Origin of the sequence: Streptomyces sp. NPDC050732, from assembly GCF_040654255.1 — a bacterium.
GTDB lineage: Bacteria > Actinomycetota > Actinomycetes > Streptomycetales > Streptomycetaceae > Streptomyces.
In genome coordinates, this window is sequence record NZ_JBFAHP010000001.1 from 57,672 (window position 1) to 114,282 (window position 56,611).

Annotated in this window: 51 protein-coding genes and 1 tRNA gene (2 of these 52 only partly in view); 34 read left to right on the forward strand and 18 right to left on the reverse strand. The window is 71.8% G+C overall.

Annotated elements, in window-relative coordinates:
- Positions 1-892, forward strand: the 3' portion of a protein-coding gene (gene dacB / locus AB0H82_RS00190; RefSeq protein ID WP_362987097.1) for a D-alanyl-D-alanine carboxypeptidase/D-alanyl-D-alanine-endopeptidase. 692 nt of this gene lie to the left of the window's left edge; the window shows 892 of its 1,584 coding nt (coding positions 693-1,584); its start codon lies off the left edge, out of view; its stop codon occupies positions 890-892.
- On the opposite strand, the gene AB0H82_RS00195 is transcribed toward dacB, so the two are convergent.
- Positions 813-2,057 carry an MFS transporter gene (locus AB0H82_RS00195; RefSeq protein WP_362987099.1) on the reverse strand — a complete coding sequence of 415 codons (1,245 nt, stop codon included), beginning with the start codon at positions 2,055-2,057 and terminating at the stop codon, positions 813-815. The genes dacB and AB0H82_RS00195 overlap by 80 nt on opposite strands.
- Positions 2,058-2,215: 158 nt before the next feature.
- On the opposite strand from AB0H82_RS00195, the gene AB0H82_RS00200 reads away from it, so the two are divergent.
- Entirely contained in the window at positions 2,216-3,169 is a 954-nt protein-coding gene (locus tag AB0H82_RS00200) for a LysR family transcriptional regulator (protein ID WP_362987689.1), read from the forward strand.
- A 358-nt stretch (positions 3,170-3,527) separates the two neighbouring features.
- Positions 3,528-4,127: a hypothetical protein gene (locus AB0H82_RS00205; RefSeq protein WP_362987101.1), complete on the forward strand. Its 600-nt coding sequence runs from the start codon at positions 3,528-3,530 to the stop codon at positions 4,125-4,127.
- A 22-nt stretch (positions 4,128-4,149) separates the two neighbouring features.
- Here the strand turns inward: AB0H82_RS00205 and AB0H82_RS00210 are convergent, their stop codons facing one another.
- Together AB0H82_RS00210 and AB0H82_RS00215 are read right to left on the reverse strand one after the other, a co-directional pair.
- Positions 4,150-4,797, reverse strand: coding sequence for an NAD(P)H-binding protein (locus tag AB0H82_RS00210; protein ID WP_362987103.1), 648 nt, complete (start codon positions 4,795-4,797; stop codon positions 4,150-4,152).
- A gap of 48 nt (positions 4,798-4,845) precedes the next feature.
- Positions 4,846-5,940, reverse strand: coding sequence for an EamA family transporter (locus AB0H82_RS00215; protein WP_362987105.1), 1,095 nt, complete (start codon positions 5,938-5,940; stop codon positions 4,846-4,848).
- A 160-nt stretch (positions 5,941-6,100) separates the two neighbouring features.
- Between AB0H82_RS00215 and AB0H82_RS00220 the strand changes: the two genes are divergently transcribed.
- The 11 genes from AB0H82_RS00220 (at position 6,101) to AB0H82_RS00270 (ending at position 18,461) form a co-directional block, all read left to right on the forward strand.
- On the forward strand, positions 6,101-6,646 hold the full coding sequence (locus tag AB0H82_RS00220) for a MarR family transcriptional regulator (RefSeq protein ID WP_362987106.1): 546 nt from the start codon (positions 6,101-6,103) through the stop codon (positions 6,644-6,646).
- An 84-nt stretch (positions 6,647-6,730) separates the two neighbouring features.
- Positions 6,731-7,393, forward strand: coding sequence for a hypothetical protein (locus tag AB0H82_RS00225; RefSeq protein ID WP_362987108.1), 663 nt, complete (start codon positions 6,731-6,733; stop codon positions 7,391-7,393).
- A complete protein-coding gene (locus tag AB0H82_RS00230; protein ID WP_362987110.1) occupies positions 7,390-8,424 on the forward strand; it encodes a hypothetical protein in 1,035 nt (344 codons plus the stop codon). The genes AB0H82_RS00225 and AB0H82_RS00230 overlap by 4 nt, the downstream gene beginning before the upstream one ends.
- Before the next feature lie 161 nt (positions 8,425-8,585).
- On the forward strand, positions 8,586-9,926 hold the full coding sequence (locus AB0H82_RS00235; RefSeq protein ID WP_362987112.1) for a nitrate/nitrite transporter: 1,341 nt from the start codon (positions 8,586-8,588) through the stop codon (positions 9,924-9,926).
- A gap of 160 nt (positions 9,927-10,086) precedes the next feature.
- On the forward strand, positions 10,087-11,310 hold the full coding sequence (locus tag AB0H82_RS00240; protein ID WP_362987114.1) for a uroporphyrinogen-III synthase: 1,224 nt from the start codon (positions 10,087-10,089) through the stop codon (positions 11,308-11,310).
- Between the two features lie 167 nt (positions 11,311-11,477).
- The gene (locus AB0H82_RS00245; RefSeq protein ID WP_362987116.1) at positions 11,478-12,074 is read left to right on the forward strand and encodes a CGNR zinc finger domain-containing protein; all 597 of its coding nucleotides are present in this window, start codon (positions 11,478-11,480) and stop codon (positions 12,072-12,074) included.
- A 109-nt stretch (positions 12,075-12,183) separates the two neighbouring features.
- Entirely contained in the window at positions 12,184-12,759 is a 576-nt protein-coding gene (locus AB0H82_RS00250) for a sigma-70 family RNA polymerase sigma factor (protein ID WP_362987118.1), read from the forward strand.
- Entirely contained in the window at positions 12,756-13,553 is a 798-nt protein-coding gene (locus tag AB0H82_RS00255; protein ID WP_362987120.1) for a zf-HC2 domain-containing protein, read from the forward strand. Before AB0H82_RS00250 ends, AB0H82_RS00255 begins: the two co-directional genes overlap by 4 nt.
- Before the next feature lie 115 nt (positions 13,554-13,668).
- Complete coding sequence (locus tag AB0H82_RS00260; protein WP_362987122.1) at positions 13,669-16,047, forward strand: UvrD-helicase domain-containing protein; 2,379 nt, start codon at positions 13,669-13,671, stop codon at positions 16,045-16,047.
- Between the two features lie 398 nt (positions 16,048-16,445).
- Entirely contained in the window at positions 16,446-17,876 is a 1,431-nt protein-coding gene (locus tag AB0H82_RS00265; protein ID WP_362987124.1) for an NAD-dependent malic enzyme, read from the forward strand.
- 303 nt (positions 17,877-18,179) lie between these two features.
- Positions 18,180-18,461: an HU family DNA-binding protein gene (locus AB0H82_RS00270; protein WP_016645140.1), complete on the forward strand. Its 282-nt coding sequence runs from the start codon at positions 18,180-18,182 to the stop codon at positions 18,459-18,461.
- A 69-nt stretch (positions 18,462-18,530) separates the two neighbouring features.
- On the opposite strand, the gene murA is transcribed toward AB0H82_RS00270, so the two are convergent.
- The gene (gene murA / locus AB0H82_RS00275) at positions 18,531-19,874 is read right to left on the reverse strand and encodes a UDP-N-acetylglucosamine 1-carboxyvinyltransferase (RefSeq protein ID WP_362987127.1); all 1,344 of its coding nucleotides are present in this window, start codon (positions 19,872-19,874) and stop codon (positions 18,531-18,533) included.
- Positions 19,875-20,127: 253 nt separating this feature from the next.
- On the opposite strand from murA, the gene AB0H82_RS00280 reads away from it, so the two are divergent.
- The gene (locus AB0H82_RS00280) at positions 20,128-20,727 is read left to right on the forward strand and encodes a YqgE/AlgH family protein (RefSeq protein ID WP_362987129.1); all 600 of its coding nucleotides are present in this window, start codon (positions 20,128-20,130) and stop codon (positions 20,725-20,727) included.
- Here AB0H82_RS00280 and AB0H82_RS00285 read toward each other — a convergent pair.
- On the reverse strand, positions 20,700-21,671 hold the full coding sequence (locus AB0H82_RS00285) for a LysR family transcriptional regulator (protein ID WP_362987131.1): 972 nt from the start codon (positions 21,669-21,671) through the stop codon (positions 20,700-20,702). The genes AB0H82_RS00280 and AB0H82_RS00285 overlap by 28 nt on opposite strands.
- A gap of 99 nt (positions 21,672-21,770) precedes the next feature.
- Between AB0H82_RS00285 and AB0H82_RS00290 the strand changes: the two genes are divergently transcribed.
- From AB0H82_RS00290 to AB0H82_RS00320, 7 genes are all read left to right on the forward strand, one after another.
- Positions 21,771-22,964, forward strand: coding sequence for an MFS transporter (locus AB0H82_RS00290; protein ID WP_362987133.1), 1,194 nt, complete (start codon positions 21,771-21,773; stop codon positions 22,962-22,964).
- Between the two features lie 163 nt (positions 22,965-23,127).
- Positions 23,128-23,424 (forward strand): DUF3039 domain-containing protein, encoded by a 297-nt coding sequence (locus AB0H82_RS00295; RefSeq protein WP_033263869.1) that lies wholly within the window; start codon positions 23,128-23,130, stop codon positions 23,422-23,424.
- Between the two features lie 95 nt (positions 23,425-23,519).
- Positions 23,520-25,145 carry a beta-N-acetylhexosaminidase gene (locus AB0H82_RS00300; protein ID WP_362987135.1) on the forward strand — a complete coding sequence of 542 codons (1,626 nt, stop codon included), beginning with the start codon at positions 23,520-23,522 and terminating at the stop codon, positions 25,143-25,145.
- A gap of 285 nt (positions 25,146-25,430) precedes the next feature.
- Complete coding sequence (locus AB0H82_RS00305) at positions 25,431-26,336, forward strand: FAD binding domain-containing protein (RefSeq protein WP_362987137.1); 906 nt, start codon at positions 25,431-25,433, stop codon at positions 26,334-26,336.
- Entirely contained in the window at positions 26,333-28,648 is a 2,316-nt protein-coding gene (locus AB0H82_RS00310) for a 2Fe-2S iron-sulfur cluster-binding protein (protein WP_362987139.1), read from the forward strand. Before AB0H82_RS00305 ends, AB0H82_RS00310 begins: the two co-directional genes overlap by 4 nt.
- The gene (locus AB0H82_RS00315) at positions 28,645-30,948 is read left to right on the forward strand and encodes a molybdopterin cofactor-binding domain-containing protein (protein WP_362987141.1); all 2,304 of its coding nucleotides are present in this window, start codon (positions 28,645-28,647) and stop codon (positions 30,946-30,948) included. Before AB0H82_RS00310 ends, AB0H82_RS00315 begins: the two co-directional genes overlap by 4 nt.
- Before the next feature lie 38 nt (positions 30,949-30,986).
- Positions 30,987-31,487, forward strand: a complete 501-nt coding sequence (locus AB0H82_RS00320) for an AAA family ATPase (RefSeq protein WP_362987691.1) — start codon at positions 30,987-30,989, stop codon at positions 31,485-31,487.
- A 40-nt stretch (positions 31,488-31,527) separates the two neighbouring features.
- Here the strand turns inward: AB0H82_RS00320 and AB0H82_RS00325 are convergent.
- Together AB0H82_RS00325 and AB0H82_RS00330 are read right to left on the reverse strand one after the other, a co-directional pair.
- Positions 31,528-31,599, reverse strand: a tRNA-Cys gene (locus AB0H82_RS00325).
- Between the two features lie 104 nt (positions 31,600-31,703).
- On the reverse strand, positions 31,704-33,122 hold the full coding sequence (locus AB0H82_RS00330; protein WP_362987143.1) for an FAD/NAD(P)-binding protein: 1,419 nt from the start codon (positions 33,120-33,122) through the stop codon (positions 31,704-31,706).
- A 178-nt stretch (positions 33,123-33,300) separates the two neighbouring features.
- Between AB0H82_RS00330 and AB0H82_RS00335 the strand changes: the two genes are divergently transcribed.
- Positions 33,301-34,395 carry a helix-turn-helix transcriptional regulator gene (locus AB0H82_RS00335; RefSeq protein ID WP_362987145.1) on the forward strand — a complete coding sequence of 365 codons (1,095 nt, stop codon included), beginning with the start codon at positions 33,301-33,303 and terminating at the stop codon, positions 34,393-34,395.
- 1,477 nt (positions 34,396-35,872) lie between these two features.
- Complete coding sequence (locus tag AB0H82_RS00340; RefSeq protein WP_362987147.1) at positions 35,873-36,421, forward strand: DinB family protein; 549 nt, start codon at positions 35,873-35,875, stop codon at positions 36,419-36,421.
- Between the two features lie 3 nt (positions 36,422-36,424).
- On the opposite strand, the gene AB0H82_RS00345 is transcribed toward AB0H82_RS00340, so the two are convergent.
- On the reverse strand, positions 36,425-36,871 hold the full coding sequence (locus tag AB0H82_RS00345; RefSeq protein ID WP_362987149.1) for an ATP-binding protein: 447 nt from the start codon (positions 36,869-36,871) through the stop codon (positions 36,425-36,427).
- 157 nt (positions 36,872-37,028) lie between these two features.
- Here AB0H82_RS00345 and AB0H82_RS00350 point away from each other — a divergent pair, with 157 nt between their 5' ends.
- From AB0H82_RS00350 to AB0H82_RS00375, 6 genes are all read left to right on the forward strand, one after another.
- On the forward strand, positions 37,029-37,883 hold the full coding sequence (locus AB0H82_RS00350) for a helix-turn-helix transcriptional regulator (protein ID WP_362987151.1): 855 nt from the start codon (positions 37,029-37,031) through the stop codon (positions 37,881-37,883).
- Complete coding sequence (locus tag AB0H82_RS00355) at positions 37,880-38,089, forward strand: DUF397 domain-containing protein (RefSeq protein ID WP_362987153.1); 210 nt, start codon at positions 37,880-37,882, stop codon at positions 38,087-38,089. The genes AB0H82_RS00350 and AB0H82_RS00355 overlap by 4 nt, the downstream gene beginning before the upstream one ends.
- Positions 38,090-38,169: 80 nt before the next feature.
- Positions 38,170-39,720, forward strand: coding sequence for an MFS transporter (locus AB0H82_RS00360; protein ID WP_362987155.1), 1,551 nt, complete (start codon positions 38,170-38,172; stop codon positions 39,718-39,720).
- A gap of 541 nt (positions 39,721-40,261) precedes the next feature.
- On the forward strand, positions 40,262-42,061 hold the full coding sequence (locus AB0H82_RS00365; RefSeq protein WP_362987157.1) for a DEAD/DEAH box helicase: 1,800 nt from the start codon (positions 40,262-40,264) through the stop codon (positions 42,059-42,061).
- 339 nt (positions 42,062-42,400) lie between these two features.
- Positions 42,401-43,042, forward strand: a complete 642-nt coding sequence (locus tag AB0H82_RS00370) for a helix-turn-helix domain-containing protein (RefSeq protein WP_362987159.1) — start codon at positions 42,401-42,403, stop codon at positions 43,040-43,042.
- A 184-nt stretch (positions 43,043-43,226) separates the two neighbouring features.
- On the forward strand, positions 43,227-44,051 hold the full coding sequence (locus AB0H82_RS00375) for a S16 family serine protease (RefSeq protein ID WP_362987161.1): 825 nt from the start codon (positions 43,227-43,229) through the stop codon (positions 44,049-44,051).
- Positions 44,052-44,199: 148 nt separating this feature from the next.
- Here the strand turns inward: AB0H82_RS00375 and AB0H82_RS00380 are convergent, their stop codons facing one another.
- From AB0H82_RS00380 to AB0H82_RS00405, 6 genes are read right to left on the reverse strand one after another with little or no spacing between them, the layout of a single operon-like run.
- Entirely contained in the window at positions 44,200-44,505 is a 306-nt protein-coding gene (locus tag AB0H82_RS00380) for a hypothetical protein (protein ID WP_362987163.1), read from the reverse strand.
- Between the two features lie 51 nt (positions 44,506-44,556).
- Positions 44,557-45,525 carry a glycine betaine ABC transporter substrate-binding protein gene (locus tag AB0H82_RS00385; protein WP_362987165.1) on the reverse strand — a complete coding sequence of 323 codons (969 nt, stop codon included), beginning with the start codon at positions 45,523-45,525 and terminating at the stop codon, positions 44,557-44,559.
- A complete protein-coding gene (locus AB0H82_RS00390; protein ID WP_362987167.1) occupies positions 45,522-46,388 on the reverse strand; it encodes an ABC transporter permease subunit in 867 nt (288 codons plus the stop codon). The genes AB0H82_RS00385 and AB0H82_RS00390 overlap by 4 nt, the downstream gene beginning before the upstream one ends.
- Positions 46,385-47,623 (reverse strand): betaine/proline/choline family ABC transporter ATP-binding protein, encoded by a 1,239-nt coding sequence (locus AB0H82_RS00395; RefSeq protein ID WP_362987168.1) that lies wholly within the window; start codon positions 47,621-47,623, stop codon positions 46,385-46,387. The genes AB0H82_RS00390 and AB0H82_RS00395 overlap by 4 nt, the downstream gene beginning before the upstream one ends.
- On the reverse strand, positions 47,616-48,263 hold the full coding sequence (locus AB0H82_RS00400; RefSeq protein WP_362987693.1) for an ABC transporter permease: 648 nt from the start codon (positions 48,261-48,263) through the stop codon (positions 47,616-47,618). The genes AB0H82_RS00395 and AB0H82_RS00400 overlap by 8 nt, the downstream gene beginning before the upstream one ends.
- 46 nt (positions 48,264-48,309) lie before the next feature.
- Positions 48,310-48,780, reverse strand: a complete 471-nt coding sequence (locus AB0H82_RS00405) for an Lrp/AsnC family transcriptional regulator (RefSeq protein WP_362987169.1) — start codon at positions 48,778-48,780, stop codon at positions 48,310-48,312.
- Between the two features lie 121 nt (positions 48,781-48,901).
- Between AB0H82_RS00405 and hppD the strand changes: the two genes are divergently transcribed.
- Positions 48,902-50,050 (forward strand): 4-hydroxyphenylpyruvate dioxygenase, encoded by a 1,149-nt coding sequence (hppD, locus tag AB0H82_RS00410; RefSeq protein WP_362987171.1) that lies wholly within the window; start codon positions 48,902-48,904, stop codon positions 50,048-50,050.
- Between the two features lie 128 nt (positions 50,051-50,178).
- Here hppD and AB0H82_RS00415 read toward each other — a convergent pair whose 3' ends face one another.
- Positions 50,179-51,066, reverse strand: a complete 888-nt coding sequence (locus AB0H82_RS00415) for an alpha/beta hydrolase (protein ID WP_362987173.1) — start codon at positions 51,064-51,066, stop codon at positions 50,179-50,181.
- Positions 51,063-51,620 (reverse strand): quercetin 2,3-dioxygenase, encoded by a 558-nt coding sequence (locus AB0H82_RS00420; protein ID WP_362987175.1) that lies wholly within the window; start codon positions 51,618-51,620, stop codon positions 51,063-51,065. The genes AB0H82_RS00415 and AB0H82_RS00420 overlap by 4 nt, the downstream gene beginning before the upstream one ends.
- A 57-nt stretch (positions 51,621-51,677) precedes the next feature.
- Between AB0H82_RS00420 and AB0H82_RS00425 the strand changes: the two genes are divergently transcribed.
- Positions 51,678-52,133 (forward strand): MarR family winged helix-turn-helix transcriptional regulator, encoded by a 456-nt coding sequence (locus AB0H82_RS00425; protein ID WP_362987177.1) that lies wholly within the window; start codon positions 51,678-51,680, stop codon positions 52,131-52,133.
- Here AB0H82_RS00425 and AB0H82_RS00430 read toward each other — a convergent pair.
- Entirely contained in the window at positions 52,119-53,582 is a 1,464-nt protein-coding gene (locus tag AB0H82_RS00430) for a tetratricopeptide repeat protein (protein ID WP_362987179.1), read from the reverse strand. The two genes, AB0H82_RS00425 and AB0H82_RS00430, sit on opposite strands and share 15 nt — an antisense overlap.
- A gap of 108 nt (positions 53,583-53,690) precedes the next feature.
- Between AB0H82_RS00430 and AB0H82_RS00435 the strand changes: the two genes are divergently transcribed.
- Positions 53,691-55,061 carry an FAD-linked oxidase C-terminal domain-containing protein gene (locus AB0H82_RS00435; protein ID WP_362987181.1) on the forward strand — a complete coding sequence of 457 codons (1,371 nt, stop codon included), beginning with the start codon at positions 53,691-53,693 and terminating at the stop codon, positions 55,059-55,061.
- Positions 55,062-55,113: 52 nt separating this feature from the next.
- On the opposite strand, the gene AB0H82_RS00440 is transcribed toward AB0H82_RS00435, so the two are convergent.
- Positions 55,114-55,599 (reverse strand): SsgA family sporulation/cell division regulator, encoded by a 486-nt coding sequence (locus AB0H82_RS00440; protein ID WP_362987183.1) that lies wholly within the window; start codon positions 55,597-55,599, stop codon positions 55,114-55,116.
- A gap of 267 nt (positions 55,600-55,866) precedes the next feature.
- Between AB0H82_RS00440 and AB0H82_RS00445 the strand changes: the two genes are divergently transcribed.
- Positions 55,867-56,611 carry the start of an RDD family protein gene (locus AB0H82_RS00445; protein ID WP_362987185.1) on the forward strand. 932 nt of this gene lie beyond the right edge of the window, so the window shows 745 of its 1,677 coding nt (coding positions 1-745); the start codon lies at positions 55,867-55,869; its stop codon lies off the right edge, out of view.

Sequence of the window (56,611 nt, forward strand, 5' to 3'; positions counted from 1 at the left end):
CATCGATCTGCGCGCGACCACCGTCGCAGACACCGTCGCCGTGGAGCGGCAGCACGGCAGCAACACCATCACCGTCAGCGGCACCGTCCCGGTCGGCGGGGACACCACCAAGGAGTGGGTCACCGTCTGGGAGCCCACCGGGTACGCGGCCGCCGTCTTCCGCGACGCGCTCGCCGCCCACGGCGTGCGGGTGAGCGGCCCGACCAGGGCCGGCATCGCCACACCGAAGCGCGCCCGGCAGCTCGCCTCGCACGCCTCCATGCCGCTCAAGGACCTCATGGTCCCGTTCATGAAGCTCTCCAACAACATGCACGCGGAGAGCCTCACCAAGGCCATGGGCCACAAGGCGACCGGGCGGCCCGGGAGTTGGGGCGACGGCATCGCGGCGATCAACGGCTATCTGAAGACCGCCGGTGTCGACCCGGGCAAGCTGCGCCAGGTCGACGGCTCCGGCCTCTCGCGCAAGGACAACGCCGCCGCGGAGCAGTACATCAAGCTGCTGCGTTCGGTGAAGGCCGAGCCGTGGTTCGCGGACTGGCACGCGTCCCTTCCGGTGGCCTGCGGCCCCGGCAAGTCCGTCGGCGGCACCCTGCGCTCGCGGATGTGCGGCACTCCGGCGGCCCTCAACGTCACCGCCAAGACGGGAACGCTGACAGGAGCGTCCGCCCTCTCCGGCTACGTCAAGGACAAGGACGGACGCGAGCTGGTCTTCAGCGTCATCCTCAACAACCACCTGGCCTCCTCCGTGAAGCCCGTCGAGGACGCGATCATGGTGACCCTCGCCTCCTCCACCGAGGACGAGGCCGTCCTGGTCACGCCGCGTTCGACGCGCGCGGCCGAGCGGGACGGCGGCGACCTGGAGTGCTCGTGGCGCAAGCCTGTGCGCTGCTGACCAGCAGGGCGCAGCAGGCGGCGGCGACCGGCACCCCGTAACCCGCGGCGGTGCCCAGGTGCTCCACCGCCCAGCCGCCGCCTGCCGCGCCGCAGGCGATGCCCCCGAGGAGACCGGTCACGGCGAGGGTCATGCCCTCGTTCAGCCGCCCCTCGGGGGTGCGGTGCTGGACGAGCGTCATGGCGGTGACCATCGTGGGCGCCGTCGCCATCCCGGCGACGAGCAGCGCTCCGGAGAGGGCGATCAGCGAGCCGGTGGCCACTACGGAGAGCAGCGGCAGCGTCATCAGCGCCGCCATCGCCGCGGCGCACAGCAGGTGACGGCGGCCGAGGGAGCCGCGCGGTTTCACGGCTCCGTAGACGAGGCCCGCCGCGCAGGAACCCGCGGCCTGGAGGGCGAGGACCACGCCCGCGGCGGCCTTGTGCCCCTGCGCGTCCGCGTAGGCGATCGTGACGACTTCGAGGGAGCCGAAGACGGCACCGGTGGCGAGGAAGCCGGTCAGCAGAGCGGGCATCCCGCGCGCGTGGAGCAGCGATGTCATCCCGGAGGATGAGTCCGTACGCCCCTGGGGCGGGGGTTCCGTCGCCCGCTGACCGGCGAACACGAGCACGCCGGTGAGCAGCAGGACCACGCCGATGAGGGTGCCCGCCTGCGGGAAGAGCGAGCCGCACAGGAAGGCGGCGAGGACGGGGCCGAGCATGAAACAGAGCTCGTCGGCGGCCTGCTCGAAGGAGTTGGCGGTGTGCACGGCCCGCGCGTCGCCCTTGAGGAGGTGCGCCCAGCGGGCCCGGGACATGCCGCCCGTGTTGGGCGTCGTGGCGGTGGCGGCGTACGACGCGAACAGCGTCCAGTCGGGCGCTCCGTAGCGTACGCACAGCAGCAGCGAGAGGGAGCCGAGCGCGGCGACGACGGTGGCGGGCACGGCGACGCGCGCCTGCCCGTGGCGGTCGACCAGCCGCGCCGTCCAGGGCGCCACGACGGCGGTCGCCGCGAGGCCGGTCGCGGTGACGGCGCCGGCCAGGGCGTACGAACCGCGGGCGCCGGAGATCATGATGACGGCGCTCACGCTGAACATGCCCATGGGGAGGCGGGCGATGAGGTTGCCGACGGTGAAGGCGGTGGCGCCGGGTATGGCGAAGAGACGGGCGTAGGGGTTGTGGGCCATGGGGCCACCCTCGTCGGGGGTGTCGGATGGCGTCCAACACCTGTTGGGTGCCGATTCACGCATCTGCGTTGTAGGTTCCTGCGGTGACCGAGGAATCAGTGGTACGCAGTGAGCGACGCAGTGAGGTACGCCGCCAGGAATCAGCCGTACGCCGTGATGTGAACCCAAGGCTGCTGCGCGCCTTCGTCGCCGTCGCGGAGGAACTGCACTTCACGCGGGCGGCCCACCGCCTCTATGTCGCGCAACAGGCGCTGAGCCGTGATGTGCACCGCCTTGAGCGGGAGTTGGGGGCCGAGCTCTTCGCACGCACGACGCGGCAGGTCACGCTGACGGCCGACGGCGAGCGGCTGCTGCCGTACGCGCGACGCGTCCTGGCGGCCCAGGACGACCTGGTCGCCGCCGTCGCGGGCGCGGCGCGGCCCCTGCTCGTCGACGTGAACAGCCCCGGCCTGGTCTTCGGGCGCATCCTGGAGCGGGCCCGTGAACTCGCCCCGGACTGCGAGCTGATGGCCCGTTTCGAGAGCGGCCTCACCGGCTCGGCCGCCGAGATCGCCGCAGGACGGCTCGACGTCTCCTTCGGCCGGTTCGCCGGACTCGACCCGGCGCTGCGGGCCGGGCTCGACCAGCAGCCGGTGCGGTACGAGCCGATGGCGGTGCTGCTGCCGACCGGCCACCCGCTGGCGGAGCTCGACGCGGTGCCGCTGGACGCGCTCGCGGGGGAGACCGTGTACGCGGGGGCGGGCAACCCGAAGACGCTGGAGTGGACCGGTCTGGCGCGGCTGCTCTTCGAGGGGCGCGGCATCGGGATTGCGCCGCCGGCGCCGCTCGCCGTCGGTGCCGAGGAGTTCGAGCGGGTCATGGCGAAGAGCCGGAACCCGGTCCTCGCCGTGGTCGACTTCCCGCCCATGCCGGGAGCCGAACTGCGCCCGCTCATCGACCCCGTCCCGCTGTCCCCCGTCTCCCTGGTGTGGCGAAAAGGCCTGACCCACCCGGGTGTTGACGCCCTGCGGTCGGCGGCCGCGGAGCTCGCGGCGGAAGAGGGCTGGCTGGAGAAGCCGGCGGATGGATGGGTGCCCGACGTGGACGTACTCGTCATGACGGGCCGGAGCTGACGCGGCACCCTTGGCCGGGCCAAGGCGTTGCGCGACTGTTACGTGCAACGAGGTGCCCGCAATGACTTGAAATGCCGCCGTAAATACAGGCATTCGGTGCTCGCAGCTCGGTGCGCGCATGGGCAGCACGGGCAACGAGATTCGCACCAGTAAACAACCATCCCACTCGCAGGGGCGGCGCGTAAAGGGCCCTGCGGCGTGCGCCCGCAAAGCATTGCACCTGCCAATAGTTGGGCACTGAAGGACCGTAACGATCTCGACGCGCCCTGGAGCCAACTCCTAAGCTGACGGCTCTTCCCGCTGCTCACGCCGGACGACCGCCGTGCGGCGGGCCCCCCACCTCTGCCAGGAGATTGCTTTGCTTTACAGGAAGACCGCGCTGCGCGCCGCCGCCCCCGTCGCCGTGCTCGCCCTCGCGCTGACCGCCTGCGGTGGCGGCGACGACAAGAAGTCGGAGGACAAGCCGAAGGCCGGCGCCTCCACGTCCCAGAACAAGCCCAAGGAGGAGTCGGCGCTGGCGGCCGGCGAGAGCACCACGGGCAAGGTCAAGGAGGACGAGGCCTTCGTCACGTACGACGTCACCGCCGAGAAGGTCGACGTCGGCACGGAGGCCGAGACCAAGAAGCTGGTCTCGGACCCGAAGAGGGCCAAGGGCCTGGTCACGGCGACCGCCCACATGAAGATCACGCACAAGGGCGGCGCGCCGCTCACGGACACCCCCGACGTCCAGGACACCACGGAGATCTACGCGGACGGCACCCGCGGCGGCCTCCTCATCGGCGCCGCCGAGGACGCGCCGGGCTGCGAGGACGAGCTGGACCTCGAAGGCTGGAAGAAGGGCGAGACCCACGTCCTGTGCGAGACGTACCTGATCCCGAAGGGCTCGAAGTCCATCGAGGTCCGCTGGTCCGCCAAGGAGGACGGCGACCAGGTGAGCTGGAAGTTCGCCGGTAAGTGACGGCTCGGGTGGAGTCGGGGGCTCAGTAGCCGACGGTGAAGCGGGTGCGGTGGGGGCTCGGGTGTTCCGCCTCGTTCAGGAGGGCGATCGCGAAGTCCTCCATGGAGATGGACGAGTTGCCCTCCGCGTCCACCAGTAGCTCGTCCTCGGCCAGGCGGAACTCGCCCGTGCGGGTGCCGGGTTCGAAGAGGGCCGAGGGGCTGATGTAGGTCCAGGGGACCTTCGTGTCCGCGGTGCGGAGTGCGTCGTACTGGGCGTTCGACGCCTCGGCTATGTGGCGCCAGGCCGGCGGGACGTACCTCGGGTCGTCGATGGCGAGGACCCCCTGCGTACCGGGGACCGTCAGGCTGCCCGCGCCGCCGATGACGATGAGGCGTACGCCGTCGGCGCGGGCGAGGCCTGTCAGGAGCGCCTCGGTGATGGCCGGGTGCTCGTGTTCGTGGCCGGGGGCGGGTCTGGTCGCGTTGACCACGACGTCCTGGCCGGCGCTCAACTCGGCGACGCGGTCCGGGCTCCCGGCGTCGCCGGCGCGGTGGGCGGCGCCCGGGTGGAGCTCGCTGAAGCGGGCGGGGTCACGGACGACGGCGGTGACTTCGTGGCCGCGGGCGAGGGCCTCGGTGACGACGCGGCTGCCGGCGTTTCCGGCTGCTCCGAAGACGGTGATGCGCATGGGGTCGGCTCCTTGAGGAAGGTGGTGCGGGGGCGGGCGTGGCGGTGGTTACGCGCGTCGTGCCCGGCCGCGTCGGCCTTCATTGCGCCGGCTTCCGTCGGGCCGGCTTCCGCTGGGTCGGCTTCCGTTGGGCCGGCTCTGGCCGAGCAGCACGCTCGCCAGGACGAGGACCAGGCCGCCCAGCTGCCAGACGGTCAGCGTCTGCCCCAGGAGCAGCAGCCCGGCGAGCGTGGCGACGACCGGGTTGGTCAGGCCGAGGAACGAGACCGAGGAGGCGGGCAGGCGTTCGATGCCGCGGAACCACAGGGCGTACGCGAGGGCCGTGCCGACGATGCCGAGGTAGGCGTACCCGGCGAGATTCGCGCCGGTGAAGTGGTCCGGCAGGCCCTCGGCGGTGAGGGCGATGGGCGCCAGGACCAGCCCGCCCGCGGTCAGCTGCCAGCCGGTGAGGGCGAGCAGGGAGACGCCGGCCGGACGGCCCCACCGCTTGCTGAGCACCACGGCGAGCGCCATCAGCGTGGTGGCCGCCAGCATGGCGAGAATGCCCGCGAGGTCGACCGCGGCGGTGCCGCGCAGGACGAGGAGTGCGACGCCCGCGACGCCGACGAGCCCGGCGGCCAACGTACGACCGGTCGGCCGCACCTTCAGCACCCCGATCCCGAACCCGGCGACCAGCAGCGGCATGACGGCGCTGATCGTCGAGGCGACGCCGCCGGGCAGCCGGTACGCGCCGAAGAAGAGGAGCGGGAAGAACGCTCCGAAGTTGAGGATGCCGAGCACGGCCGCCTTCCACCACCAGTCGCCGCTCGGCAGGCGCCGGGTGAGCGCGAGCAGGATGAGCCCGGCGGGCAGCGCGCGCAGGGCGGCGGCGAGCAACGGGCGGTCCGGGGGCAGGAGTTCGGTGGTCGTGACGTAGGTGGTGCCCCAGGTGGCCGGGCCGATGGCGGCGAGTGCGGCGATGCCGGCGGCGGCTTTGGTGGAGGGGCGGGGGGTGTTGGTGGGCCGCCCGGGGGGCGAGTGGTGTGCCGGGGGCGACGCTGGGCGCTGGGTGGTGCCGGTGGTGCTGGTGCTGCTGGTGCTCGCGGTGGTGGCGCTGGTGCGAGTACCGGTGCCGGTTCCGGTGCCGGTGCTGCCGATGTCCATGATGCCGCTTCCCCTCGTCGATCCCCTCAACGCTGTTATTCTCAACGTTGAGATAAATATGGACCCCGGATCTGTGAGCGTCAAGTATCTGAACGTTGAGAGACTTGCCTCGGGCGGATCCGAGCGCCCCCTGCATGGCGGCAAGAGCGGAGACGACGACATGACCGACGACGACATGACGGACCACGAGACGACCGACCACGACGCCATCGACGAGTTGCGCGCCCAATGGCGCCGCGAGCGCCCCGACCTGGACCTCGCGCACCTGGACGCGATGGCGCTGGTCGGTCGCATCAAGAGGGCCGACCACCTGCTGAGCAAGGGCATGAAGCGGGTGTTCGTCGAGTACGGCCTGGAATTCGCGGAGTTCGACGTCCTCGCCACCCTGCGCCGCGTCGGCGCCCCGCACGAACTGACCGCGGGCGGCCTCCTCAAGACCGCCATGGTGACTTCCGGCGCCATCACCAACCGCCTCGACAAGCTGGAGCGCAAGGGCCTGATCGAACGCCATCCGGACCCGAACGACCGCCGCGCCATCCGCGTCCGCCTCACCGACGCGGGCCGCGACCTGGTCGACCGCGCGGTGGTCGACCACGTCGCGAACGAGGAACACATGCTCGCCGCGCTCACCCCGAAGGACCGCGCCGCCCTCGACGGGGCACTGCGCCGGCTGCTGTTGTCGCTGGGGGACACACATCTGGGGTGAGGGCCGACCTCGACGTGCCCTCGCCTCCCCCGCATGGATAGCTTGGTGCACTCCAGAGAACTCTCGCCCCACCAGGAGCTCACAGTGAACCGCCGACCCGCCCTGCTCACAGCGGCCACCCTGACAGCTGCGGCAGTCTTCTCGCTCTCCGCCTGCGGCGGGGGCAGCGGCGACTCCACGGACAGCGACAAGATCGCGGGCGCTGATGCGGGGGACGCGGCGGAGAAGTCGTCCCCCTCGGCGTCGGCCCCGGCGGACGGGATCGACCGGCCGAAGATCGTCGTGCCGAAGGACGTCAAACTGGAATTCACCCCTGAGACCACGGGTGACGCGAAGACGGACGCCGTACTGCGGGACAACGCCGAGTACTGGCGAGCCATCGTGGAATCGATCGAGAACCAGGACCCGAAGTCGGAGGCTGTCCGGTACTACAGCAAGGGCGCGGGTCTGCTCGGGACGATCGAATGGTCCGGCAACTTCATCAAGAACGACCTGACGCTGGCCGGGACGGTTCGCTTCACCGACCGTGAGGTCAAGTTCAGCAAGGACGGTTCGGCCGGTCTGACCTACTGCTCGGACGAGTCCAAGGGGTTCACGAAGGACCGCAAGACGGGGAAGAAGAACGTCACTCCCGCCGGCAAGGACTCGTACATCCGCTACAACGACCGGCTGCGCAAGAACGCCGACGGCGTGTGGCAGCTGACCAACAGCACGTCGGAGATGGGGAGTGCGCTGTGCCAGCCGTGACCCGGAGGAACGTGCTCGTGGCCGCGCTCGCGGCCTTGGTCATCACCGGCCAGGCGGCACCGCAGGCGTGGGCCGGCTGGACGGACCAGACGGACGGGAAGCAGGCGAAGGGCGGAAAGAACGGCCGCACCATCACCGTCCAGACAAAGGTCCAGACGTCGGTCAACGGCAATACGAGTTCGGCCAGGACCGGCAACCTCTCGTCGGCGGACAGCAATTGGAATCCGCCCGCCTGCTGGTACGAGCCCGCCTTCTCGCCGAAAGAGATCGAGAAGACGGTCAAGGCGTGGCGCGGCTTCGGCGACGGCGTCCCGCTCTTCGACAGCGTCGGGGAGTTCGTCGGCGACTATCTCGACAGCCGCTACAAGAAGGGCAAGCCGTACAAGAACTACAACCTCGACAAGCAGGGCGAGGGCATGTTCTGGGCCGCGGCGGTCAATCCGAACCGCAAGGACGATCCGGAGGCCAGCGCCTGCGACAAGCAGCCCTTCTGGGTCGATGAGGGAGAGACGCCGAAGGAGCCCCTGGCCGTGACTCCCGAGATCCTCGCCGAGTACGCCTACGACGAACTCCCCGTCCCCAGCACCTCCATCAGGATGGCGCCCGAGGGGACGACGAAGGTCAACCTCCCGACCTGGGTCTGGCTGGACAAGGCGAAGTTCAAGAAGGTCTCCGTCACCGCGAGCATCCCGGGGTCGGGACTCTCCGCGACCACGACCGCCGAGCCCGTCTCCCTCTCGATCGACCCGGGGACCGAGGACGCCGAGACGTACCCCGCCTCCGGCGAATGCCCCATCGAGGACGGAAAGATCGGCGCACCCCGCGCCAAGGGCACCCCGGCGGACACGGACCCGCCCTGCGGCGTGAAGTACCTGCGCTCCTCCGGCGACGGCTCGTACAACATCCGGGCCACCGTCACCTGGAAGATCAGCTGGACCAGCACGACCGGCGAGGGCGGCGACCTCCCCGACGGCCGGTTCGGCGCGGACCAGCAGGTCGAGGTCGAAGAGGTGCAGTCCGTCAACCGGTGAGCGGCCAGAGGGGCGTGCGGTCCGCGCCCCTCACCGCCCCACCCCACCCCCCGTGAGAGCAACGTTCCCCGGTGGTCATCGCGCGGCACAAGGTTGAAATGCGGTCTCCTTACGTTCGGGAGTGTCGGCCGGTGTGCGTGGACTACTCCTGGAGGCGTGTGATGTGGATCGAGCGGTGGGACCCGGAGGACGAGACGTTCTGGAAGGAGGAGGGCGGGGAGAAGGTCGCCCGGCGGAATCTGGCGTTCTCCGTGCTGTCCGAGCACATCGGGTTCTCTGTATGGAGCCTGTGGTCGGTGATGGTGCTGTTCATGGGGCCCGAGTACGGGATCGACGCGGCCGGAAAGTTCTTCCTCGTGTCGATGGCGACCCTCGTGGGGGCCGTGGTGCGCGTGCCGTACACCTTCGCCGTCGCACGCTTCGGCGGGCGTAACTGGACCGTCATCGCGGCCTCCCTGCTGCTCCTGCCGACCGTCGCCGCGTTCGTCGTCATGGAGCCGGGGACGTCCTACTCCACCTTCATGCTGTGTGCCCTGCTCACCGGGGTCGGCGGCGGCAACTTCGCCTCCAGCATGACCAACATCAACTCGTTCTTCCCGCTGCGGAAGAAGGGGTGGGCCCTCGGGCTCAACGCGGGGGGCGGCAACATCGGCGTGCCCGTGGTGCAGCTCGTGGGGCTCGCCGTCATCGGGGCGGGCGGTGGGCCGCGCGTGGTGCTCGGGATCTATATTCCGCTTGTCGTCGTCTCCGCCGTCTGTGCCTTTCTGTACATGGACAGCATTTCTTCCGTCCGTAATGACACCGGTGCCGTGAAGGCCGCCACGCGGGACGCGCACACGTGGATCATGTCGTTCCTGTACGTGGGGACGTTCGGGTCGTTCATCGGGTACGGCTTCGCCTTCGGGCTCGTCCTGCAGACGCAGTTCGGGCGTACGCCGCTCGAAGCCGCCCAGCTCACCTTCGTCGGGCCGCTGCTCGGCTCGCTCATCCGGCCCTTCGGCGGGCGGCTCGCCGACCGGTTCGGCGGGGCGCGCATCACCCTGTGGAACTTCCTCGGCATGGGCGCCGCCACCGGTGTGGTCGTCGTCGCGTCCGTGCGGGAGTCGCTGCCCCTGTTCGTCGGCGCGTTCGTCGCGCTGTTCGTGCTCACCGGGCTCGGGAACGGGTCGACGTACAAGATGATTCCCGGGATCTTCCAGACGAAGGCGGAGGCCGAGGGGCTCGTGGGGGAGGCCGCCGCGGCCCAGGGACGGCGGCTCTCCGGGGCGGCCATGGGGCTCATCGGGGCCGTCGGCGGGCTCGGCGGACTCGGCATCAACCTCGCGCTGCGGCAGTCCTTCCAGACCGTGGGTTCCGGCACGGGCGCGTACATCGCCTTCCTCGCCTTCTACGGTGTGTGTGCGGCCGTCACCTGGGCCGTATACCTTCGCCGACCGGTCGCCCGTACGGCCCCGGCGGCCGACACCGAGGAGAAGTCGCAGCTCAGCTACGCCGAGGTGTGACGTAACACGGCGGACATCGGCGTGAACCGGGCCCGTCACGCGCCGTTGACAGGCTCGGTCGTCCGCCGCCCACGAGCCACGAACCAAGAACCGAGAACCAAGAACCCCGAGTGAAACGAGCGGGACGAGAGTCACGAGCGGGACGAGACGAGACGAGCCTATGCACGACAGCCCCAGGCCCAGCGACAGCGACAGCCCCAGGCCCAGCGACAGCCCGAGCCCCGGCCCCAGGAGCACCCCGGCCACCGACGGACCGACCGCCCACGGTCCCCTCGCCGGCTTCACCGTCGGCGTGACCGCCGCCCGGCGCGCCGACGAGCTCGGCGCGCTCCTCAAGCGGCGCGGCGCCACCGTGCTGCACGCGCCCGCGCTGCGCATCGTGCCGCTCGCCGACGACAGTGAACTCCTCGCCGCGACGAAGGAGTTGATCGACCACGCGCCCGACGTCGTGGTCGCCACCACCGCCATCGGGTTCCGCGGCTGGATCGAGGCCGCGGACGGCTGGGGGTACGGGGAGGCGCTGGTCCGCTGTCTGCGCGGGGTCGAACTGCTCGCCCGCGGGCCGAAGGTCAAGGGGGCGGTGCGCGCCGCGGGGCTCACCGAGGAGTGGTCGCCGTCGTCCGAGTCCATGGCGGAGGTCCTCGACCGGCTCCTCGGCGAGGGCGTCGACGGACGGCGCGTCGCCCTCCAGCTGCACGGGGAGCCGCTGCCCGGTTTCGTCGAGGCGCTGCGGGCCGGGGGAGCGGAGGTGGTCATGGTGCCCGTCTACCGGTGGCTGCCGCCCGAGGACCTCAGCCCCGTGGACCGGCTCCTCGACGCGGCCGTCGGCCGGGGCGTCGACGCGCTGACGTTCACCAGCGCGCCCGCCGCGGCCTCGCTGCTCGCCCGCGCCGAGGAGCGGGGCATGACGGCCGAGCTCCTCGCCGCCCTCCACCACGACGTGCTGTCCGCCTGCGTGGGGCCCGTCACCGCGCTGCCGCTGCAGTCCCTCGGCGTCGACACGGTGCAGCCCGAACGGTTCCGGCTCGGGCCGCTCGTCCAGCTCCTGTGCCAGGAACTCCCCTCCCGTGCGCGGGTGTTGCGCATCGCGGGGCACCGCGTCGAGATCCGCGGCCACGCCGTGCTCGTCGACGACGAGCTGCGCGCCGTACCGCCCGCGGGCATGGCCCTGCTGACCGCCCTCGCGCGCAGGCCCGGCTGGGTCGTGGCCCGCGCCGAGCTGCTGCGCGTGCTCCCGGGCGCGGGCAGCGACGAGCACGCGGTGGAGTCCGCGATGGCCCGCCTGCGCACGGCCCTCGGCACGCCGAAGCTGATCCAGACGGTGGTCAAGCGGGGGTACCGGCTGGCGATCGATCCGGCGGCGGGGTCGAAGTACGTGGGGTGAGCCGGGCGCGGCCCCCGCCGCGTCGGCGGAGGGCTTCCCGGGGCGCCCGGGAGAGGGTTCTCCGGGCAACCTGGTACGCCGGGTTCCGGAGCCGCGCGGGGGAGTGCACTGTAGGGGTACGCAACGGCATTCACTCACCGGTGACCCCCCAAGGCGGTGACAGGCGCATGGCGTTGGGCACGGCCCCGGCTCCGTACGAGCTGCGATTCGACTCCGGGCGGAGCTGCCTGGACCTCGTGGCGACGAACCACCCCGTGGAGCGGCTCGACTCCGTGGCGCGGCTGCGCGCCTGGCTCGCGGGCACCGGTCTCGTACCGGCGGGCGCGCCACTGCCCTGCGCCGGCCCGCAATGGCTCACCGCCTTCCATGAACTGCGCCACCACATAGGGCAGTTGGTGCTCGGCGAGATCGACGGGCGCCCCGCCGCCACCGCCGCGTCCCTCGACCGCGTCAACGCCCTGGCCGCCGCCGCACCCCCGGCCCCGTGCGCGGTCCGCGCCGCCGACGGCACCCTCGTCCGTGTCCTGCGCGGCGACCCCGGCTGCCCGGCGCTCGTCGCCGCCGTCGCCCGGGACACCGTCGAGCTGCTCACCGACCCCGCGGCCCGCGCCCTCCTGCGCCAGTGCGAGGGCGACAACTGCCTGATCGTGTACCTCGACACGTCCCGCGGCCGCCGTCGCCGCTGGTGCTCAAGCGAGGTGTGCGGCAACCGCGAGCGGGTGGCCAGGCACCGCCGGAGGGTGGCCGCGGTCGGGCGCGAGTGAAGGTCACTCGAACCTCCGCCCGCCCCCGTTGAACACGCGCCACCCCGCATACGTACCTCCGTCGTGAGAACCGCCCGACCCGTCGAAAGGGCGGACACCGGAGGTACGCGTGCGCAAGGATTCCGCCGTGGCCGATGAGCGCCCGCAGCCGCACCGCCATCGCCTCGGACGGCCCCCGGGCCCGGACGAGGATTTGATGCGCGCCCTCTACCGCGAGCACGCGGGAGCACTTCTCGCCTATGTGCTCCGGCTGGTGGCGGGCGACCGGCAGCGTGCCGAGGACGTCGTGCAGGAAACGCTCATCCGTGCCTGGAAGAACGCCGGTCAGCTCAACAGAGCGACCGGTTCGGTACGCCCCTGGCTGGTGACGGTCGCTCGGCGCATCGTCATCGACGGCCACCGCAGCCGGCAGGCCCGGCCGCAGGAGGTCGATCCGTCGCCGCTGGAGGTCATTCCCGCGGAGGACGAGATCGACAGGGCACTGTGGCTGATGACGCTCTCGGACGCGCTGGAGGATCTGACTCCCGCACACCGGGAGGTACTTGTCGAGACCTACTTCAAAGGGCGTACGGTCAACGAGGCGGCCGAGACGCTGGGCATACCCAGCGGGACGGTCCGTTCACGGGTCTTCTACGCGCTTCGCTCGATGAAGCTGGCGCTTGAGGAGCGGGGGGTGACGGCATGACCGATTTCCACGGCCACCACGGCGCGCGGCAGGACGACGAGCTCCACGAGACCGTCGGCGCCTACGCCCTCGGGATCCTGGACGACGCGGACGCCACGCGGTTCGAGGAGCACCTCGTCGGGTGCGACTTCTGCCGTCGGCAGCTGGACGAGCTCTCCGGCATGGAGCCGATGCTGGCCGCGCTCGCGGACTTTCCCGGCCCGCGCGGCGTGCCCGCGATCGGCGAGCAGCTCGCCGCCCGGCCGAGCCCCCGGCTCGCCGAGCGCCTCGTCGCGGAGGTGTCCGTCAAGCGGGAGCGCGGGCGCAGGCGCGGCCTGTACCTGGTCGCGGCGGCGGTCGCGCTGATCGTCGGAGGGCCGCTCGTCGTCCTCGCGGTGGCCGGTGACGACGGCGGGTCGAAGGGTGTGGTGGCCGATCCGCATCCGTCGAGCCCCGCCGAGGACGCCTTCTTCCACCACATGGACGAGAAGGCGCGCGCCACCGACCCGGCGACCAAGGTCAGTGCCACGGTCGGCACGGAGGAGAAGGCCTGGGGCACGCACACCGTCCTGGAGCTGAAGAACGTCAAGGGCCCGCTCAAGTGCTCCCTGGTCGCGGTCGGCAAGGACGGCGAGAAGGAGACCGTCAGCAGCTGGTCGGTGCCCGAGTGGGGGTACGGCATCAAGGACAGCCCGAACAAATGGGCGCGCAGCCCGCTGTACGTGCACGGCGGCGCGGCCATGGACCGGAACGAGATCGATCACTTCGAGGTGACCACGTTCGACGGGGAGCGGCTGGTCAAGGTCGACGTGTAGCGCACGCCGGGCGTGAGACGAGTGCGGCGCGAGACGAGTGCACAGGGCGGGTCCCTTTCGCATAGGGTGGACGGCTGCTCAATACGGGCAGCAGCACGGTGTGAAAGGGGCCTCGGTGGCCGACGTACGCGACCGCGAGATCAGCGTCGAACAAGAACATCTCGACCAGGTCTACCGACGCCTTGAGGAGAAGATCCACGAGGCCGAGTTCCTGATGAACGACGCTGCCCAGCGCTCCCAGGTCGGTACGCCGGGGGCGCTCGCCGAGCGTGACGCGCAGGTCTTCCGCGCCGGTGTGCACCTCAACCGGCTCAACAACGAGTTCGAGGACTTCCTCTTCGGCCGTATCGACCTGCTCCGGGGCAAGGACGGCAAGAAGGGGCCCGACGGCGCGTACACGGCGGTCGAACCGGCCGAGGGAGCGGTGCGCGAGGACGCGGACGGCAAGCACGCCGACATCGCGGAGACCCTGCACATCGGCCGCATCGGTGTCCTCGACGCCGACTACTCCCCGCTGGTCATCGACTGGCGCGCGCCCGCCGCCGCCCCCTTCTACCGCTCGACGCCGGTCGACCCGGGCCGGGTGGTGCGCCGCCGCGTCATCCGCTCCAAGGGCCGCAAGGTCCTCGGCGTCGAGGACGACCTGATGCGCCCCGAGCTCACCGCCCGCCTCGACGGCGAGGAGCTGCCCGTGGTCGGCGACGGCGCCCTGATGGCCGCGCTCGGCCAGGCCCGCAGCCACTCGATGCGGGACATCGTGGCGTCCATCCAGGCCGAGCAGGACATGGTGATCCGGGCGCCCGCCGCGTCGGTGACGTACGTGGAGGGCGGCCCCGGCACCGGCAAGACCGCGGTGGCCCTGCACCGGGCCGCGTACCTCCTCTACCAGGACCGCCGCCGGTACGCGGGCGGCATCCTCATCGTCTCCCCGACCCCGCTCCTGGTCGCCTACACGGAAGGCGTGCTGCCGTCCCTCGGCGAGGAGGGGCAGGTCGCGATCCGCGCGGTCGGCTCCCTGGTGGACGGCGTGGAGGCGACGGAGTACGACAGCCCGGCGGTGGCCCGCGTCAAGGGCTCCTCGCGCATGCTGAAGGTGCTGCGGAAGGCGGCGAGGGGAGCGCTGGAGACGCCCTCCGCCCCGGCCGCCTCCTCCGCCCCCTCCGCCCCGCAGAACGGGCAGCTGTCCTTCGGCGACAACGGGCAGCTGTCCTTCGGCGACGAGGGCCCGGAACCGCAGGCCACCGGCGCCCCCACCCGCCTCCGCGTCGTCGCCTTCGGCCGCCGTCTCGAACTGGACGCCGGCCAGCTGGACCGCATCCGCCGCAACGCACTCGGCGGCACCGCCCCCGTCAACCTGCTGCGCCCGCGCGCCCGCAAGCTCCTCCTGGACGCCCTGTGGTCCCAGTCCGGCGCGGCGGGCCGCCACACGGACCCGGAGCTCGCCGCCGAGCTGCGCTCCTCCTTCGACGACGACATCACGTCCGAGGACGACTTCATCCGCTTCCTGGACGCCTGGTGGCCGGAGCTCACCCCGCGCGGCGTGCTCGCCGCGATGAGCGACGAGAGGCGCCTGGGCCGCTGGGCGCGACGGATCCTCAACCCCGGCGAGGTCCGCAAGGTCGCCCGCTCGCTGCGGCGCGACGCCCTGTCCGTGCACGACGTGGCGATGCTCGACGAGCTCCAGGCGATCCTCGGCACCCCGCACCGCCCCAAGAAGAAGCGTGAGCTCGACCCCCTCGACCTGCTCACCGGCCTCGAAGAGCTGATGCCGCAGCGCGAGGAGTCCCAGCGCGAGCGCGCCGAGCGGCTCGCGGCGGAGCGCACCGAGTACGCGCACGTCATCGTCGACGAGGCCCAGGACCTGACGCCCATGCAGTGGCGCATGGTCGGCCGCCGCGGCCGGCACGCCACGTGGACCGTCGTCGGCGACCCGGCCCAGTCCTCCTGGTCCGACCCCGACGAGGCGGGCGAGGCGCGCGACGAGGCGCTCGGCACCCGCCCGCGCCGCCGTTTCACGCTCACCGTCAACTACCGCAACCCCGCCGAGATCGCCGACCTGGCCGCGCGGGTCCTGGCCCTCGCGATGCCGGGGGCGGAGTCCCCGTCGGCGGTCCGCTCCACCGGTGTGGAGCCCCGCTTCGCCGTCGTACGGGGCAAGGACCTCGCCTCGTCCGTGCGCGAGGAGGCGGCGCGGCTCCTGGAGCGGGTCGAAGGCACGGTCGGTGTCGTGGTGGCGATGAACCGGCGCGAGCAGGCGGCGCGCTGGCTGGCGGGGCTCGGCGACCGGGTGGTGGCGCTGGGCAGCCTGGAGGCCAAGGGTCTGGAGTACGACGCGACGCTGGTCGTCTCGCCCGCGGAGATCGCGGACGAGTCCCCGGCGGGCCTGCGCGTCCTGTACGTGGCGCTGACGCGCGCGACGCAGCAGCTCACGGTCCTGTCGGGGGAGCGCGACGAGCCGGACGAGGCCAGCGTCCCGGACCTGCTCAGAGACTGACCCTGCTCGGAGTCGGAGATTGACCCGAGCGGCTTCTCGGGACGGGAATTGCCTTACGGGATTCGTTTGTTACCTTGGATGTGGCACCGGCTCGATCCAAGCCCCCGGGCCCAACCATCGTCGCTACGAGCGACCACTTGCCGCGAGGCGAGCATGGCGGGTCGGTGTCATGAACGTAGGGGAGAGGCCCACGTCACCCAGTGACGTGGGCCTCTTTCTGTTCCGGTCCCTCTTTCCGTTCCGGTCACCTTCTCGTATGGTGGAAACAAGTTTCCGAAACTGCAGCGCACTGGCCGGTGAACAAAACGTTCGCAATCCGGGGCGGCTACCACGTACTCGGCGGTAGGTGCGACCATCGGACGGCAAGAGCTACAAGGTGAAAGCAGAGGAAGTCCGCCATGGCAACGGCGCCCAGCGTCTCCTACTCGATGACGGTCCGACTGGAGGTGCCCGCCAGCGGTACAGCGGTCTCCCAGCTGACCACGGCCGTGGAGTCCTCCGGGGGTTCGGTCACCGGCCTCGACGTCACGGCGTCCGGCCACGAGATGCTGCGGATCGACGTGACGATCGCGGCGTCCTCCACCACGCACGCCGACGAGATCGTCGAGCAGCTGCGCACCATCGAGGGCGTCACCCTCGGCAAGGTCTCCGACCGTACGTTCCTGATGCACCTCGGCGGCAAGATCGAGATGGCGTCCAAGCACCCCATCCGCAACCGTGACGACCTCTCCATGATCTACACCCCGGGCGTCGCCCGCGTGTGCATGGCGATCGCCGAGAACCCCGAGGACGCCCGCCGCCTCACGATCAAGCGCAACTCCGTTGCGGTCGTAACGGACGGTTCGGCCGTCCTGGGCCTCGGCAACATCGGCCCGAAGGCCGCGCTGCCCGTCATGGAGGGCAAGGCGGCCCTCTTCAAGCGCTTCGCCGGCATCGACGCCTGGCCGCTCTGCCTGGACACCCAGGACACCGACGCCATCGTCGAGATCGTCAAGGCCATCGCCCCCGGCTTCGCGGGCATCAACCTGGAGGACATCTCCGCGCCGCGCTGCTTCGAGATCGAGGCCCGGCTGCGCGAGGCCCTCGACATCCCGGTCTTCCACGACGACCAGCACGGCACCGCCATCGTCGTCCTCGCCGCCCTCACCAACGCCCTGCGCGTGGTGGGCAAGGGCATCGGCGACGTGCGCGTGGTGATGTCGGGCGCCGGCGCGGCCGGCACGGCCATCCTGAAGCTGCTGCTCGCCGCCGGTGTGAAGAACGCCGTCGTGGCCGACATCCACGGCGTCGTGCACGCCGACCGCGAGGACCTGGTCTCCCACGACGTCGACTCGCCGCTGCGCTGGATCGCCGACAACACCAACCCCGAGGGTCTCACGGGCACGCTCAAGGAGGCCGTCGTCGGCGCCGACGTTTTCATCGGCGTCTCCGCTCCGAACGTGCTGAACGGCGACGACGTCGCGGCCATGGCCGACGGCGCCATCGTGTTCGCGCTCGCGAACCCGGACCCCGAGGTCGACCCGGCGATCGCCCGGCAGACGGCGGAAGTCGTGGCCACGGGACGCTCGGACTTCCCGAACCAGATCAACAACGTCCTGGTCTTCCCCGGCGTCTTCCGCGGCCTGCTCGACGCCCAGTCGCGCACCGTCAACACGGAGATGATGCTGGCCGCCGCGGGTGCCCTCGCGGACGTCGTCGCCGAGGACGAGCTGAACCGCAACTACATCATCCCCAGCGTCTTCAACGACAAGGTCGCGGGCGCCGTGGCCGGTGCCGTGCGCACCGCCGCGAAGGCCGCGGGGGCCGCTGTGACAGGCGCCACGGCCTAGCCGCACGGCGCGTCGCGGAACCCGGGCCCCACGGGCCCCCTCTAGGGTGGCTTGGCAGCCAGCCCTCCCCTGGCCCCCGTATTTCAGGGGGCGGCGGACGCTTTTCGTGTGACCCCCAAGGGCGCCGGATTGGCTTTCCCGCCGCAGGTGGGGGCAGGATGCGTAATCGGGCGCGAGGGTCTGGACGTCAGACCCGGGTCCGGGGACTGTCCGAGGACCCTGGCAGCATCGTCTTCGCTGTGCCCATCATGCGGCCCTGCCGCGTGGCACGCCTCAACGGCAAAAGAACACGGGAGTACAAACATGAACCGCAGTGAGCTGGTGGCCGCGCTGGCCGACCGCGCAGAGGTGACCCGCAAGGACGCCGACGCCGTGCTGGCCGCGTTCGCCGAGACCGTCGGCGAGATCGTTGCCAAGGGCGACGAGAAGGTCACCATCCCCGGCTTCCTGACCTTCGAGCGCACCCACCGTGCCGCTCGCACCGCCCGCAACCCGCAGACCGGTGAGCCGATCAACATCCCGGCCGGTTACAGCGTCAAGGTTTCGGCTGGTTCCAAGCTGAAGGAAGCGGCCAAGGGCAAGTAGCCTCAAGCAGCTGAAAGGGGCGGTCACCCAGTGGGTGACCGCCCCTTTCGTGTGCCGTGCGGGAGACCGCTAGCCGAGCGGAGCCCTGTTCGGGAGTTCGACCTTCGCGCCGAGTTCCTGGAGCTTCTCCATGAAGTTCTCGTAGCCGCGGTTGATCAGGTCGATGCCGTGGACGCGGGACGTGCCCTGCGCCGCGAGGGCCGCGATCAAGTACGAGAAGCCGCCGCGCAGGTCGGGGATGACCAGATCGGCGCCCTGCAGCTTCGTGGGGCCGCTGACGACCGCCGAGTGCAGGAAGTTCCGCTGGCCGAAGCGGCAGTCGGAGCCGCCGAGGCACTCGCGGTAGAGCTGGATGTGCGCGCCCATCTGGTTGAGCGCCGAGGTGAAGCCCAGCCGGGACTCGTAGACCGTCTCGTGGACGATGGAGAGGCCCGCGGCCTGCGTCAGGGCCACCACGAGCGGCTGCTGCCAGTCGGTCTGGAAACCGGGGTGGACGTCCGTCTCCAGGGCGATCGCGTCGAGCGAGCCGCCCGGGTGCCAGAAGCGGATGCCCTCGTCGTCGATCTCGAAGGCACCGCCCACCTTCCGGTAGGTGTTCAGGAACGTCATCATCGAGCGCTGCTGGGCGCCGCGGACGTAGATGTTGCCTTCGGTCGCCAGGGCCGCGGAAGCCCAGGAGGCGGCCTCCAGGCGGTCCGAGAGGGCGTGGTGGTTGTAGCCGCCGAGGCTGTCGACACCGGTGACCCGTATGGTCCTGTCGGTGTCCATGGCGATGATCGCGCCCATTTTCTGCAGGACGCAGATCAGGTCCTCGATCTCCGGCTCCACCGCAGCGTTCGAGAGCTCGGTGACGCCCTCCGCGAGCACGGCGGTGAGCAGGACCTGCTCGGTGGCGCCCACGGACGGGTAGGGCAGGCGGATCTTGGTGCCGCGCAGGCGCTGCGGGGCCTCCAGGTACTGGCCGCCCTCCCGCTTCTCGATGGTGGCGCCGAACTGGCGGAGCACCTCGAAGTGGAAGTCGATCGGCCGGCCGCCGATGTCGCAGCCGCCGAGGCCGGGGATGAAAGCGTGCCCGAGGCGGTGCAGGAGCGGGCCGCAGAACAGGATCGGAATGCGCGACGAGCCCGCGTGGGCGTCGATGTCGGCGACATTCGCGCTCTCCACGTGTGACGGGTCCATGATGAGCTCGCCCGGCTCCTCGCCGGGCCGGACCGTCACGCCGTGCAGCTGCAGCAGGCCGCGCACGACGCGCACGTCGCGGATGTCGGGGACATTGCGCAGCCGGCTCGGGGCGCTGCCGAGCAGCGCGGCGACCATGGCCTTGGGCACAAGGTTCTTCGCGCCGCGGACACGGATCTCGCCCTCCAGCGGGGTTCCGCCGTGGACAAGCAGTACATCGTCGGTGACGGTCATGAATCTCGCGTTCCGATTGGATGGACGGGGGGACCAAAGGGCAAGCGTAATGGCCGCGTACCCCCCTTCCGTAAGGGCAAGGGCGTGCAAAGCACGTCATGAGTTCGCGACAACACGAACCGTACGGAACCGGACACTCCGGGTCACCGTCTCTCGCTGGCGTTCCATCGGCCGCTCCGGGCCCTGAGCTGCGTTCACTCCGGTATGCGCATTGGCTCCCCGCGCCGGGCGAATATGCGGGATCATGTGGACCATGACCGAGGTGTCCTCGCTCACAGGGCGGCTGCTCGTGGCCACACCGGCCCTGGCGGACCCGAACTTCGACCGCGCGGTGGTGCTGCTCCTCGACCACGACGAGGAGGGCTCGCTCGGCGTGGTCCTGAACCGTCCGACGCCGGTGGACGTCGCCGACATCCTGGAGGGCTGGGGAGAGCTCGCCGGCACGCCGGGCGTCGTCTTCCAGGGCGGCCCCGTCTCGCTGGACTCGGCGCTCGGCGTCGCGGTGATCCCCGGCGACGAGGAGATGTCGGAGGGCACCAGGTCGCGGGCGGGCAGACGGGACCCGGTCGGCTTCCGGCGCGTGCACGGCGCGATCGGCCTCGTCGATCTGGAGGCCCCGCCGGAGCTCCTCGCCTCGGCTCTCGGGTCGCTGCGGATCTTCGCCGGTTACTCGGGCTGGGGCCCGGGTCAGCTGGAGACCGAGCTGGCGGACGGCGCCTGGTACGTGGTCGAGTCCGAGCCCGGCGACGTGTCGTCGCCCGATCCGGAGCGGCTGTGGCGTGCGGTGCTGCGGCGCCAGCGCAGCGAGCTCGCGATGGTGGCGACCTATCCGGACGACGCGTCGCTGAACTGACCGGTACGCCGACCGGCCTGCCGGCCGGCGCGTTCCGCGGCTTCTCCGGCGCACTGTCCGGCGCTGCGCAGGTACCGCTCGGCCAGCGGGTGCGCGTCCCTCGCCGGGATCGCCAGGTGTACGGCGACGGGCGGGGCGTTCTTCAGGCGTACGTAGCGCAGGGACGGGTGGGAGTGCCTGCGGGCCACCGGCTCCGGCGCCACCCCCACTCCGTGGCCCGCCGCGACCGCTTCCAGCCACTCGTCGAAGTTGTCGGCGGTGCAGGCGAGGCGCGGGCGGCGGGCGGCCGGCCACAGATCGGGCCGTGTCGTGCCGGTGACGGTGTTCACGACCAGCGGCACGTCCGCGAGCTCCGCCCAGTCGACGACGCGGCGGCCCGCGAGCTCCGCGGCGCCGCGCGCGACGACGGCGACGCGCGGCTCGTGCAGCAGCACACGGGTGCGGACCGGCGCGCCGGACGGGACGTCGCCCCGTACGACCGCGACGTCGCACGCGCCCGACGTGAGCCCGGCGAGCGGTTCGTCGCGGCGCACCAGCCGCACGCCCGCGCCGGTCGCCGCCTTGAAGGCGTGGGCGAGCTCCGCGCAGGCCTCGGGCAGCAGCGAGGTGAAGCCGAGCCGCAGGACCGGGGGCTCGCTGCCCGCGCCCCGCAGCGCGGTGTCGATCCGGGACAGCAGCGGCGCGAGCTCGTCGCGCAGCCGGCACCCGGCATCGGTGAGCTCGACGCGCCGCGTCGTCCGCTCCAGGAGGCGCGTGCCGAGGGCGTCCTCCAGGGCCCGCACGGTCCGCGTCAGCGCGGGCTGGCCGACGCGCAGGACGGCGGCGGCGTGCGTGAAGCTCAGCTCGTCGGCCACGGCGAGGAATCCGCGCAGGTGGCGCAGCTCGACCCCGCCCGGTCCTCTGTCCAGCACCTCGTGCAGTCCCTCGTCCGGTCCTTGGTTCATGCCGCCCGAGCATAAATGGGCGCCGCGGGCATTTCTCTCCGCATACGGAGGCTGCCTACGTTTCCCACTCGCCGTCAGGGAGCAGGGGAGCTGAAAGCCGTGCGCAAGGTGTGGTTGCTGATGTTGGGGTCCTTCACGCTGGGGCTCGACGCCTATGTGATGGCGGGGCTGTTGCCGGTGGTCGCCGACGACCTCGGGACGACCGTCTCGCTCGCCGGGCAGATGGTCACCGTCTTCACCCTCGCGTACGCGGTGAGCGCGCCGCTCGTCGCCGGGCTGCTGTCCGGAGTGCGGCCGCGCGTGCTGATCGTCGCCGCGCTGGCCGTCTTCACGCTCGGCAACGGGCTCACGGCGCTCGCCCCCGGCCTCGCCGTGCTGCTCGCCGCCCGCGCGGTGGCGGGGGTGGGCGCCGGGGTCTACTCCGCGCTGTCCACGGCGGCCGCCGCCTCGCTGGCGGGGCCGGAGCGGCGCGGGCGGGCGCTCGCGCTGGTGATGGGCGGGATGAGTTCGGGCACGGTGCTCGGTGTGCCGCTGGGGGTGCTGCTCGCCGACCACACGTCGTGGCGGGCCACGATGTGGCTGGTGACGGGCCTCGGCGCGGTCGCTCTCCTGGGCCTCGCGGTGGGGCTGCCCGAGGTGCCCGCCGAGCCGCCGGTGCCGGTGCGGGCGCGGCTCGGGGCGCTCACCGACCGGAAGGTGCTGCCGATCGTGGGCGTCTCCTTCCTGGGCGCGGTGGCGAGCCTCGGCCTCTACACGTATCTCGCGCCGGTGCTCGACTCGGCGGGCGGCGTGGGGGAGGGCGCGGTGGCGCCTTACCTGTGGGCGTGGGGGATCGGCGGTGTGCTGGGCAGTCTGGTCGCGGGGCCGCTGGTGGACCGTACGGGCCGGGTGGTCCTCCTGGTGACGGGCATCGTCTCGACCCTGACCGTCGCGATCGCCGTCCTGCCGCTGCTGGGGGCCGCCGCGTATCCGGCGCTCGTCGTGTGGGGTGCGGCGGGGTGGGCCTTCCAGGTCCCTCAGCAGCACCGGCTGCTCGCGTTGCGCGCCGAGCGCGGGACGGTTGCCCTGGCCCTCAACAACTCCGCCCTCTACCTGGGCAGCGCGGTCGGCTCCGGCGTCGCCGGGATCGCCCTCGCGGCGGGGCTCGCGCCGCGTGCGCTGCCGTGGGCGGCGGCCGCGGTGGCCCTGGCGGGCCTTGTCCTCCATCTGTCCGCTGCGCGGGGCGCGCGGGATGGGGATTCCGTCCGCCTGCGGGCCGGTGGGGGCTGGTCGCGCAGTTCCCCGCGCCCCTGAGCAAGACCCCTGCACCCGGGTCGAACGTGAGGCCGCACCACGGGATACCCCAGGGGCGCGGGGAACTGCGCGACCAGCCACAGCGGGCCCGCACGATACGAACGGTCAACCGGTAGGCACGGCCGATGCCGGGACGGCGCGCGCGTGAGTACCCTTGGCCCTTATGAGCACTCTTGAGCCCGAGCCCGAGCGCGGGGCAGGTACGGGGACCCTCGTAGAGCCGACGCCGCAGGTGTCGCACGGTGACGGCGACCACGAGCGCTATGCGCACTACGTCCAGAAGGACAAGATCATGGCGAGCGCGCTCGACGGCACGCCCGTCGTCGCGCTCTGCGGCAAGGTGTGGGTCCCCGGCCGCGATCCGAAGAAGTACCCCGTCTGTCCCATGTGCAAGGAGATCTACGAGTCCATGGGCGCCGGCGGCGACAAGGACAAGGGCGGCAAGGACGGCAAGAAGTAGCTTTCGTCCCTTGTGAGACCTCTTCGCCCCAGGGGCGTTGCGCCTGCCGCAACGCCCCTTTTGCGTCGCGCAATCGCGTGACAGCCTTGGGCGCCATGACCTTTGGGCAACTCCTCCCGGCGCCCGCACGCGCCGAGGCCACGCAGAGCTCTTCCTTCGTCATCGACGCCTCCACCACCGTCTGGGCCGGCCCCGGCACCGGGTCCACCGAGCGGTGGCTGCGTGCCACGCTCGGCCCCGCGCTCGGCCTGCCGCTCCGCGACGGACCCGAGGGCGCGGTCAACTCCCTCTCCCTGTACGTCGACGACTCCCTGGAGCCGGAGGCGTACAAACTCACCGTCGACAGCGACCGCGTCGAGATCCGCGGCGGCGCGGGCGCCGGCGTCTTCTGGGGCGCCCAGACGCTGCGCCAGCTCCTCGGCCCCGACGCCTTCCGCCGCGCGCGGCTGCGGTCCGGTGCCGAGTACGCCGTCCCGGCCGGTGTCGTCGAGGACGCCCCGCGCTTCGGCTGGCGCGGCATGATGCTCGACGTGTCACGGCACTTCATGCCGAAGGACGGGGTCCTGCGCTACCTCGATCTGCTCGCCGCCCACAAGCTCAACGTCTTCCACTTCCACCTCACCGACGACCAGGGGTGGCGCGTGGAGATCAAGCGCCACCCCAGGCTGACCGAGGTCGGCTCCTGGCGTTCCCGCACGAGGTGGGGCCACCGCGCCTCGCCGCTCTGGCAGGAGTACCCGCACGGCGGTTACTACACGCAGGACGACATCCGCGAGATCGTCGCGTACGCGGACTCCCTGCACATCACCGTCGTCCCCGAGGTCGACATCCCGGGCCACTCGCAGGCCGCGATCACCGCCTACCCGTACCTCGGCAACAGCGATGTCGTCGACACCGAGGCGATGACCGTCTGGGACTCCTGGGGCGTCAGCCCGAACGTCCTCGCCCCGACGGAGGATGTACTCCGCTTCTACGAAGGCGTCTTCGAGGAGATCCTCGACCTCTTCCCCTCCACCTTCGTCCACGTCGGCGGCGACGAGTGCCCCAAGGACCAGTGGAAGGCCTCGCCCGCCGCGCAGGCCCGCATCAAGGAGCTGGGGGTCGGTGACGAGGACGGGCTGCAGAGCTGGTTCATCCGGCACTTCGACCGCTGGCTCACCGCGCGCGGGCGCCGGCTCATCGGCTGGGACGAGATCCTGGAGGGCGGCCTCGCCGAGGGTGCCACCGTCTCCTCGTGGCGCGGCTACCAAGGCGGCATCGACGCGGCCAAGGCGGGCCACGACGTCGTCATGTGCCCCGAGCAGCAGGTGTACTTGAACTTCCGCGAGGACGGCGGCCCCGACGAGCCCATGCCCATCGCCTACGTCCGCACCCTGGAGGACGTCTACCGCTTCGAGCCCGTCCCCGCCGAGCTCACCGAGGAGGAGGCGGCCCACGTCCTCGGCACCCAGGCCAACGTCTGGACCGAGGTGATGGAGAACCAGGCGCGCGTCGACTACCAGGTGTTCCCGCGCCTCGCGGCCTTCAGCGAGGTGGCGTGGCGGCGGCTGCCCGCCCCGGCCGAACGTGACTTCGCCGACTTCGAACAGCGAATGACCGCCCACTACGCCCGACTTGACGCCCTCGGCGTCGACTACCGCCCGCCGAGCGGCCCGCTGCCGCGACACCAGCGCCCCGGCGTGCTCGGACGCCCGATCGAGGGGTCGCCCCCGAACGTGTGAGGAAGCTCCGGGGTGCGTGCTCCCGGCGGTCCGTGCCGGGAGCATGGGCCGCCGGAAGCCGTGCGAAAACGGCATATCCCCCTGGTCTGGGGACGAATGCCTCCTAGCGGACCCCCGCGTCGGGGCCCGGGGAAGATGTGCCAGAGTTGCCACGTCCGGGTTGTGAGCACGTACCGTACGGCGGAACAGGCGTAACGGTGACACGTCGCGAAACGGCGAGCACTTCACATACGCGATGGATGTACGTGGAGCACGCGGCCGGACATCGGGAAGGGGCAGCCGGTTTTGAGCACGCACGCACCGCAGGCGGCACAGACACCGCAATCGGTGAAGCTGCCCGCCACGCTGGACGAGGCCGTGGCGGCGCTCGCCGCCATGCCCGCCGCCGTGCCCGTCGCCGGCGGCACGGACCTCATGACATCGGTCAACTCAGGACAATTGCGGCCCGCCGCGCTCGTCGGCCTCGGCCGCATCAACGAGATCCGCGGCTGGCAGTACCAGGACGGTCACGCCCTGCTCGGCGCCGGTCTCACGCACGCGCGCATGGGACGCCCCGACTTCGCCGCGCTGATCCCCGCCCTGGCCGCCGCCGCGCGCGCCGCGGGACCGCCCCAGATCCGCAATGCCGGCACCCTCGGCGGCAACATCGCGTCGGCCGCGCCGACCGGCGACGCGCTGCCCGTCCTCGCCGCACTCGAAGCCGTGCTGATCATCGCCGGCCCCGGCGGCGCCCGCCGCGAGATCCCCGTCTCGCACCTCCTCGCCGGCATGGAGATGCTCCGCCCCGGCGAGCTCATCGGCTTCGTGCGCGTACCGCTCCTGCACGCCCCCCAGGTCTTCCTCAAGGCGACCGGACGCACCGGCCCCGGCCGGGCCACGGCATCCGTCGCGCTGGTCCTCGACCCCGCGCGGCGCGGTGTGCGGTGCGCGGTCGGCGCCATCGCGCCGATGCCGCTGCGGCCGCTGGAGGCCGAGGAGTGGGTGGCCTCACTGATCGACTGGGACGGCGAGCGCGGCAGCCTCGTCCCGGAGGCGGTCACCGCCTTCGGCGAGTACGTCGCGTCCGCCTGCATCCCGGACCACCCCCCGGCGGCCGACGGCACCGAACAGCCGCTGGCGCCCGCCGTACTGCATCTGCGGCGCACCGTCGCCGCGCTGGCCCGACGAGCACTGGGGAGGGCGCTGTCGTGAGCGACGACCAGAACACCCACAACGGCGGCGGCTGGCAGCCGCACCCGCAGGGCGAGTACGACTCCGACGCCACGGCGTTCGTGCAGCTCCCCGAGGGCATGCTGGACGCCCCGCTCGCCGCCCCGGGACACGGTTACGTACCGCCGCAGATAACGGTCACCCCCACCACCGCCGACGCCACCGACCCGGCCGCCACCGGCGCCTGGGTCATGCCTCCCGAGGTCACGGGCGCGGCCGGCGGCGGCCGCGCGGTGCGCTGGCCCGACGCGGACACGGTGCAGGAGCAGCAGCCGGAGGCGCACCCGTACGACCCGCGGGCGACCGGCCAGTGGAGCTTCGGCGAGGCGGAGGCCGCGGGGCTGCAGCAGCCTTTCGGGCAGGGGTACGAGCAGGGGACGTACGAGCAGGAGACGTACGAGCAGGGGTACGAGCAGGGCTACGGACACCACCAGTACGGGCAGGCGCCCGCGGCCCCCGCCCCCGCTCCCGCTCCTTCCGATGTCACCGGGCAGTGGTCCATCCCCGTCGCCGACGGGGAGCTGCCGGACGAGTCCGGTGAGTACACGGCGTCTTCGCTGACGGCCCAGTGGGGCGGCACACCCCCCGCCACCCTGCCCGGCGGCGCGCCCGCGCCGTGGGCGACGGGGGCGGGAGCCGGTGCGCCCTGGGGCACGCAGCCGCAGGAGACCACCGCGCACGCCCCTGCCGAGCAGGTCCCCGCCGAACAGGCTCCTGTCGAGCACCGTCAGGAGACACCGCAGGAGAGCCGGTTCGAGCAGACGACGCTGCTGAGGGCGATCAGCGTGCCGCCCGCCGGACGGTCCGGCGCGGAGGCGGCGAAGGCCGCGGAGGCCGCTCTCGCGGCGGAGGCGGCCCACGCCGTGGAGGCGGCGGAGGCCGTCGAGGCCGCGCGGGAAGCCGTCGAGGCCGCGGAGATCGCCGACATCCTTGAGTCGTCGGAGCCGGCGGACGAGTTCGAAGCCGCCGCCGAGCACGTCGGCGTGCTCGGCACGGCCCCCGAGGCTGCCCCGGGCTTCGCCCCCGAGACCGCCCCGGGCTTCGCCCCCGAGGCCGCCCTGGGGTTCGCCTCCGAAGTCGCCCCGGAGTTCAGCCCCGAGGCCGTCTCGGAATCCCACCTCGAAGCGGTGCAGGAGACCGGGCCCGAGGCCGCCTCGGGATCCGGCCTCGAAGCCGTGCGGGAGGCTGGGCCCGAGGCCGCCCCGGGAACCCACCTCGAAGCGGTGCCGGAGGTTGGGCCCGAGGCCGCCCCGGAAACCCACCTCGAAGCCGTGCCGGAGACCACCCCCGAGGCTGTCGCCGAACCCGTCACGGACGTCGCCCCCGAGTCGGCCCCCGGGCCCACCCCCGAAGCCGCGCCCCGAGAGCACGCCGAAGCCGCCGCGGAGCCCGCGGCCGGACCGGAGCCGACGGTCGCGGCCGACGACGTGACCGGCGAGGCGGACGTGACCGCCGAGGCGGTCGAGCCCAGCGGCAGCGACCCGGCCGAAGCTGCGGCACAGGAGCCGCAGGAGCCGCAGGAGCCACGGGACGCGCAGGAGCCGCACGAGCCACAAGAGGTGGCGGAGGCGGAGGCGGAGGCGTCCGACGGCTCCGACGACCCCGTCATCGCGCCCAACCCCCTCCACGACGACCACCCCCTCGTCTCCTACGTCCTCAGCGTGAACGGCACCGACCGGCCCGTCACCGACGCCTGGATCGGCGAGTCGCTGCTCTACGTCCTGCGTGAGCGGCTCGGCCTCGCCGGAGCCAAGGACGGCTGCTCGCAGGGCGAGTGCGGGGCCTGCAACGTCCAGGTGGACGGACGCCTCGTCGCCTCCTGCCTGGTCCCCGCCGCGACCACCGCGGGCAGCGAGGTCCGTACCGTCGAGGGCCTGGCCGCCGACGGACAGCCCTCCGACGTGCAGCGCGCGCTCGCCGCGTGCGGAGCCGTGCAGTGCGGCTTCTGCGTGCCGGGCATGGCCATGACCGTGCACGACCTCCTTGAGGGCAACCCCGCCCCCAGCGACCTGGAGACCCGCCGCGCGCTCTGCGGCAACCTCTGCCGCTGCTCCGGCTACCGAGGCGTGCTCGACGCCGTGCGCGAGGTCGTGGCCGAGCGCGAGGCGACGTCCGCGGCCGCCGCCGAGTCCTCGGCACAGGACGACCACGAGCAGCGCCAGAACCACAACCAGCACGAGCACCCGGACACCGCCCGCATCCCGCACCAGGCGGGCCCGGGTGCCGGCGGTGTCCACCAGAGTGCCTACGAAGAACCGCAGGGCCCCTACGGCCAGGACGGAGGCCACGCGTGACCACCGAAGCCGGCACCGCGACCGCGCCCACCGCCGCCCCCGACGGGCCCGGGCAGCCGCCGCACGGCATCGGCGCGTCGCTGCCGTCCGCGGAGTCCCGCGTGAAGACGGAGGGCACCTTCCCCTACGCCGCCGACCTGTGGGCCGAGGGCCTGCTGTGGGCGGCGGTCCTGCGTTCCCCGCACGCGCACGCCCGCATCGTCTCCATCGACACCAGCCACGCCCTTGAGATGCCGGGCGTGCACGCCGTCGTCACCCACGAGGACGTCCCGGGCGAGCCGCTGCACGGCCGCAGGACCGCGGACCGCCCGGTCTTCGCCTCCGATGTCGTACGCCACCACGGCGAGCCCATCGCCGCCGTGGCCGCCGACCACCCGGACACCGCGCGGATGGCGGCCGCCGCCGTCATCGTCGAGTACGAGGTGCTCGAACCGGTCACCGACCCCGAGAAGGCCTTCGAGGCCGAACCGCTGCACCCCGACGGCAACCTCATCCGTCACATCCCGCTGCGGCACGGCGACCCGGAGGCGGCGGGCGAGCTCGTCGTCGAGGGCCTGTACCGCATCGGCCGCCAGGACCCGGCGCCGATCGGCGCGGAGGCGGGCCTCGCGGTGCCGCGCCCCGACGGGGGAGTGGAGCTGTACGTCGCGTCCACCGACCCGCACGCCGACCGCGACCGGGCCGCCGCCTGCTACGGCCTCGCCCCGGAACGCGTGAAGGTGGTCGTCACCGGCGTGCCGGGCGCGACCGCCGACCGTGAGGACGCCGGCTTCCAACTCCCGCTCGGGCTCTTGGCGTTGCGGACGGGCTGCCCGGTCAAGCTCACCGCGACCCGTGAGGAGTCCTTCCTCAGCCACGCCCACCGCCACCCGACGCTCCTGCGCTACCGCCACCACGCGGACGCCGAGGGCCGGCTGGTCAAGGTGGAGGCACAGATCCTGCTCGACGCGGGCGCGTACGCGGACACGTCGTCGGAGGCGCTGGCCGCCGCGGTCTCCTTCGCCTGCGGTCCGTACGTGGTGCCGAACGCCTTCATCGAGGGCTGGGCGGTCCGTACGAACAACCCGCCCTCCGGGCATGTGCGCGGCGAGGGCGCGCTCCAGGTGTGCGCCGCGTACGAGGCGCAGATGGACAAGATCGCCAAGAAGCTGGGCGTCGACCCGGCCGAGCTGCGGATGCGCAACGCCATGGCGACCGGCGACATCCTGCCCACCGGCCAGACCGTGACGTGCCCCGCCCCGGTGGCCGAACTCCTCGCCGCCGTACGGGACTTCCCGCTCCCCGAGCTGCCCAAGGACACCCCCGAGGACGAGTGGCTGCTGCCCGGCGGCCCCGAGGGCGCGGGCGAACCCGCCGCCGTGCGCCGGGGCGTCGGCTACGGCCTCGGCATGGTCCAGCTCCTCGGCGCCGAGGGCACGGACGAGGTCTCCACGGCCACCGTGAAGGTCCACGACGGCATGGCGACGGTGATCTGCGCGGCCGTCGAGACCGGCCAGGGCTTCACCACCCTGGCCCGCCAGATCGTCCAGGAGACGCTCGGCATCGAGGACGTGCGGGTCGCCCCCGTCGACACCGACCAGCCGCCCGCCGGGCCGAGCTGCCGCGGCCGCCACACGTGGGTGTCGGGCGGCGCGGTGGAACGGGCGGCGAAGATGGTCCGCACGCAGCTCCTGCAGCCCCTGGCGCACAAGTTCGGCATGTCCACCGAGCTGCTCCAGATCACCGACGGCAAGATCACCTCGTACGACGGCGTGCTGTCCACGACCGTCACCGAGGCCCTGGAGGGCAAGGAGCTCTGGGCCACCGCCCAGTGCCGCCCGCACCCGACCGAGCCGCTGGACGAGGCCGGGCAGGGCGATGCCTTCGTGGGCATGGCGTTCTGCGCGATCCGCGCGGTGGTGGACGTGGACATCGAGATCGGTTCGGTCCGCGTCGTGGAGCTGGCCGTCGCCCAGGACGTGGGCCGCATCCTCAACCCCGCCCAGCTGAAGGCCCGTATCGAGGCGGGTGTCACCCAGGGCGTGGGCGCGGCGCTCACCGAGAACCTCCGCACGCCGCGCGGCATCGTCCGCCACCCGGACCTCACGGGCTACGCACTCCCGACCGCCCTCGACACCCCCGACATCCGCATCGTGAAGCTGGTGGAGGAGCGGGACGTCGTGGCCCCCTTCGGCGCGAAGGCGGCCAGCGCGGTCCCCGTCGTGACGTCCCCCGCGGCCATCGCCTCCGCGGTCCGCGCGGCGACGGGCCGCCCGGTCAACCGCCTCCCGATCCGCCCCCAGGCGGCGGTCGCGACGTGACCGTGCCCGAGGGCGCCGTCGTCGTCCTCACGGGCATCATGGCGTCCGGCAAGTCCACGGTCGCGCAGGCGCTGGCCGAGCGGCTGCCGAAGGCCGTGCACGTACGTGGGGACGCCTTTCGCCGGATGATCGTCTCGGGTGGGGTGGCGTACGAGGGGGAGGCCGGGGGTGAGGGGGAGGCTCAACTCCACCTTCGTTACCGCCTGTCGGCGTCGACGGCCGACACGTACGCCGCTGCGGGCTTCGTCGCCGTTGTCCAAGACGTCACCCTGGGCGCGGAGTTGAAGGCGTACGTGGAACTCGTGCGCACCCGCCCCTTGTATGTCGTCGTCCTCGCTCCGCGCCCCGACGCGGTCGCCGCCCGCGAGGCCGCCCGTGGCAAGACGGGCTACGGCACGTCGTGGACGGTCGAGGACCTGGACGCGGTCCTGCGTGGGCAGACGGCGCGGCTCGGACTCTGGCTGGACAGCACGGAGTTGACGGCCGGGGAGACCGTGGACGGGATTCTGGAGCGGCTGGACGAGGCCCGGGTGAGCTGAACTGTCAGCTCCACCCGGGCCTGTCTCGGGCTCCGTTCGGAGGCCGTGGCGGGAATCGAACCCGCGTTACTGGATTTGCAGTCCAGCCCCTCAGCCACTCGGGCACACGGCCGTGTCCTTCACCTGATCTCGTCGACCCGGCTCCTTGAACTTAGCCGGGGTGCCCTGGGCCCTCAAGGGATCACGGGGTGGTGCAACGGGACTGCCATGCGGCGTTCATGAAGGGCGGGCGCAGAGGGCGTGTGCCGTGCGGGACGACTGGGCCGCGATGCCGGGGATGCCCGACGTGATGAACGGGCCACCACCGGCCAGGTCGCCGACCACATGCACGCGCGGGTCGGCGGGGACCAGTCCGCCGGCGGGGTGGGGCGTGGCCAGGCCGGTGGCGACCAGGGAGTCGACCAGGTGCCGGGCGGTGGCGGGGATCGCTTGTGGGGGCGGGTTCACGGCGTTGATGATGTACCGTCCGTCGACCCGCTCGATCCGTTGGACGCCGGAAGCGACGGTGAGCTGACCGGAGTCCAGCAGCCGCATCAGGACGGATGCGTTCACCGGCACCATGGGCGAGGCCAGGGCGGTGACCGTGCGGAGGTGGCGCCGCAGGCGCGCGCGGTCGGGCTCGGGCAGCAGCCGCCACGCGCACGGGCCGACGGTGTGCGCCGCCTCCTGGAGCATGCGACGGCCGATCCGGGGGTCGTCGACGGCGGCGAGCTGTTGCCGGAGCCGCCGGGCCGGGTCGGCGGTCACGGTCCCCAGGAGCTCGGCCGCGAGTGCGTCGAAGTCCTCGCCGCTGTCAGCCAGTTCCCGGCGCAGCAGCTCTACGAGGTCGTCGAGGGTGACGGTTCCGTTTGCGGCGTGCAGGGCTGCCACGCGTTCGGCGGTCAGGTGGAGCGGGCGGCGGTCGACGGGGCGCTGCCAGACGTACGGCAGCACGCCGGTTCGGGAGAGCAGCGTGATCGGGCCCCGGTGGCCGCGCGCCGCGAGGGACACGACGACGTCCACGGCGGTCAGGCCGCTGCCGATGACGGCCACCTCGCTTCCGGCCGGGATGCGGTCGAGCGTGCCGGCCAGCGGGTAGGGGTCGGCGACGAAGCCCGGGGTGCCCGCCAGGCCGTACAGGTCCGGGGGGCTGCCCGCGCCGACGCACAGCGCCACCCGCGTCGCGACGTGGGCTTGGCCGTCGTCGGTACGCAGGACCAGGTGGGCGCCGGTGCGGTCGGCTCCCGTCACGAGGGCCGCCCCGATCACGCGGGCAGGCACCACGTGGACGGACCACCCCCGTTCGGCCAGCGCGGCCACCGCCTTCTCGGCGGTGTGAGTCAGGTACTCGCCGTAGAGGGCGCGGGGGACGAGGGGCCGGTCGAGGAGTTCGTCCATGTGGTCGGTGGCCCGTTCGCCGAGCCAGGACGCGTAGTGGTCCATGTCGTGGTGGCGGACGGACATGATGGCGGGCGGCGCGTTCACCAGCACCGAGTCCAGGTCCGGCCCGTACGGGCGGCCCCGCCACAGGTTCGTCGACGGCTCAAAGACGGTGATGGTGCCGGGGCCGTCGGGGCTGACGGGGTCGGGGGCGGTGGCCAGGGCGTCCAGCAGACCGACGGCCGCTGCGCCTCCTCCGACGATGGCGATGTCCATGTTCAACCTCCGAGGTGTCCGGATGGGATCGCCGTCGACTCTCGTCGGACGCGCCGGAGAACCCCATCCCCCGCCTGTGGGTGATCGGGCGGGGCCGACCCCCTCATCTGAGGGGTTGGTGCCGCGCACGGGACCCTGCAAGCTGAGCGGGGCAGGCAGGGGGAGGAGAGGGGTGCGCATGAACGATCCACGCCGGGGGGTGCTCGCGGGGGCCGAACGCGCCGCGAGTGCCGTCGAGTTGTTCGAGCGGACGTCGGCCCGCCTGCGCCGCCTCGTGCCGTTCGACTCGGCCGTGTGGCGGGCCACGGACCCGGAGACGGGGCTGATCACGGCGCCGATGCTGGTGGAGGACCTCGGCTGGGGCGAGGGCTGTGCCGCGTACTGGGAGAACGAGCTTCTGGAGGAGACCGTCCTGCCGTATCGCGAGCTGGCCCGGGCGGCCGTACCCGCGGCCGGACTGCGCGACGCCACCGGCGACCTGCCCGCCCGCAGCAGCCGCTACCGGCGCCTGCTGCGCGGGTGGGGTGTGCACGACGAACTCCGGGCCGTGCTGCGGATCGGCGACCGGCCGTGGGGCCTGATCAGCCTGTTCCGTCATGAGGAGCCGTTCCGCCCTGACGAGATCGCGCTGGTCGCCGACCAGTCCCGCCCGCTGGCGACGCTGCTACGAGGGTTCGCCCGGCCGCCCGCTCCCGTACGCCGGGCCGACGCGCCCGCGCCCGCGCCCGGCCTGATCCTCTTCGACTTCGACGGGACCGGCGAGGCGATATCGATCAACGAGGAGGCGCGGCAGCACCTCGCGTCGCTCCCTGCGGGCCCCTCCTTCCCCTCCTCTCTGGGTGTGCGGCTGCCGATCTGGGTGATCGGCACGGCCCTCCAGGCGCGGGCGGTCGCCGAGGGACGCGACCACGGCGACGCGCGCGTGCGTATCCGCACCACGGAGGGGCGCTGGCTGGTCTGCCACGCGTCGTGCCTCACGGGGCCCGGCGGGCGGCCCGGACCGGTGGCTCTCGTCATCGAGCCGCCGGCCCCCGCCGATCTGGCGGTCCTGATCGCGGAGTCGTACGGGCTGACGCCGCGTGAGCTGGAGATCACGCAGCTTGTCGCGCGCGGGATGACGACCGCGGAGGTTGCCTCGACGCTGTTCATCACGCCGCACACGGTGCGCGACCACATCAAAATCCTCTTCGCCAAGGTGGGCGTCTCCAGCAGGGGGGAGCTGGTGTCCCGCCTCTTTACGGAGCACTACTGGCCGGAGGGGCATCCGGCGTGACTTCGGTGGGCCGGCGCCTTTGACGGTGACCGGGGCCGCCCGGTTTTTTGCGGAGTGTGGCGCCTCCGGGCCGGCAGTAAAGGGCGCTCCTGCGTCGCGTCGGCTCCGCCGATTCCGCTCCGCTCCACCCTTGACTGCCGTCCCTGCACCGCACGTTGACTATGACCCGGACGGCCAGGGGTGGGGCCGACGGGATCGCATAGCTGGGTCATCTCTTTCGCTGCCGGGTGCGGACCGGTCCAACGTGTGTCGCTGTCACGGTCGAGGCTCGGCCGCCCGCGCGGCCTCGCTGGCCGGGTCATCGGCTCTCGTCGCCGGGTGCGGTCCGGTCCATCGTGGGCGCACGCCACGGTCACAGCTCTGTCAGGACCGGCTCATCGTGGGCCGACGTCACGTTCACAGCTCGGCCACCCACGCGGCCCGGCTGACCGGGCCATCCCCCTTCATCGCCGGGTGCGGACCGGACCATCGTGGACAGACCTCACCATCGAAGTGCCGGGCAGACCGAGGGCACCCGCCACCGGGCACCTACTTCCAACAAGTTGCGAATGGACAGGCCGTGCGCCCCCTCTTCACGACCAATGCGCCGCCCGACCGGGAGGGTGAGGCCGCCGCCCGGGCACCTACTTTCGCGAAGTGGTGAATGAGGTAGCCGCGCGCCCCCTCTTCGCAGCCAATGCGCCGCCTGGCCGGGGGCAGAGACCACCCCACCCGGGCACCTACTTTCGCGACGTTGCGAATGAGTTCGCCGCACGCCCCCCGCCCACACTGAATGCGCCCCCGGCAGGCGGGATCGTGGAGGCAGGAACCCTCAAGAGATGGCCGGGTGTGAGGGCGCGCGGGGTGTGGCAGGGGGGCGCGCGGCCCCTGCATTCACAACTTTCTGAAAGTAGGTGCCCGGCCCCGGTGGCCCGCAGGTCCTGCGGCACTTTGACCGTGCCGGGCATGCCACGTTGATCCGGCCCGCACCCGGCAGCGAGAGCCGATGACCCGAGCGGCGTGGCCGGGCCTGACCGAGCCTCGACCGTGACAGCGACACACGATGGGCCGGTCCGCACCCGGCAGCGAGAGCCGATGACCCGGCCAGCGAGGCCGCGCGGGCAGCCGAGCGGCGACCGTGACCTGCGCCCACGTTGGACCGGTCCGCACCCGGCAGCGAAAGCCGATGACCCATCCCAGCGGCCCCGCAGCCCCCACCCCTGGCCGTCCGGGTCACAGTTAACGTGCGGTGGAGGGACGGCAGTCAAGGGTGGAGCGGAGCGGAATCGGCGCAGCCGACGCGACGCAGGAGCGCCCTTTACTGGCGGCCCGGAGGCGCCACACTCCGCAAAAAACCGGGCGGCCCCGGTAACCGTCAAAGGCACCGGCCCACCGAAGTCGCAGAGGGGACCTACGCAATAGGTCAAGAGCTGGCCTACTTGCCCTCTAGCGTCGCACTTGTTCGACGGAGCCGTACCAACGGAAGGCGGTCACCACCATGCCCCACCCCGAGAGCACGACCCTCGCCGAGTCGACTGTCGGCGGCGAGCGCGCCGATCTGCTCGACAACCTGGCCCAGCACCGGACCATGCTGCGCCACACCGTCCGCGACCTCACCGACGAGCAGGCCGGGCGGCGCACCACCGTCAGCGAGCTGTGTCTGGGCGGCATCATGAAACATGTCACCTCGGTCGAGCGCGTGTGGGCCGCCTTCATCCAGGAGGGTCTTCCGGCCCTGGGTGACGTGACCGACATGAGCGAGGACGACTGGGCCCAGCGGGCGGACGAGTTCCGGATGCTGCCCGGTGAGACGCTCGCGGGCGTACTGGACCGGTACGCCGAAGTCGCCCGCACCACCGACGCGTTGGTGCGCTCGCTGCCCGACCTCGACGTGTCCCATCCGCTCCCCGAAGCCCCGTGGTTCGAGGCCGGCGGGCGGTGGTCGGCCCGCCGGACCCTGCTGCACATCATCGGCGAGACCGCCCAGCACGCGGGTCACGCCGACATCATCCGTGAGTCCCTGGACGGTGCCCTCAGCATGGGCTGAGTTCTACGGTCGCGGCGGCGGGGCCAGTTCCGCCCAGATCGTCTTGCACGGGCCGAACGCGGGCGTCCCCAGGTCCGTGCCCCAGCGGTCCGCCAGTGTCTCGACCAGGAGCAGGCCCCTCCCCGACTCCTCCTCGGACGAGGGGCGTCGCGGGTGCAGCGGCGGGCTGCGGTCCGCCCGCGCGTCCGTCACCTCGATACGGAGTGTGTCCGGCGCGATGATCGTCAGCCCCAGCCGGAAGCTCCTGCCGGGCACGTGGCCGTGCAGCACGGCGTTGTTCGCCAGCTCGGCAACGATCTGCTCCGCGTCCTCGGACGGCCGCTCCCAACTGTGCAGTTGCTCCCTCGTCAGGAGCCTGGCCAGTCGGGCGCCTCTGCGCGTCGCGGAGAGCAGGATCGTGAACTGGTGTACGGGTGTGGGGGTTTGAGCCCGGGTGGTTTCTTGGTTCACGTCACTCAGCGTGGCGGGGCGTGCATGACGTGGATAGCGGTGCGCGCTGTGCGTACGGAGTCTGTCCCGCTGTTGTCCCGGCTTGTCCCGGCTGTCCCGGGTGACGCCCGGGTACGTGTGCGCGTTGGGCTTGGACGGTACGTGGGAGGTGGGCGCGGTGGAAGAACGCAACGACGGTGTGGACGAACCCGGCTGGGACGTCGACCCCGAGGACGAGATCAGTGCGGTCGTGGAGATGGTCGGCCATCAACTGAAATTGCGGAGAGAGGCGGCGGGGATGCGGGTGGCCGAGTTCGCGGCGGCCATCGGGTACGGGGAGGACCTTGTCCGCAAGGTCGAGCGCGGGGCACGCATTCCTCGTCCCGAGTACCTGGACAAGGTGGACGAGGTCACGGGGGCGAATGGGCTCGTTTCCGCGATGAAGAGGGAGATGCGGGAGGCCCGGTACCCGAGGAAGGTTCGGGAGCTGGCGAAGTTGGAGGAGCGAGCGGTCGAGGTCGCGGTGTACGCCAGCCACGGCATGCATGGTCTTCTGCAGATCGAAGAGCATTCGCGGGTCGTGTTCAGGGCTCGACAACCCGCGTACACGCAGGATGCGGTTGAGCGGTACGTCGCCGCGCGGATGGCTCGCCGGTCCATCTTCGAACGGGAGCCCGGCCCCAGCCTCAGCTTCGTACAGGAAGAGGCTGCGCTGCTACGTCCTATCGGAGGCACAATGGTGTGGCGCCGACAACTCGAACACCTGCTGGTGGTCGAGCAGTTGCCGCACGTCACGCTGCAGGTGATGCCCCTCGACTGCGAGGCCCATCCAGGGCTGGACGGTGATATCGAGATGCTGAAGTTCGGGGACGGAACGGCGGTTGGTCGCTCCGAAGGAGCGTTCAATGGTCGCCCGGTCACTGACCCCAAGCAGCTCCGCATCCTTGAACTGCGGTATGGCATCATCCGGGCCCAGGCTCTCACGCCAAGAGCGACGCGGGCCCTTATCGAGCGAATGCTGGGAGAAACATGATCGGCAAGGCCTCTGTCGGGGACGCCTCCGCCCTGGAGTGGTTCAAGAGCAGCTACAGCAGTGGCAACGAGGGTGATTCATGCGTGGAGGTCGCCCTCACCTCCCGCACCATCCACATCCGCGACTCAAAGGTCACCGACGGCCCCCACCTCGACCTCACCCCCACTGCCTGGTCCGACTTCCTCACGTACGCCTCGCGCGACTGAGAGACGTACGACCAAGGGCCCAGTAACTTCCCACCCAGGGACAGGGGCATAACAGCGCCACGCCTCTTACGCTGACGGGCATGACCAACATCGCCCCCGACACAGGTGGAGTGCTGCGCGCGCCCTACCGCGCGCTGAGCATCGGCATCGTCTCCGTCGTGCTGCTGATCGCCTTCGAGGCGACCGCCGTCGGGACGGCGATGCCGATCGCCGCCCGCGAGCTCGACGGGGTGGAGCTGTACGCCTTCGCCTTCTCCGGGTACTTCACGACGAGCCTCTTCGGCATGGTGCTGAGCGGTCAGTGGGCGGACCGGCGAGGACCGCTGGGCCCGCTCGCCACCGGCATCGCGCTGTTCGCTGCGGGGCTGTTGCTGAGTGGGACCGCCGGGGGCATGTGGTTGTTCATCGCGGGGCGGGCCGTGCAGGGGCTCGGCGGCGGACTGGTCATCGTCGCGTTGTACGTGGTCGTGAGCCGGGCCTACCCGGAGCACCTGCGGGCGTCGATCATGGCAGCGTTCGCGGCGAGCTGGGTCGTGCCGTCCGTGGTGGGGCCGCTGGTCGCGGGGACGGTCACGGAGCACCTCGGGTGGCGGTGGGTGTTCGTCGGGATCCCCGTCCTCGTCGTCGCGCCGCTCGCCCTCGCGCTGCCCGCGATACGGAGGACGGCGTCGGGGCCGGTCGACCCGGACGCGCCGGTCGCCGCGTTCGACCGGCGTCGTATCCGGCTGGCGCTCGGGATCTCGCTGGGGGCGGGGCTCCTCCAGTACGCGGGGCAGGACCTGCGGTGGCTGTCGCTCGTGCCCGCCGTGCTCGGCGTGGCGGTCCTCGTGCCGGCGGTGCTGGGGTTGCTGCCCAAGGGGACGTACCGGGCGGCCCGGGGGCTGCCGTCCGTCGTGCTGTTGCGCGGCGTCGCGGCGGGGTCGTTCATCGCGGCCGAGTCGTTCGTGCCGCTGATGCTCGTCACCCAGCGCGGGCTGAGTCCGACCATGGCGGGGCTCTCGCTCGCCGTGGGCGGGGCGACCTGGGCGCTCGGGTCGTACGTCCAGTCGCGGCCCCGCATGGAGCCCCACCGCACGCGGCTCGCCGCAGGCGGCATGGTCATCGTCGCGGCCGCGATCCTGGCGGCGCCGACCGTCCTCATCGAGTCCGTGCCCGTGTGGGTCGTCGCCGTCGCGTGGGCCTTCGGGTGCTTCGGCATGGGGACGGTCATCGCCTCGACCAGTGTGCTGCTGCTGCGGCTCTCGCCACCGGCGGACGCCGGGTCCAACTCGGCCGCGCTGCAGATATCCGACGGCCTCTCGAACGTCATCCTCCTCGCCGCGGGCGGTGCCGCGTTCGCCGCGCTCGGCGGGGGCGCGGTGGGTGAGGCGCACGGGGCGGCGGCCGGGGCCGACGGGTCCCATCCGGCGGCCTTCGTCGCCGTCTTCCTGCCGATGGCGGCGGTCGCCCTGGTCGGCGCCTGGGTGGCGACGCGGCTGCAGGGCCCGAAGGTGCCGGAAGGGAGTGCGGGGGCGGTTCCGGCGGCGGACGGGACGGGGGTCGTGGTCACCGACGTGGTGACGGACGTACGCATGGACGTCCTGTCGGACACCGGCCCGGAGGCGACATCGGACGTACGGACGGACGGCTAGCCAGGGGCACCGCCCCGTCCCTGCGGGCGGGCGGCTGGGCGGGTGCCGTCTCGGTCCTGCGTGCGGGCGGCTAGGTGGGCACCGCCTCGTCCCTGCGGGCGGACGGCTGGGGCGGCCTCGGTCCTGCGTGCGGACAGCTGGGCGGGTGCCGCCTCGGTCCTGCGTGCGGACGGCTGGGCGGGCACCGCCTCGTCCCTGCGGGCGGGCGGCTGGGCGGGCGGCTGGGGCGGCCTCAGTCCTGCGGGTGGACGGCTGAGCGAGCGCCGTCTCGGCCCCCGGGCGGACGACTGGGCGAGCGCCGTCTCGGCCCTGCGGGCAGACGTGCGGGGTACGCCACGGGAGCCCGGTGGGGCACGACACGGGGGCCCGCACGCGGACGTGCCGGGGGACGCGCGTACCGGCACCCCCGCGCCCCGCGGCCCCGTGTGAGACCCGTCCCACCCACCCCCGGCACCGCCTCGCCCCCAGTGGAACGGCACCGCATCACCGGTAAGGTGGCCCGGTTGTCATACGTGCCGCCGACCTTGCGAACCCGGAGACCGTGACTACCACCAGCGCCGCCGCCAACTCCTCCCACCACCTCTCTCCCGCCTTCCCCGGCCGTGCCCCCTGGGGCACCGCCAACAAGCTGCGCGCCTGGCAGCAGGGGGCGATGGAGAAGTACATCCAGGAGCAGCCGCGAGACTTCCTGGCCGTCGCCACCCCCGGCGCCGGCAAGACGACCTTCGCGCTCACGCTCGCGTCCTGGCTGCTGCACCACCATGTCGTGCAGCAGGTCACCGTGGTCGCGCCCACCGAGCACCTGAAGAAGCAGTGGGCGGAGGCCGCCGCCCGCATCGGCATCAAACTGGACCCCGAGTACAGCGCCGGACCGCTCAGCAAGGAGTACCACGGCGTCGCCGTGACGTACGCGGGCGTCGGCGTGCGGCCGATGCTGCACCGCAACCGCTCCGAGCAGCGCAAGACCCTCGTGATCCTCGATGAGATTCACCACGCCGGTGACTCGAAGTCCTGGGGCGAGGCGTGCCTGGAAGCCTTCGAGCCGGCCACGCGGCGCCTCGCGCTCACCGGTACGCCGTTCCGGTCCGACACGAACCCGATCCCCTTCGTCACGTACGAGGAGGGGAACGACGGCATCCGGCGCTCCGCCGCCGACTACACCTACGGCTACGGCAGCGCGCTCGGCGACGGCGTCGTGCGGCCCGTCATCTTCCTCTCGTACTCCGGCAACATGCGGTGGCGCACGAAGGCGGGCGACGAGATCGCGGCGCGGCTCGGCGAGCCGATGACCAAGGACGCCGTCAGCCAGGCCTGGCGGACCGCCCTAGACCCGCGCGGCGAGTGGATGCCGAACGTCCTCAAGGCCGCCGACAAGCGGCTCACCGAGGTGCGGAAGGCCATCCCCGACGCGGGCGGGCTCGTCATCGCCTCCGACCAGGACTCCGCGCGCGCCTACGCCAAGCTGATCCGGGAGATCACGGGCGCGAAGGCGACCGTCGTCCTCTCCGACGACACCGGGGCGTCCCAGCGCATCGACGACTTCAGCGCGAGCACCGACCGGTGGATGGTCGCGGTCCGCATGGTGTCCGAAGGCGTCGACGTGCCGCGCCTCGCGGTGGGTGTGTACGCGACCACGATCTCCACGCCGCTCTTCTTCGCGCAGGCCGTCGGCCGTTTCGTACGGTCCAGGCGGCGCGGCGAGACCGCGTCCGTCTTCCTGCCCACCGTCCCCGACCTGCTCACCTTCGCCAACGAGATGGAGGTCGAGCGCGACCACGCCCTCGACAAGCCGAAGAAGGAGGGGGAGGAAGACCCCTACGCCGAGTCCGAGAAGGAGATGGACGAGGCCAACAAGCAGGAGGACGAGGACACCGGGGAGCAGGAGCAGTTCTCCTTCGAGGCGCTGGAGTCCGAGGCCGTCTTCGACCGGGTGCTCTTCGACGGCGCCGAGTTCGGCATGCAGGCGCACCCGGGGAGTGAGGAGGAGCAGGACTATCTGGGCATCCCGGGGCTCCTCGAACCCGATCAGGTGCAGATGCTGCTCCAGAAGCGGCAGGCCCGGCAGATCGCCCACAGCAGGAAGAAGCCCGACGAGGAGGCCGACCTCCTTGAACTGCCCGCCGAGCGGCGGCCCGTGGTCTCGCACAAGGAGCTGCTCGGGCTGCGGAAGCAGCTCAACACGATGGTCGGCGCGTACGTCCATCAGAGCGGGAAGCCGCACGGCGTGATCCACACCGAGCTCCGGCGCACCTGCGGCGGGCCGCCCAGCGCGGAGGCCACGGCCGGGCAGCTGCGGCAGCGGATCGAGAAGGTCCAGGAGTGGGCCACCCGCATGAAGTGACGTTCGAGTACGTCATGAAGTGACGTTCGAGTAAGGAGCGGGGCGTTCCGAGTGCGGAGGGCTTGTGTGGATGTCGCGCGCACGGCTCGCCGGGGGCGCCCCGCGTAACGGGGCAGATGCGGGCGCTAGGGGCGCCCCGGTGCCCGGATTCTGGACGAAGTCTTCCGCTGAGCGGGACGGCCTCGCTACTGTCCCCGCAACGCACACGCCCCGTGGCAGCGCCGCCGCGGAGCGCAGCCGGTGTTCCGACCGGCGGCCTCTGACGCGCGTCGCCCACGGGACCGGCGGCGCAACCGCCGCGTAAGGGGGCCGCCGACCCTCACCTAAGGAGTGGGCGTCGTGACCGCGGAGACTTCCCAGACGCTCGACAGAGGACTGCGCGTCCTCAAGCTGCTGGCCGACACCGACCATGGCCTCACGGTCACCGAGCTGTCCAACAAGCTCGGGGTGAACCGGACCGTGGTGTACCGCCTGCTCGCCACGCTCGAACAGCATGCGCTGGTACGACGGGACCTGGGCGGTCGGGCCCGCGTCGGCCTCGGCGTGCTCCGCCTCGGCCGCCAGGTGCATCCGCTGGTACGGGAGGCCGCGCTGCCCGCGCTGCGCTCCCTCGCGGAGGACATAGGCGCGACGGCCCACCTCACCCTCGTCGACGGCTCGGAGGCCCTTGCCGTCGCGGTGGTCGAGCCCACATGGACGGACTACCACGTCGCGTACCGGACCGGGTTCCGCCACCCGCTGGACCGGGGTGCGGCGGGGCGCGCGATCCTCGCGGCGCGGCAGGGCCTGGTGACGGATCCCGGTTACGCGCTCACGCACGGGGAGCTGGAGGCGGGCGCGAGCGGTGCGGCTGCCCCGCTGGTGGGCGTGACCGGCCTTGAGGGCAGCGTGGGCGTGGTCATGCTGGCGGACTCGGTGCCGGAGCGGGTGGGGCCGCGGGTGGTGGATGCGGCGCGGGAGGTGTCCGATGCGTTGCGCTGAGGCCGCGCGGGCGAGCGGAGTCACGGGGCGCGGTCTGTCGCCGGCTGCGCCGAGCTCGTCCTCAATCGCCGGACGGGCTTGATATACCTGCGCTCGTCCCCAAGCCGGACGGGCTTGATATACCTGCGCTCGTCCTCAAACGCCGGACGGGCTTGAACTTTCCCCCGCACGTTAGATTGATCCCGTGTTCTCGTTCTCTCGTCTCACGCGCCCCCAGGCCCTCGCCGTCTGTGCCCTGCCCGTCGTGGCCCTGCTCGCCGTCGCGGGGCTCGCGCCGTTGCCGTTTGCCGTGGCTCAGCCGGGGGGGACGGCCAACGTGCTCGGGGAGCACGAGGGGAAGCCCGTCCTGACGGTCTCCGGCGTGCCCACGCGGGAGACCGAGGGGGAGCTGCGGATGACCACGATCGTTGCCACCGGGCCCCAGATGGATATTTATCTGGGCGACGTCGTCGATGGGTGGTTCCGGAGCGATCGGGCCGTCATGCCCAAGGACTCCGTCTACCCCGTCGGGGACGACGTGAAGGAAGTCGAGAAGCACAACCTCGGCGACATGAAGAAGTCGCAGGGCGCCGCCACCGACGCCGCCCTGCGGTATCTGAAGGCGAACGGCGTCGACGACACCGACAAGGTGAAGGTCAAGGCCGACCTCGGCAAGATCGGCGGGCCGAGCGCCGGACTGTTCCTCACGCTCGGCATCATCGACAAGGTCGACGGCGACGGCAGCGGCGGCGACCTCACGGGCGGCCGCAAGATCGCGGGCACCGGCACGATCACGGCCGACGGCAAGGTCGGGCCGGTCGGCGGTGTCGCCCTGAAGACGCAGGCCGCGCGGCGCGACGGCGCGACCGTCTTCCTCGTGCCGAAGGACGAGTGCTCGGACGCTCAGGCGGAGCTGCCGAAGGGCCTTCGCCTCGTCCCCGTCACGACGCTGACGGGAACGGTCGACGCACTGCGCGCCCTGGAGAAGGAAGAGAAGGGCGGGAAGGGTGGGAAGGTTCCGAGTTGCTGATCAGGCGCAGGCCCAACTCGACCAGCGTCCAGCCCAGTTGAGCACGGAATCCGGGTCCGTAGTGGTGTACGGGTGCCGCGTGGTGTAACTCCCGCGCACGCTCGTGATGCAGCTTCAGGTGGATGTCGGGGTGCATGACCGGCCCCTCTCAGGTGCCTTCGGCCTTCGGTCGGGTCGGGAAGACGTTGGAGTGGACGCGCACCTTCACGACGTCTTGGGCGCCTTCCGGCGCCGCCGTGCGGTAGCTCTCGATGAGTTCGTGGATCTTGTGGGCCAGCTCGGAGGCGAGCGCCGGAGTCAGGTCCAGGGTGAAGTCGCTGGTGTCCGCGGCCTCGTCCCACTCCTGTGACCACTCGCGCCGCTCGACTCGCCCAGGCGGGCGGCGAGTTGGGACGCGGTCGCCGGGCCGTCCAGGTAGACATGCAAAGACTCCGTTGCAATGCCTTCTTTGCAACGGAGTCTTTGTAACTGTGCCGAAGACGATGGCCGAAGACTATGGCCGAACCTACTCCTTGACGAAGCCCTCCTCGATCAGCCAGTCCTTCGCCACCTCATGCGGGTCCTGACCGTCCACGTCCACCTTGGAGTTGAGCTCCCGTGCGACCGTGTTGTTCAGCTTCGCGGTGATGGGGGCCAGGACCTCCGCCATCGCCGGGTGCTCCTTCAGGGACTTGCTGTTGATCTCCGGGGCCGCGTTGTAGTTGGGGAAGAAGTGCCTGTCGTCCTCCATCGTCGTCAGGTTCATCGCCTTGATGCGGCCGTCCGTCGTGAAGACCTCGCCGTAGGTGCACGTCCCCTTGGCGGCCTGGGTGTAGATGATCCCGGTGTCCATCTTGGTGATGCTGGAGGACGGGACGTGCATCCCGTACTTCTTCTGCATGCCGGGCAGGCCGTCCTCCCGCGACGCGAACTCGCTCTCCACGCACAGCGATACGGCCTTCGGGTTCGACTTCGACAGCTTCGCCACGTCCGAGAGGGTCTTCGTCCTGTACTTGGCCGCGTTCCGCTCGTTCATCGCCAGTGCGTAGGTGTTGTTGAGCTTGGCCGGGGGGAGCCAGGTGACGCCGTTCTTGAGGTCCGCGTCGTGCACCGCCTGCCACTGCTTCTGCGGGTCGGTGATCGGCTCGGTGTTGCCCTGGTACGTGATCCAGGCCGTGCCCGTGTACTCGTACATGGCGTCCGCGTCGCCGCCCTTGACCGCCTCGCGCGCGCCGATCGAGCCCTGGATGCCCGTGCGGTCCAGTACGTCCGCGCCGGCCGCCTGGAACGCGATGCCCATGATCGCGCCGAGGATCAGCTGCTCGGTGAACTCCTTGGACGTGACGGTGAGATCGGCGCCCTTCAGGGGCAGGCCCCTGCCGATCGAGCCGGGCTCGACATCGTCCACCATCGGGCTGCCGCTCGTCAGCCCGCAGCCCGCGAGCAGCGCGCCGGACAGGACTGCGACGACGGTCGTGCGGGCCGTGGTCCTCATGCGTCCACCTCCAGACCGCGCGGGCGCAGCACCAGTTCCGCCAGCGAGGCCAGCCAGTCCACCAGGAGCGCCAGCACGATCGTCAGGATCGAGCCGAGCATGAGGACCGGCATCCGCTGGTTGGTCATGCCGGTCGTGATCAGGTCGCCGAGGCCGCCGCCACCGCCGAACGTGGCGAGGGTCGCCGTGCCGACGTTGAGGACGAGTGCCGTGCGGACGCCCGCCAGGATGAGGGGGACCGCCAAGGGGAGTTCGACCTTGCCGAGCACGCCCAGCGGTGACATGCCGATACCGCGTGCCGCCTCCAGGAGCGTCGGGTCGTTCGCCTTCAGGCCCGCGATCGTATTGGAGAGGACCGGCAGGACGGCGTAGATGATGATGCCGATCAGCGCGGCCTTCTCGCCGATGCCGAGCCAGATCACCAGCAGCGCGAGGAGGCCGATCGCGGGGGTCGCCTGGCCGATGTTGGCCAGGGCCATCGCGACCGGGGCGCCTTTGCGCAGCCTCTTGCGGGTCAGCAGGATGCCGAGCGGGATGGCGATGATGAGGACGAAGAACGTCGAGATCGCCGTGAGCTCGATGTGCTGGCGCAGCCTGAGCCAGACGTTGCCGTCGGCCAGCGCGTTCTTCGAGATCGAGTCGAGGTCGGCCTGCTGGAACCACAGCCAGGTCGCCAGCAGGACCGCCGCGAGCACGGCGGGCAGGAACGTCAGCTTCTGCCAGGTGACCCTGCGCGGCTGCCGCGCGGCGAGCGGGGTCGGCGGGACCGTCGGCCCGGCCGTCGGCCCGGCCGTCGGCCCGGCCGTCGGCTCGGCTTCGTCCCGGTCGGAGACGCCGGTCGGGCCCCCGGAGGTGTCGGTCATGCCTTCGCCTCCCCGCCGTAGCCCTCCTGCTCGAACTGGGTCAGCCGGGCGCGCTGCTCCTCCAGCTGGTGCTGGTGCTCGACGGCTTCGAGGCGGTCGGCCTCCAGCATCTCGTGGACGGAGTTCATCAGCGTCTCCATGTCGACGACGCCCGTGTACTCGCCGCGCCGCCCGGTCACCGCGACCCGGCCCGCGCTGTCCGTGAGGACGGCTTCGAGCGCGTCGCGCAGGGTGGCGTCGCGGGTCACCGTGTCGTGGACGAGGGTGCCCGCGCGGGCCAGCGAACCCTTGGCGCGCATCAGGTCGCCGCGCCGCAGCCACTTGTAGGGGCGGCGGTGCTTGTCGAGCAGGAGCAGTTCGTTGGTGTTGCTGCCGCGCAGCCTGTCGAAGATGTCCTGGAGCGGGTCGTCGACGGTCACCGTGGGGATGTCGGCGATCTCCACGTCCCGTACGCGGGTCAGGTTGAGGCGCTTCAGCGCCGCGCCCGCGCCCACGAAGCCCGAAACGAAGTCGTCGGCGGGATTGGTGAGGATCGCTTCGGGGGTGTCGAACTGCGCGATGTGGGACCGCTCCCGCAGCACGGCGATGCGGTCGCCCAGCTTGATGGCTTCGTCGAAGTCGTGCGTGACGAAGACGATCGTCTTGTGCAGCTCGTGCTGGAGCCGGATCAGCTCGTCCTGGAGGTGGTCGCGGGTGATCGGGTCGACGGCGCCGAACGGCTCGTCCATCAGGAGGACGGGTGGATCCGCCGCCAACGCCCGTGCCACGCCGACGCGTTGCTGCTGGCCGCCGGAGAGCTGGCGCGGATAGCGGTGGTGGAACTCCGCCGGGTCGAGACCCACCAGGTCGAGCATCTCCTCGACCCGGGACGCGATCCTCGACTTGCCCCAGCCGACCATCTTCGGCACCAGCGCGATGTTCTGGGCGACGGTCATGTGGGGGAAGAGGCCGGAGGACTGGATCGCGTAACCGACCTTGCGGCGCAGCTTCACCGGGTCGATGTCGGTGACGTCCTCGCCGTCGATGCGGATGCGGCCGCCGGTCGGCTCGATCAGGCGGTTGATCATCTTCAGGGTGGTGGACTTGCCGCAGCCCGAGGGTCCCACGAGGATGACGGTCTCGCCCGCCTTGATCTCCATGTTGACGCTGTCCACGGCGGGTTCGCCGTTGCCGTACCGCTTGGTGAGATTCTCCAGCTCGATCGTCGCCCCGGAAGTGGCGGTGGTCTCAGGCACGGATCCCCCTCGAAATGGTCAGCCTGCCGATCACGACGTACGCGGCGTCGAAGAGCAGCGCCAGGATGACGATCCCGAGCGTGCCCGCGAGCACCTGGTTGAGCGCGTTCTTGCTGCCGAGCGAGCCGATGCCGCGGAAGATCTCGTTGCCGAGCCCGGGGCCCGACGCGTACGCGGCGATGGCCGCGATGCCCATCAGCATCTGCGTGGAGACCCGGATGCCGGTGAGGATGGGCGGCCAGGCGATCGGCAGCTCCACCCTGAAGAGCCGGGCGGCACGGGACATCCCGATGCCCTTGGCGGCGTCGACCAGCGACGGGTCGACGCCGCGCAGCCCGACGATGGCGTTGCGCACGATCGGCAGCAGCCCGTACAGGGTCAGTGCGACCACGGTCGGCGCGACACCGAGCCCCACGACGGGGATCAGCAGGCCGATCATGGCGAGCGAGGGGACGGTGAGGATGGTGGACGTGACGGTGGTGGCGAGGTTCCCCGCCCATTCGCTGCGGTACGTGAGGACGCCGATCAGTACGCCGATGACGGTGGCGACGACCATGCACTGGAAGACGGCGCTCGCGTGTTGATACGCGTCCGTCAGCAGTTGCTGGTGGCGGTTGCCGAGGTAGTCCCAGAAATTCACTGAAGTGCTCACCTCGTCTTTCCGAAGGAACTCGCAGGTCGGTGACTCAGGGGTCTTCGGACGCCTGCTCCACCAGCGGGAGGATCCGCAGCGGAACGGGGTTTTCCATGACGATCGCCGTGGAGGCCCGGACGATGCCATCAAAGCCCACGACCCGGTCGATCACACGTTGGAGATCGGCGTTCGACCGGGCCACGAGGCGGCAGAGCATATCGCCGTGGCCGGTGATGGTGTGCAGTTCAAGCACCTCGGCGACGGTCGCCAGATGCGCCCGTACGTCCGCGCCCTGGCCCTGTTTGATCTCCAGCGTCGCGAAGGCCGTCACGGGGTAGCCGAGCGCCGCCGGGTCGACCTCGGGGCCGAAACCCCGGATGACTCCATTGGACTGAAGCCGGTCCATCCGCGCCTGCACCGTGCCGCGCGCCACCCCGAGCCTGCGGGACGCCTCAAGAACCCCGATACGCGGCTCCCGCGCCAGCAGCACGATGAGTCTGCCGTCCAGATGATCGATCGCCATGGCACCTCCACGGTGGTCATGATGTACAGATAGCCCCCTCATCCTGGCCACTCACTGGGCAGATTGACCACTGGAAACGCGAACTATTGCGCACCTTGCGGTTCGGCGGGAGCCTCAGCACATGACTGAGACCACCACCCACACCAGCCCCGAAACCGCGCGCGAGGCCGACCCCTTCCCGGTCAAGGGAATGGACGCGGTCGTCTTCGCCGTGGGCAACGCCAAGCAGGCCGCGCACTACTACTCCACGGCGTTCGGCATGAAGCTGGTCGCCTACTCCGGACCGGAGAACGGCAGCCGCGAGACCGCGAGTTACGTCCTCACCAACGGCGGTGCGCGCTTCGTCTTCACCTCCGTCATCAAGGCCTCCACGGACTGGGGTCACTTCCTCTCCTCCCACGTGGCCGAGCACGGCGACGGCGTCGTCGACCTCGCCATCGAGGTGCCGGACGCGCGCGCCGCGTACGCCTACGCCGTCGAGCACGGCGCGCGCGGCATCACGGAGCCGTACGAGGAGAAGGACGAGAACGGCACGGTCGTGCTCGCCGCCATCGCCACCTACGGCAAGACGCGCCACACCCTGGTGGAGCGCGCCGACTACGACGGCCCGTACCTGCCCGGTTTCGTGCCCGCGAACCCGATCGTCGAACCGCCGGCCAAGCGCACCTTCCAGGCGATCGACCACTGTGTCGGCAACGTGGAACTCGGCAGGATGAACGAGTGGGTCGGCTTCTACAACAAGGTCATGGGCTTCACGAACATGAAGGAGTTCGTGGGCGACGACATCGCGACCGAGTACAGCGCGCTGATGTCGAAGGTGGTGGCCGACGGGACGCTCAAGGTCAAGTTCCCGATCAACGAGCCCGCCATCGCCAAGAAGAAGTCGCAGATCGACGAGTACCTGGAGTTCTACGGCGGCGCCGGCGTCCAGCACATCGCGCTCGCCACGAACGACATCGTCGAGACCGTGCGCACGATGCGCGCGGCGGGCGTCCAGTTCCTCGACACCCCCGACTCGTACTACGACACCCTCGGCGAGTGGGCCGGTGAGACCCGCGTCCCCGTCGAGACCCTGCGCGAGCTGAAGATCCTCGTCGACCGCGACGAGGACGGCTACCTGCTCCAGATCTTCACCAAGCCGGTCCAGGACCGCCCGACCGTCTTCTTCGAGATGATCGAGCGGCACGGCTCGATGGGCTTCGGCAAGGGCAACTTCAAGGCGCTCTTCGAGGCGATCGAGCGGGAGCAGGAGAAGCGGGGCAATCTCTAGGCGCCGTTTGTCGCGGGCTGCGCCCAGCTCGTCCTCAGTCGCCGGACGGGCTCCATCACCTCGGCCCGGCTCGTGACCGCTCGCCGGACAGGCCCGGATTCCTCGGGCCTGTCCGGCGAGCGCGTTTCTCAGAGCCCCGCGCTGCCGCGCGCGAACTCCAGTGAGCGCGCGAAGATGCGCTCGACCTCCGCTTCGGGCACACCGTGCCAGCCGTGGTCCGCGCCCGGGACCGTCCACAGCTCGGCCGGTGTCCCGGACCGCTCCAGCGCGGTGGCCAGCGACGCGCTGTGGGAGTGGTCCACCATCGTGTCCGCGTCGCCGTGCACGAGGAGGAACGGCGGTGCTCCCGGGGCGACTTGGGACATCGGGCTGCCCGCCCGTGCCCGGTCCGGGACGGTCGCCGGGGCCGCGCCGAGCAGGAGCGCCTCGGGAGTGGCGGGGTCCTCCGGGGTGAAGGGGCCGCGCGGGGCGGTCAGATCGCTCGGCCCGTACCAGATCACGGCCCCGGCGAGGGCCGGCTCCCGGTGGGTCAGGGCGAGCAGCGAGGCGAGGTGGCCGCCCGCCGACTCGCCCCACACCACGGTCCGTCCGGTGTCGACGCCCAGTTCCGCGCCGCGCAGGGTGAGCCAGCGCAGCGCGGCCCGCAGGTCGTCGAGCGGGGCCGGGAAGCCGGCCTCGCCGCTGAGCCGGTAGTCGACGCAGGCCACGGCGAGCCCTTCGGCGGCGATCCGCGCGAACGGCCCCGGCGACCAGTGCCGGGTGCGCAGGCCCATGTCGTCGCGGCGCCCCTGGAGCCAGGCACCGCCGTGCACGAAGAGCACCAGCGGCGCCGGGCCCGCCTCGGGAGTGGTCCCGGGCAGCCACAGGTCGAGTTCCAGGGGGCGGCTGCCCGTGTCCTGGCGGTAGGGCACGCCGCGCAGTTCGCGTACGCCGGGCGCGCGCGTCGCCGGGGGCGGCAGGGGAGCGACGTCCGGGTGGGGCGCGCCGATCAGCTCGCGGAGCGCGGGCCCCGTCACCGGGTCCGCCACTGGTGGTCGGGCAGGAAGTTCACGTCGTACTGCTCGGGCACGGTGCCGAACTTGTGGGGTTCGGGGATCAGCGGCCGGTGCGGCAGGCCGTGCTCCTCCGCGGGCGCGCCGAGGTTCTCGAAGAAGCGCTCGAACGTGCCGCCGGGGCCCGCGGCGACGCCGACGACCTGGCTGTGGTGGCGCTCCATGCGGTAGGCGTGCGTGCAGTTCTTCGGTACGAAGCCGAAGTCGCCGGGGGTGAGCAGCTTCTCCTGCTGGATGCCCTCGGTGTCCTCGACGAAGAGCCGGACGGCGCCCTGGGTGACGTAGAAGACCTCGTGGGTGTCGGCGTGCACGTGGGCCGGTATGAGGTCGCCCTTGGGGCCCTCGACGGTGAAGAAGTTGAAGGTGTTCTCGGTCTGCTCGCCGCCCGCGTAGACGGTGACGAGGTCCCCGAAGAGGTGGGCACGGTCGCCGTCGCCCTTCTCGATGAAGTAGGGCTTGCCGGGCTCCGGGGGGATGTGGGAGGTGCGGCGGTAGCGGGTGGCGTACTCGATGGTCATGGGCGGGGGCTCCCGGGTTCTCGTGACGGGCTACGAATGTCAGGTACCCTGACATTAATGACCGAGAAACCCGTTCGACGCAACCTGCCCCAGCTCCTCGGCGAAGCCCGCCGCTGGTTCGAGGAGGGCCTCCTCGCCGCCATGGAGACCACCGGCGCCCCGCCCGTGTCCCTGACACAGGTGCAGCTCTTCGCCGTCCTCGACGACGAGGGCACCACCGTCTCCGAACTGGCCCGCCGCATGGGCGTCACCCGGCAGACCGCCCACCAGGCGGTGCACGGCCTCGTCGGAGCCGGACTCCTGGAACAGGTCCCCGACCCCGCGTCCGCCCGGCAGCGGCTCATCCGCCGCACCCCCCACGGTGAGCGCGCCCACCACGAGGCGACCACCGTCCTCACCCGCCTGGAGGAACTGCTCGCCGATCGCATCGGCGCGGCCCCGGCCGACGCCCTGCGGGCCGCGCTCGAAGCGCCGTGGGGTCCCGTGCCGGGACCGGACTCAGTCGCGGGGTGAGGGCTGGGCCTGCGGCTGCTTGCGCGGCGTCGTCTGCCGGGGCCGGGGCCGGGGCAGCGGCGGGGCCACCTCCCCGCTCGGCGCGTACACCTGCTCGGGGCCGCCCTCCGGCGGCTCGCCCAGCGCCTTCAGGGCCCTCTTCGCCGCGGGCACGCCGAGCGGCGAGAAGTACGGATTGACGCGCAGCGCCTCCCGCAGGTGGCGGCGCGCCGCGCCGTACCAGCCGAGCTCCCGCTCGATCTGCCCGCGGTGGAAGGCGAACAGGGCGCTGCGCGGCCCCTTGTCCATCGCCTTCGTGATCAGCTTCAGCCCCGCCTCGCCCTCCCCGGATCTGTGCAGCGCCCAGCCCAGCGCGTCCGCCGTCTCCGGACTGCCGTGCCGCTTGTACTCCGCGGTGAGCCGCTTCACCGCCGCGTCCGCGTCACCGTGGTCCGCCTCGAAGAGGCCGAGGATCCGCTGGTTGTTGACGCCGGCCGCACCCCCCTGCCGCACCCGGGCCCGCAGCACGTCGTACTGCGCCCGCGCCGCCGGACCCAGCCTCAACGACTCGTACAACTCGCCCAGCTCCAGCGCGTACTCGGGCAGCGGATGCCTGGTGAGCGCCGACCGGTAGGCCTGCAGCGCCTCCGAGGTGCGGCCCAGCGCGGCGAGGGCGCGGCCCCGGCCCGCCAGCGACGGATGGTGGTCGGCCTCCGTGGCGAGCGCCACGTCGTAATAGCGCAGCGCCTCCGTCGGCTCGCCCCGCTCCCACGCGAGCTCCCCGACCCGGTGCAGCGCCGCCGCCTTCTCCGCAGGGGCCTCCGCGAGCGCCGCCGCGTCGGTCAGCGCGGCGTTCGCGTCCTCGCGCCAGCCGCGGTTGCGGTAGACCTGCCCCGTCCGCGTCAGGACCGCGGCGCCCGTGCCCAGCTTCTGCAGGGACTCCAGGGCCTTGCCCACCGCCTTCGCGTCGCCGAGCCCGCTGTACGCGTCGATCAGCGCGGGATACGCCGTCCACCGCTTCGGCGCCTGCCGCACCGCGAGCTCGCCCCACTTCCGGGCCGCCCGGAAGTCGTGCCGGGCGTTGGCGAGCGCGGCAAGACCCGTCAGGGCCTCCGGATTCCCCTCCGGCCGCGTCCTGAGCGACGTGCGCAGCGCGCTCTCGGCCTTCGGATAGTTCGCGAAGTCCGCGGTCCGCACACCCTTCGCCACATACGCCGAGCCGAGCACCGCCCAGGACTGCTCGTCCCCGGGGTGCGCCCGCAGATGCGCCTCGCGCTCCCCGATGAGCGCCGTCAGATCCGGCAGGGCGGCGGGCATCCCCGCCCCCACGGCCACCGTCGCCCGCCCCGCGGGGCCGAGCGCGGGCGGCGCCGGGTCCCCGCCGTCCGGCGGAAGCAGCACGTACGCGCCGCCGAGCAGCACGCTCCCCGCGACGGAGCCGATCAGCACACGCTTCACCGAAGGCTTCATGAGGCTCACTGTGCGCCACTGCCGTCCATACGAAGAGCACATCCCCGGCCCGCGGAACGGCGTCGCACACGGGTTCACACCGATGGCCCCGGGTGCGACGCTGTGATCATGAGCCGCACCCTCATCGACCTCCTTCAGGAGAGCCTCCCGGCCGAGGCGGTCCTCACCGACCCGGACGTGACCTCCTCGTACTCCCACGACATGGCGAGCTTCTGCGACGCGGGCACCCCCGCCGTCGTCGTCCTGCCGCGCACCGTCGAGCAGGTCCAGCACGTCATGCGCACCGCCACCGAGCTGCGCGTCCCCGTCGTCCCGCAGGGCGCCCGCACCGGCCTGTCCGGCGCCGCCAACGCCAGCGAGGGCTGCATCGTCCTGTCCCTCGTCAAGATGGACCGCATCCTGGAGATCAGCCCCGTCGACCGGATCGCCGTCGTCGAGCCGGGCGTCGTCAACGCCACGCTGTCCCGCGCGGTCGGCGAACACGGCCTGTACTACCCGCCGGACCCCTCCAGCTGGGAGATGTGCACCATCGGCGGGAACATCGGCACTGCCTCCGGCGGCCTGTGCTGCGTGAAGTACGGAGTCACCGCGGAGTACGTCCTCGGGCTCGACGTCGTCCTCGCCGACGGCCGCCTCATGAGCACCGGCCGCCGCACCGCCAAGGGCGTCGCCGGATACGACCTGACGCGGCTCTTCGTCGGCTCCGAGGGCAGCCTCGGCATCGTCGTCCGCGCCGTCCTCGCCCTGCGCCCCGAACCGCCCCGACAGCTCGTGCTGGCCGCCGAGTTCCCCTCGACACGGGCCGCCTGCGACGCCATCTGCGCGATCATGGCGGGCGGCCACGTCCCCTCGCTCCTCGAACTCATGGACCGTACGATGGTGAAGGCCGTCAACGCGCTCGCCCACATGGGTCTGCCCGAGACCACCGAAGCGCTGCTCCTCGCCGCCTTCGACACCCCCGAACCGGCGGCCGACCTCGCCGCGGTCGGCGCGCTCTGCGAGGCCGCGGGCGCCACGCAGGTCGTCCCGGCCGAGGACGCCGCCGAATCGGAACTCCTCCTCCAGGCGCGGCGATTGAGCCTCACCGCACTCGAAGCCGTCAAGGGCACCACGATGATCGACGACGTGTGCGTGCCGCGCTCCCGGCTCGCGGAGATGCTCGACGGCGTCGAGCGCATCGGCGAGAAGTACGGCCTGACCATCGGGGTCTGCGCACACGCCGGCGACGGCAACACCCACCCCACCGTCTGCTTCGACGCGGCGGACGCCGACGAGGGCCGGCGGGCCCGCGAGTCCTTCGACGAGATCATGGCCCTCGGTCTGGAGCTCGGCGGCACGATCACCGGCGAGCACGGCGTCGGCATCCTGAAGAAGGAGTGGCTGGCGCGCGAGATCGGCCCGGTGGGAGTGGAGATGCAGCGGGCCGTCAAGGCGGCCTTCGACCCGCACGCGCTCCTCAACCCGGGCAAGCTGTTCTGACGGTGCACCTCACTGTGCAGGCTCCACTGTCCCCTCCCCGTGGCGGCGGAGCTCACTCACCGTCCTTGGACTCGTCCGAGGGCCACGGGTCGCGCAGCCACAGCTCGTCGACGCGGCCTCGGCCGGAGGCGGGCGCGAGCAGCTCGGCGAGGCCGTCGTCGATGCCGAGCTGCTCACCCTCCGAACCCGGGGGGACCACCCGCAGCGTCCGCTCAAGCCAGGCGGACACGGCGGCGGCCGGCGCCTCCAGGAGGGCGTCGCCGTCCGGCGAGCTCAGAGCCATCAGGACGACGCTGCGGCCCTCCACCTTCGTCGGCCACACCCGCACGTCACCGTGCCCGCACGCCCTGAACACCCCCTCCACCAGCAGCTCCCTGGCGAACGTCCAGTGCACCGGGTGCTCGGAGCCGATGTGGAAGGCGATGTGGACGGCGTAGGGGTCGTCGGTGCGGTAGGTGAGGCGGGCCGGGACGGGGATGGCCCGTTCCGGCGAGAGGACCAGTTTGAGCTCCAGCTCGCGTTCCACCACGGAGTGCATGTCGATGCCCTTCTTCTCTCTTGCTCATCTCTGCGGGGGTCCTGGGAGCGGACCCGTACGAGTGGAGAGCGCGAGATCGCCTGAGCATTACGCGGCTTCGGGAAATTTCTTCGTACGACTTCGGGGCGGGGTGCGGGGGACGCGGGGGAAGTGTGGGGAGCGTGCCCGGAAAGTGGTCCGGTAGGGCGGGAGCTGCCCGGTGGGACACGGAGGTCTGATAGATGTGGAGCCCCCAGAAGACCCCCGAGCAGATACGGGACGACGGACATGAGCGCCCCAACTCCGGCCCCAGGCGACGAACGGCCCCGCGAAGGCTACTACCCCGACCCGTCCATTCCCGGATATGTCCGGTACTGGAACGGCACCGCCTGGGTCCCCGGCACGAGCCGCCCCGCCCCGTCCGACGGCGAACCCCTGCCGCCCCCGCCCGGCGTAACCCCCGCCCCCGCGCCCGCGGAGGAAACGGGCCCGGTCTTCTTCGACGAACACCACCCCCGAACGGGCCAGTTCGAAACGGGCCCCCCTGACACGGGCCCGATCGCGACGGGGGCGCTCGGGGAGGGCGTGTCCGGGGCGGTCTCATCGGCGACGGGGCAGGCCCAGGCGGGGCAGGCGCATGCTGGGCAGGGCGCGGCGGGGCAGGCCGTACCGGGCCAGTTCCCGCCCGGGCACTCCGTGCCGGGCCAGGGCGCGGCGGGTCAAGCCGTGCCGGGGCAGGCCGCGTCCGGCCACGCTGTGTCAGGGCAAAAAGCTTCGGGTCAGCCGGGGCAGGGTGCGGCGGGGCAACCGGCGTCGGGGCAGGCCGTGCCGGGGCAGCACGGGGGTAGGCCCGAGCCCGCTTCTGCCTGGCAGGCCGATGCCGGGCGGCAGGCCGGGCTCGGGGGTGAGCAGGAGCGCCGGGTGGCCTGGGGCGGAGAGCCCGAGCGGAGCGACCCGCGGGTGCCGAACGACGCCGCGCCCCGTGCCGAGGCCGCCGCCGAGAGTGCCGGGCCGTCGCACGACGACAGCAACC

Coding starts and splice junctions, on each gene's coding strand:
- AB0H82_RS00195 (WP_362987099.1), bottom strand. CDS start 2,057: ATGGCCCACAACCCCTACGCCCGTCTCTTCGCCATACCCGGCGCCACC.
- AB0H82_RS00210 (WP_362987103.1), bottom strand. CDS start 4,797: ATGCGCATCACCGTCTTCGGAGCAGCCGGAAACGCCGGCAGCCGCGTC.
- AB0H82_RS00215 (WP_362987105.1), bottom strand. CDS start 5,940: ATGGACATCGGCAGCACCGGCACCGGAACCGGCACCGGTACTCGCACC.
- AB0H82_RS00220 (WP_362987106.1), top strand. CDS start 6,101: ATGACCGACGACGACATGACGGACCACGAGACGACCGACCACGACGCC.
- AB0H82_RS00235 (WP_362987112.1), top strand. CDS start 8,586: ATGTGGATCGAGCGGTGGGACCCGGAGGACGAGACGTTCTGGAAGGAG.
- AB0H82_RS00240 (WP_362987114.1), top strand. CDS start 10,087: ATGCACGACAGCCCCAGGCCCAGCGACAGCGACAGCCCCAGGCCCAGC.
- AB0H82_RS00245 (WP_362987116.1), top strand. CDS start 11,478: ATGGCGTTGGGCACGGCCCCGGCTCCGTACGAGCTGCGATTCGACTCC.
- AB0H82_RS00255 (WP_362987120.1), top strand. CDS start 12,756: ATGACCGATTTCCACGGCCACCACGGCGCGCGGCAGGACGACGAGCTC.
- AB0H82_RS00265 (WP_362987124.1), top strand. CDS start 16,446: ATGGCAACGGCGCCCAGCGTCTCCTACTCGATGACGGTCCGACTGGAG.
- AB0H82_RS00270 (WP_016645140.1), top strand. CDS start 18,180: ATGAACCGCAGTGAGCTGGTGGCCGCGCTGGCCGACCGCGCAGAGGTG.
- murA (WP_362987127.1), bottom strand. CDS start 19,874: ATGACCGTCACCGACGATGTACTGCTTGTCCACGGCGGAACCCCGCTG.
- AB0H82_RS00280 (WP_362987129.1), top strand. CDS start 20,128: ATGACCGAGGTGTCCTCGCTCACAGGGCGGCTGCTCGTGGCCACACCG.
- AB0H82_RS00285 (WP_362987131.1), bottom strand. CDS start 21,671: ATGAACCAAGGACCGGACGAGGGACTGCACGAGGTGCTGGACAGAGGA.
- AB0H82_RS00295 (WP_033263869.1), top strand. CDS start 23,128: ATGAGCACTCTTGAGCCCGAGCCCGAGCGCGGGGCAGGTACGGGGACC.
- AB0H82_RS00300 (WP_362987135.1), top strand. CDS start 23,520: ATGACCTTTGGGCAACTCCTCCCGGCGCCCGCACGCGCCGAGGCCACG.
- AB0H82_RS00320 (WP_362987691.1), top strand. CDS start 30,987: ATGGCGTCCGGCAAGTCCACGGTCGCGCAGGCGCTGGCCGAGCGGCTG.
- AB0H82_RS00330 (WP_362987143.1), bottom strand. CDS start 33,122: ATGGACATCGCCATCGTCGGAGGAGGCGCAGCGGCCGTCGGTCTGCTG.
- AB0H82_RS00335 (WP_362987145.1), top strand. CDS start 33,301: ATGAACGATCCACGCCGGGGGGTGCTCGCGGGGGCCGAACGCGCCGCG.
- AB0H82_RS00340 (WP_362987147.1), top strand. CDS start 35,873: ATGCCCCACCCCGAGAGCACGACCCTCGCCGAGTCGACTGTCGGCGGC.
- AB0H82_RS00355 (WP_362987153.1), top strand. CDS start 37,880: ATGATCGGCAAGGCCTCTGTCGGGGACGCCTCCGCCCTGGAGTGGTTC.
- AB0H82_RS00360 (WP_362987155.1), top strand. CDS start 38,170: ATGACCAACATCGCCCCCGACACAGGTGGAGTGCTGCGCGCGCCCTAC.
- AB0H82_RS00385 (WP_362987165.1), bottom strand. CDS start 45,525: ATGAGGACCACGGCCCGCACGACCGTCGTCGCAGTCCTGTCCGGCGCG.
- AB0H82_RS00390 (WP_362987167.1), bottom strand. CDS start 46,388: ATGACCGACACCTCCGGGGGCCCGACCGGCGTCTCCGACCGGGACGAA.
- AB0H82_RS00405 (WP_362987169.1), bottom strand. CDS start 48,780: ATGGCGATCGATCATCTGGACGGCAGACTCATCGTGCTGCTGGCGCGG.
- hppD (WP_362987171.1), top strand. CDS start 48,902: ATGACTGAGACCACCACCCACACCAGCCCCGAAACCGCGCGCGAGGCC.
- AB0H82_RS00420 (WP_362987175.1), bottom strand. CDS start 51,620: ATGACCATCGAGTACGCCACCCGCTACCGCCGCACCTCCCACATCCCC.
- AB0H82_RS00425 (WP_362987177.1), top strand. CDS start 51,678: ATGACCGAGAAACCCGTTCGACGCAACCTGCCCCAGCTCCTCGGCGAA.
- AB0H82_RS00430 (WP_362987179.1), bottom strand. CDS start 53,582: ATGAAGCCTTCGGTGAAGCGTGTGCTGATCGGCTCCGTCGCGGGGAGC.
- AB0H82_RS00435 (WP_362987181.1), top strand. CDS start 53,691: ATGAGCCGCACCCTCATCGACCTCCTTCAGGAGAGCCTCCCGGCCGAG.
- AB0H82_RS00440 (WP_362987183.1), bottom strand. CDS start 55,599: ATGCACTCCGTGGTGGAACGCGAGCTGGAGCTCAAACTGGTCCTCTCG.